Origin of the sequence: Pseudomonas sp. NFIX10 (assembly GCF_900111955.1) — a bacterium.
GTDB lineage: Bacteria > Pseudomonadota > Gammaproteobacteria > Pseudomonadales > Pseudomonadaceae > Aquipseudomonas > Aquipseudomonas fluorescens_AA.
On sequence record NZ_FOKH01000037.1, the window covers coordinates 1 to 56537 of the forward strand.

The 56537-nt window shown below is 62.5% G+C and carries 51 protein-coding genes and 3 pseudogenes (1 of these 54 running past the window's edge); 37 read left to right on the top strand and 17 right to left on the bottom strand.

Annotated features, from left to right (window positions below; translation table 11 throughout):
* Window positions 1-186: 186 nt before the first annotated feature.
* The 4 genes and pseudogenes from BM321_RS25535 to BM321_RS31420 form a co-directional block, all read right to left on the bottom strand.
* Window positions 187-3282 carry an efflux RND transporter permease subunit gene (locus BM321_RS25535; RefSeq protein WP_092445548.1) on the bottom strand — a complete coding sequence of 1032 codons (3096 nt, stop codon included), beginning with the start codon at window positions 3280-3282 and terminating at the stop codon, window positions 187-189.
* Window positions 3283-3285: 3 nt separating this feature from the next.
* Complete coding sequence (locus BM321_RS25540; protein ID WP_060742727.1) at window positions 3286-4455, bottom strand: efflux RND transporter periplasmic adaptor subunit; 1170 nt, start codon at window positions 4453-4455, stop codon at window positions 3286-3288.
* A gap of 101 nt (window positions 4456-4556) precedes the next feature.
* The gene (locus BM321_RS31415; RefSeq protein ID WP_371856651.1) at window positions 4557-5312 is read right to left on the bottom strand and encodes a methyl-accepting chemotaxis protein; all 756 of its coding nucleotides are present in this window, start codon (window positions 5310-5312) and stop codon (window positions 4557-4559) included.
* 102 nt (window positions 5313-5414) lie between these two features.
* Window positions 5415-6608: pseudogene (locus BM321_RS31420) on the bottom strand (HAMP domain-containing protein); the annotation flags it as partial.
* 309 nt (window positions 6609-6917) lie between these two features.
* Between BM321_RS31420 and BM321_RS25550 the strand changes: the two are divergent.
* From BM321_RS25550 to BM321_RS25565, 4 genes are all read left to right on the top strand, one after another.
* Window positions 6918-8366 carry an APC family permease gene (locus tag BM321_RS25550; RefSeq protein ID WP_092445553.1) on the top strand — a complete coding sequence of 483 codons (1449 nt, stop codon included), beginning with the start codon at window positions 6918-6920 and terminating at the stop codon, window positions 8364-8366.
* Window positions 8367-8448: 82 nt separating this feature from the next.
* Window positions 8449-9870, top strand: coding sequence for an aldehyde dehydrogenase family protein (locus tag BM321_RS25555; protein ID WP_092445555.1), 1422 nt, complete (start codon window positions 8449-8451; stop codon window positions 9868-9870).
* Window positions 9871-9881: 11 nt separating this feature from the next.
* Window positions 9882-11231 carry an aminotransferase class III-fold pyridoxal phosphate-dependent enzyme gene (locus BM321_RS25560; protein ID WP_092326216.1) on the top strand — a complete coding sequence of 450 codons (1350 nt, stop codon included), beginning with the start codon at window positions 9882-9884 and terminating at the stop codon, window positions 11229-11231.
* An 82-nt stretch (window positions 11232-11313) separates the two neighbouring features.
* Window positions 11314-12639, top strand: coding sequence for an alginate export family protein (locus tag BM321_RS25565; protein ID WP_092445557.1), 1326 nt, complete (start codon window positions 11314-11316; stop codon window positions 12637-12639).
* A 154-nt stretch (window positions 12640-12793) separates the two neighbouring features.
* Here BM321_RS25565 and BM321_RS25570 read toward each other — a convergent pair whose 3' ends face one another.
* Window positions 12794-13546 carry an IclR family transcriptional regulator gene (locus BM321_RS25570; RefSeq protein WP_092326218.1) on the bottom strand — a complete coding sequence of 251 codons (753 nt, stop codon included), beginning with the start codon at window positions 13544-13546 and terminating at the stop codon, window positions 12794-12796.
* Window positions 13547-13820: 274 nt separating this feature from the next.
* Between BM321_RS25570 and BM321_RS25575 the strand changes: the two genes are divergently transcribed.
* From BM321_RS25575 to BM321_RS25645, 15 genes are all read left to right on the top strand, one after another.
* Window positions 13821-15362 (top strand): acetolactate synthase large subunit, encoded by a 1542-nt coding sequence (locus tag BM321_RS25575; protein ID WP_092445559.1) that lies wholly within the window; start codon window positions 13821-13823, stop codon window positions 15360-15362.
* A 10-nt stretch (window positions 15363-15372) separates the two neighbouring features.
* On the top strand, window positions 15373-16863 hold the full coding sequence (locus tag BM321_RS25580) for an aldehyde dehydrogenase family protein (RefSeq protein WP_092445561.1): 1491 nt from the start codon (window positions 15373-15375) through the stop codon (window positions 16861-16863).
* A gap of 26 nt (window positions 16864-16889) precedes the next feature.
* A complete protein-coding gene (locus tag BM321_RS25585) occupies window positions 16890-17684 on the top strand; it encodes an SDR family NAD(P)-dependent oxidoreductase (RefSeq protein ID WP_092445563.1) in 795 nt (264 codons plus the stop codon).
* A 12-nt stretch (window positions 17685-17696) separates the two neighbouring features.
* Complete coding sequence (locus BM321_RS25590; protein ID WP_092445565.1) at window positions 17697-18737, top strand: YCF48-related protein; 1041 nt, start codon at window positions 17697-17699, stop codon at window positions 18735-18737.
* A gap of 11 nt (window positions 18738-18748) precedes the next feature.
* On the top strand, window positions 18749-19198 hold the full coding sequence (locus tag BM321_RS25595; protein ID WP_092445567.1) for a VOC family protein: 450 nt from the start codon (window positions 18749-18751) through the stop codon (window positions 19196-19198).
* Between the two features lie 13 nt (window positions 19199-19211).
* Window positions 19212-19814 carry an amino acid synthesis family protein gene (locus BM321_RS25600; RefSeq protein WP_092445569.1) on the top strand — a complete coding sequence of 201 codons (603 nt, stop codon included), beginning with the start codon at window positions 19212-19214 and terminating at the stop codon, window positions 19812-19814.
* Between the two features lie 26 nt (window positions 19815-19840).
* On the top strand, window positions 19841-20704 hold the full coding sequence (locus BM321_RS25605; RefSeq protein ID WP_092445571.1) for an alpha/beta fold hydrolase: 864 nt from the start codon (window positions 19841-19843) through the stop codon (window positions 20702-20704).
* Window positions 20705-20706: 2 nt separating this feature from the next.
* Window positions 20707-22314, top strand: coding sequence for a bifunctional 3-(3-hydroxy-phenyl)propionate/3-hydroxycinnamic acid hydroxylase (locus BM321_RS25610; protein ID WP_092445573.1), 1608 nt, complete (start codon window positions 20707-20709; stop codon window positions 22312-22314).
* Complete coding sequence (locus tag BM321_RS25615) at window positions 22311-23075, top strand: 2-keto-4-pentenoate hydratase (RefSeq protein ID WP_092445575.1); 765 nt, start codon at window positions 22311-22313, stop codon at window positions 23073-23075. Before BM321_RS25610 ends, BM321_RS25615 begins: the two co-directional genes overlap by 4 nt.
* 178 nt (window positions 23076-23253) lie before the next feature.
* Window positions 23254-24195, top strand: coding sequence for a helix-turn-helix domain-containing protein (locus BM321_RS25620; protein WP_092445640.1), 942 nt, complete (start codon window positions 23254-23256; stop codon window positions 24193-24195).
* A 238-nt stretch (window positions 24196-24433) separates the two neighbouring features.
* On the top strand, window positions 24434-25102 hold the full coding sequence (locus BM321_RS25625; protein WP_072410018.1) for a GntR family transcriptional regulator: 669 nt from the start codon (window positions 24434-24436) through the stop codon (window positions 25100-25102).
* A gap of 76 nt (window positions 25103-25178) precedes the next feature.
* Entirely contained in the window at window positions 25179-25985 is an 807-nt protein-coding gene (locus BM321_RS25630) for an ABC transporter substrate-binding protein (protein ID WP_092326229.1), read from the top strand.
* Window positions 25986-25997: 12 nt separating this feature from the next.
* Window positions 25998-26774 carry an amino acid ABC transporter permease gene (locus BM321_RS25635; protein ID WP_092445577.1) on the top strand — a complete coding sequence of 259 codons (777 nt, stop codon included), beginning with the start codon at window positions 25998-26000 and terminating at the stop codon, window positions 26772-26774.
* Between the two features lie 2 nt (window positions 26775-26776).
* A complete protein-coding gene (locus tag BM321_RS25640; RefSeq protein WP_092445579.1) occupies window positions 26777-27556 on the top strand; it encodes an amino acid ABC transporter ATP-binding protein in 780 nt (259 codons plus the stop codon).
* A 64-nt stretch (window positions 27557-27620) separates the two neighbouring features.
* The gene (locus BM321_RS25645; RefSeq protein ID WP_092445581.1) at window positions 27621-29231 is read left to right on the top strand and encodes a gamma-glutamyltransferase family protein; all 1611 of its coding nucleotides are present in this window, start codon (window positions 27621-27623) and stop codon (window positions 29229-29231) included.
* A gap of 20 nt (window positions 29232-29251) precedes the next feature.
* On the opposite strand, the gene BM321_RS25650 is transcribed toward BM321_RS25645, so the two are convergent.
* Entirely contained in the window at window positions 29252-30268 is a 1017-nt protein-coding gene (locus tag BM321_RS25650; RefSeq protein WP_092445583.1) for an NADP-dependent oxidoreductase, read from the bottom strand.
* Window positions 30269-30367: 99 nt separating this feature from the next.
* Window positions 30368-31156, bottom strand: coding sequence for an SDR family NAD(P)-dependent oxidoreductase (locus BM321_RS25655; protein WP_092445585.1), 789 nt, complete (start codon window positions 31154-31156; stop codon window positions 30368-30370).
* A 155-nt stretch (window positions 31157-31311) separates the two neighbouring features.
* Here BM321_RS25655 and BM321_RS25660 point away from each other — a divergent pair, with 155 nt between their 5' ends.
* Window positions 31312-31899 carry a TetR/AcrR family transcriptional regulator gene (locus BM321_RS25660; RefSeq protein WP_092445587.1) on the top strand — a complete coding sequence of 196 codons (588 nt, stop codon included), beginning with the start codon at window positions 31312-31314 and terminating at the stop codon, window positions 31897-31899.
* A gap of 141 nt (window positions 31900-32040) precedes the next feature.
* Window positions 32041-32220 (top strand): annotated as a pseudogene (locus BM321_RS30715) (mannonate dehydratase); the annotation flags it as partial.
* Between the two features lie 179 nt (window positions 32221-32399).
* On the opposite strand, the gene BM321_RS25670 reads toward BM321_RS30715, so the two are convergent.
* Window positions 32400-32675: a fructose-bisphosphate aldolase gene (locus BM321_RS25670; protein ID WP_092445589.1), complete on the bottom strand. Its 276-nt coding sequence runs from the start codon at window positions 32673-32675 to the stop codon at window positions 32400-32402.
* A gap of 799 nt (window positions 32676-33474) precedes the next feature.
* Entirely contained in the window at window positions 33475-34614 is a 1140-nt protein-coding gene (locus BM321_RS25675; RefSeq protein WP_092445591.1) for an epoxide hydrolase family protein, read from the bottom strand.
* A 149-nt stretch (window positions 34615-34763) separates the two neighbouring features.
* Here BM321_RS25675 and BM321_RS30625 point away from each other — a divergent pair, with 149 nt between their 5' ends.
* Window positions 34764-34934 (top strand): hypothetical protein, encoded by a 171-nt coding sequence (locus BM321_RS30625; protein ID WP_175534967.1) that lies wholly within the window; start codon window positions 34764-34766, stop codon window positions 34932-34934.
* Between the two features lie 29 nt (window positions 34935-34963).
* Here BM321_RS30625 and BM321_RS25680 read toward each other — a convergent pair whose 3' ends face one another.
* The 4 genes from BM321_RS25680 to xylA all read right to left on the bottom strand — a co-directional run bounded on the left by BM321_RS25680 (window position 34964) and on the right by xylA (window position 40301).
* Complete coding sequence (locus BM321_RS25680) at window positions 34964-36100, bottom strand: sugar ABC transporter permease (RefSeq protein ID WP_092326244.1); 1137 nt, start codon at window positions 36098-36100, stop codon at window positions 34964-34966.
* Window positions 36101-37657, bottom strand: coding sequence for a D-xylose ABC transporter ATP-binding protein (gene xylG / locus BM321_RS25685; RefSeq protein ID WP_092326245.1), 1557 nt, complete (start codon window positions 37655-37657; stop codon window positions 36101-36103).
* Window positions 37658-37778: 121 nt separating this feature from the next.
* Entirely contained in the window at window positions 37779-38780 is a 1002-nt protein-coding gene (gene xylF, locus BM321_RS25690) for a D-xylose ABC transporter substrate-binding protein (protein ID WP_092165548.1), read from the bottom strand.
* 204 nt (window positions 38781-38984) lie between these two features.
* On the bottom strand, window positions 38985-40301 hold the full coding sequence (xylA, locus tag BM321_RS25695) for a xylose isomerase (RefSeq protein WP_092445593.1): 1317 nt from the start codon (window positions 40299-40301) through the stop codon (window positions 38985-38987).
* 155 nt (window positions 40302-40456) lie between these two features.
* Here xylA and BM321_RS25700 point away from each other — a divergent pair, with 155 nt between their 5' ends.
* From BM321_RS25700 to BM321_RS25715, 4 genes are all read left to right on the top strand, one after another.
* Window positions 40457-41644: a XylR family transcriptional regulator gene (locus tag BM321_RS25700; protein ID WP_092445595.1), complete on the top strand. Its 1188-nt coding sequence runs from the start codon at window positions 40457-40459 to the stop codon at window positions 41642-41644.
* 78 nt (window positions 41645-41722) lie between these two features.
* Window positions 41723-42850, top strand: coding sequence for a saccharopine dehydrogenase family protein (locus tag BM321_RS25705; RefSeq protein WP_092445598.1), 1128 nt, complete (start codon window positions 41723-41725; stop codon window positions 42848-42850).
* 2 nt (window positions 42851-42852) lie between these two features.
* Entirely contained in the window at window positions 42853-43347 is a 495-nt protein-coding gene (locus BM321_RS25710) for a DUF2269 family protein (protein WP_092445600.1), read from the top strand.
* A gap of 174 nt (window positions 43348-43521) precedes the next feature.
* Window positions 43522-44457 carry a hypothetical protein gene (locus tag BM321_RS25715; protein WP_092445603.1) on the top strand — a complete coding sequence of 312 codons (936 nt, stop codon included), beginning with the start codon at window positions 43522-43524 and terminating at the stop codon, window positions 44455-44457.
* 30 nt (window positions 44458-44487) lie between these two features.
* On the opposite strand, the gene BM321_RS25720 is transcribed toward BM321_RS25715, so the two are convergent.
* The gene (locus BM321_RS25720) at window positions 44488-44727 is read right to left on the bottom strand and encodes a hypothetical protein (RefSeq protein WP_092326251.1); all 240 of its coding nucleotides are present in this window, start codon (window positions 44725-44727) and stop codon (window positions 44488-44490) included.
* Window positions 44728-44877: 150 nt separating this feature from the next.
* Between BM321_RS25720 and BM321_RS25725 the strand changes: the two genes are divergently transcribed.
* From BM321_RS25725 to BM321_RS25745, 5 genes and pseudogenes are all read left to right on the top strand, one after another.
* On the top strand, window positions 44878-45219 hold the full coding sequence (locus BM321_RS25725) for a YajG family lipoprotein (protein WP_092204573.1): 342 nt from the start codon (window positions 44878-44880) through the stop codon (window positions 45217-45219).
* A 179-nt stretch (window positions 45220-45398) separates the two neighbouring features.
* Window positions 45399-45515 (top strand): annotated as a pseudogene (locus BM321_RS31425) (aldo/keto reductase); the annotation flags it as partial.
* A 146-nt stretch (window positions 45516-45661) separates the two neighbouring features.
* Window positions 45662-46456: a DeoR/GlpR family DNA-binding transcription regulator gene (locus tag BM321_RS25735; protein WP_092445607.1), complete on the top strand. Its 795-nt coding sequence runs from the start codon at window positions 45662-45664 to the stop codon at window positions 46454-46456.
* 118 nt (window positions 46457-46574) lie between these two features.
* On the top strand, window positions 46575-47501 hold the full coding sequence (locus BM321_RS25740) for a Gfo/Idh/MocA family protein (RefSeq protein ID WP_092445609.1): 927 nt from the start codon (window positions 46575-46577) through the stop codon (window positions 47499-47501).
* Window positions 47502-47516: 15 nt separating this feature from the next.
* On the top strand, window positions 47517-48212 hold the full coding sequence (locus tag BM321_RS25745; protein WP_092445610.1) for a tRNA (adenine(22)-N(1))-methyltransferase: 696 nt from the start codon (window positions 47517-47519) through the stop codon (window positions 48210-48212).
* Between the two features lie 153 nt (window positions 48213-48365).
* Here the strand turns inward: BM321_RS25745 and BM321_RS25750 are convergent, their stop codons facing one another.
* The 3 genes from BM321_RS25750 to BM321_RS25760 form a co-directional block, all read right to left on the bottom strand.
* Complete coding sequence (locus BM321_RS25750) at window positions 48366-48743, bottom strand: hypothetical protein (protein ID WP_092445612.1); 378 nt, start codon at window positions 48741-48743, stop codon at window positions 48366-48368.
* Window positions 48744-48766: 23 nt separating this feature from the next.
* On the bottom strand, window positions 48767-49492 hold the full coding sequence (locus tag BM321_RS25755) for a CPBP family intramembrane glutamic endopeptidase (RefSeq protein ID WP_256573482.1): 726 nt from the start codon (window positions 49490-49492) through the stop codon (window positions 48767-48769).
* 330 nt (window positions 49493-49822) lie between these two features.
* On the bottom strand, window positions 49823-51067 hold the full coding sequence (locus tag BM321_RS25760) for an acyl-CoA dehydrogenase family protein (RefSeq protein WP_092445616.1): 1245 nt from the start codon (window positions 51065-51067) through the stop codon (window positions 49823-49825).
* Between the two features lie 377 nt (window positions 51068-51444).
* On the opposite strand from BM321_RS25760, the gene msuE reads away from it, so the two are divergent.
* From msuE to BM321_RS25790, 6 genes are all read left to right on the top strand, one after another.
* The gene (gene msuE, locus BM321_RS25765) at window positions 51445-52008 is read left to right on the top strand and encodes an FMN reductase (protein ID WP_092445618.1); all 564 of its coding nucleotides are present in this window, start codon (window positions 51445-51447) and stop codon (window positions 52006-52008) included.
* A gap of 39 nt (window positions 52009-52047) precedes the next feature.
* On the top strand, window positions 52048-53145 hold the full coding sequence (gene sfnG / locus BM321_RS25770) for a dimethylsulfone monooxygenase SfnG (RefSeq protein ID WP_092326265.1): 1098 nt from the start codon (window positions 52048-52050) through the stop codon (window positions 53143-53145).
* A gap of 14 nt (window positions 53146-53159) precedes the next feature.
* The gene (locus BM321_RS25775; RefSeq protein ID WP_092445620.1) at window positions 53160-54320 is read left to right on the top strand and encodes an AMP-binding protein; all 1161 of its coding nucleotides are present in this window, start codon (window positions 53160-53162) and stop codon (window positions 54318-54320) included.
* Between the two features lie 13 nt (window positions 54321-54333).
* Window positions 54334-55116, top strand: coding sequence for an ABC transporter ATP-binding protein (locus tag BM321_RS25780; RefSeq protein WP_092445622.1), 783 nt, complete (start codon window positions 54334-54336; stop codon window positions 55114-55116).
* A 67-nt stretch (window positions 55117-55183) separates the two neighbouring features.
* Window positions 55184-56065 (top strand): branched-chain amino acid ABC transporter permease, encoded by an 882-nt coding sequence (locus tag BM321_RS25785; RefSeq protein ID WP_072410122.1) that lies wholly within the window; start codon window positions 55184-55186, stop codon window positions 56063-56065.
* Between the two features lie 12 nt (window positions 56066-56077).
* Window positions 56078-56537: the beginning of a branched-chain amino acid ABC transporter permease gene (locus tag BM321_RS25790; RefSeq protein WP_092445624.1), read on the top strand. The gene runs 608 nt beyond the window's last position; the window shows 460 of its 1068 coding nt (coding positions 1-460); it begins with the start codon at window positions 56078-56080; the stop codon falls past the right edge of the window.

Below are 56537 nucleotides of genomic sequence, written 5' to 3' on the forward strand. Positions count from 1 at the left end.
CTGTGGGAGCGGGCTTGCCCGCGAAGGCGGCGTCACAGTCAATGAAGATGTTGAATGTGCTGGCCTCTTCGCGAGCAAGCTCGCTCCCACAGAACAGAAGGATTTCGGATGCACGCGGATAGTGTGTCCGCTGAAGATCCACTGTGGGAGCGAGCTTGCTCGCGATAGCGGTGGCCCGGCCTGGCCTCACTTCCGATCAACACGCCTGACACGCTTCATCACCACCACGAAAAACACCGGCACGAACACCACCGCCAGCGTGGCGGTGATCATCCCGCCGATCACCCCGGTGCCGATGGCCTGCTGGCTCGCCGAGCTGGCACCGGTGGCAATCGCCAGCGGTATCACCCCGAGGATGAACGCCAGCGAGGTCATGATGATCGGGCGCAGGCGCAGGCGTGCGGCCTGGAGCGTGGCGTCGATCAGGTCGTGGCCTTCGTCGTACAGGCTCTTGGCGAACTCGATGATCAGGATCGCGTTCTTCGCCGACAGGCCGATGATGGTGATCAACCCGATCTTGAAGAACACATCGTTGGGCATGCCGCGCAACGACACGGCCAGTACCGCGCCAAGCACACCCAGTGGCACCACCAGCAGCACCGAGGTCGGGATCGACCAGCTTTCGTACAGGGCCGCCAGGCACAGGAACACCACGAGCAACGACAGGCCCAACAGGATCGGCGCCTGGCTGCCGGATAAGCGTTCCTGCAAAGACAACCCAGTCCATTCCTGGCCCAGGCCCGTCGGCCCCAGGGCCACCAGCCGCTCGATTTCGGCCATCGCTTGGCCGGTGCTGTAGCCCGGTGCCGGTTCGCCGGAAATGCTCACCGCCGGATAACCGTTATAGCGGGTCAATTGCGCCGGCCCCTGGGTCCAGCGGGCCTGGACGAATGCCGACAACGGGACCATTTTCCCGCTGTTGTTGCGCACATGGATCTTCAGCAGATCCTCGACCTGGCTGCGCTGGTCGCCCTCGGCCTGGACCACCACCCGCTGCATCCGCCCCTGGTTGGGGAAGTCGTTGATGTAGGCCGAACCCACCGCCGTGGACAACACGCTGCCGACATCGGCAAAGGAAATGCCCAGGGCATTGGCCTGCTTGCGGTCGACCTCCAGTTGCACCTGCGGCGCTTCCGCCAGGGCGCTTTCGCGCACATTTATCAGCATCGGGCTTTTTTCGGCGGCGGCGAGCAATTCGCTGCGGGCCTGCATCAAGGTGGCATGGCCGAGTCCGCCACGGTCCTGCAAACGGAACTCGAAACCGCTGGAGGTGCCCAGGCCATCCACCGGCGGCGGCAGCACCGAGAACGCCATGGCATCCTTGATTCGACCCAGGGCCAGGTTGGCGCGGTCGGCAATTGACGCCGCCGAATCCTCGGCGCCGCGTTGCGACCAGTCCTTGAGGGTAGTGAAGGCCAGGGCGGCGTTCTGCCCGCTGCCGGAAAAGCTGAAACCGAGAATGATCGTGCTGTCGCCGACCCCTGGCTCGCCGGCGTTGTGGGCTTCGATCTGCTCCACCACCTGCACCGTCCGGTTTTTGCTCGCACCCGGTGGTAGCTGGATGTCGGTGATGGTGTAGCCCTGGTCTTCCACCGGCAGGAACGAGGAGGGCAGGCGACTGAACAACAGGCCCATGCCCACCAGCAGCACGCCGTAGATCAGCAGATAACGGGCGCTGCGTTTCACCGCATAGGCCACCCACTCCTGGTAGCGGTCGCCGAAGCGGTCGAAGCCACGGTTGAACCCGCCGAAGAAACCGCTTTTGGCGTGGTGATCGCCTTGGGCGATCGGCTTGAGCAAGGTCGCGCAAAGCGCCGGGGTCAAGGTCAGGGCGAGAAAGGCCGAGAACAGGATCGATGTCGCCATCGACAGCGAAAATTGCTGGTAGATCACCCCCACCGAGCCCTGCATGAACGCCATCGGAATGAACACCGCCACCAGCACCAGCGTGATGCCGATGATCGCACCGGTGATCTGCCCCATGGCCTTGCGCGTGGCCTCCTTGGGCGACAAGCCTTCCTGGGCCATGATCCGCTCGACGTTCTCGACCACGACAATGGCATCGTCCACCAGGATACCGATGGCCAGCACCATGCCGAACATGGTCAGCACGTTGATCGAGAACCCCAGCGCGAGCATCGTCGCGAAGGTGCCCATCAATGCCACCGGCACCACCAGGGTGGGGATCAGGGTGTAGCGGATGTTCTGCAGGAACAGGAACATTACTGCGAACACCAGCAACATCGCCTCGCCGAGGGTGTAGATCACCTTGGTGATCGAGACCTTGACGAACGGCGAGGTGTCGTAGGGAATCTTGTATTCCACGCCGACCGGGAAATAGCGCGACAGCTCGTCCATCTTGTTGCGCACCAGGGTCGCGGTGTTCAAGGCGTTGGCGCCCGGCGACAGTTGCACCGCCACCGCGGTGGACGGCTTGCCGTTCAGGCGCGTGGAAAATTGGTATTCCTGGCTGCCGATCTCCACCCGCGCCACGTCGGCGATGCGCACCGTCGAGCCATCGGGATTGGCCTTGAGCACAATGTCGGCGAACTCTTGCGGCGTGTTGAGCTGGCCTTTGACGACGATGGTCGCGGTGATTTCCTGGGTGCTGCGGCTCGGCAATTCCCCCAGGCTGCCTGCCGACACCTGGGCGTTCTGCGCCACGATGGCGGCATTGACGTCGGCCGGGGTCAGGTTGAAGCCGACGAGTTTCTGCGGGTCGATCCAGATCCGCATGGCGCGCTCGGCCCCGTACAGCTGGGCCTTGCCGACACCGTCCAGGCGCTTGATCTCGTTCATCACGTTGCGCGCCAGGTAATCGCTGAGGGCCACGTCGTCGAGCTTGCCGTCGCTGGAGGTGAGGGTGATCAGCAGCAGGAAGCCGGCGGAGACTTTGTCCACTTGCAAGCCCTGCTGCGTGACCGCTTGCGGCAGGCGCGACTCCACCGCCTTGAGGCGGTTCTGCACGTCGACCTGGGCCAGTTCCGGGTTGGTACCGGGTTGGAAGGTTGCGGTGATGGTGGCGCTGCCCAGGCTGCTCTGGGATTCGAAATACAACAGGTTGTCGGCGCCGTTGAGTTCTTCCTCAATCAGGCTGACCACGCTTTCGTCCACGGTTTGCGCCGAGGCGCCCGGGTAGACGGTGTAGATCTCGATTTGTGGCGGGGCCACCACCGGGTATTGCGCCACCGGCAGTTGTGGGATGGCCAGGACACCGGACAATAGGATGAACAACGCGACGACCCAGGCGAATACCGGACGGTCGATGAAAAATTGCGGCATGGCTTAGTGTCCTGCCTGTGGCCCGGGAACCTGGGCGAGGGGGAGTGGAGAGTCGTCGATCCGGACGTGCTCGCCGGGACGGGCGTGTTGCAGGCCTTCGATGACGATGCGGTCGCCGGGTTTCAAACCGTGGGTGACGACCCAGCGATCGTTTTGCGCGGCGCCCAGTTGCACCGGTTGCTGGCTGACCTTCTGCTCGGCGTCCAGCAGCAATACCTGGGCGATGCCGGCGCTGTCGCGCAAGATGGCCCGTTGCGGCACGGTGATGCCCTGGCTGTTGACCGCCTGTTCCAGGCGCACGCGGATGAAACTGCCTGGCAGCAGGTCCAGGTCGGGGTTGGGGAACTCGCTGCGCAGGGTGATCTGGCCGGTGCTCGGGTCGACGCTGAGGTCGGTGAACAGCAACTTGCCGGGCAGCGGATAAGGGCTGCCGTCGTCCTGGATCAAGGTGGCCTTGGCCTGGCCCTGGCCGACCGCTTGCAGTTGCCCTGCGCGAAAGGCGCGGCGCAGGTCATTGAGTTCGCGGGTCGATTGCGTGAGGTCGGCGTGGATCGGGTCCAGTTGCTGGATCAACGCCAACGGCGTGCTTTCGTTCTGCCCGACCAAGGCACCTTCCGTCACCAGGGCGCGGCCGATGCGCCCGGATATCGGCGCGGTCACCGTGGCATACCCGAGGTTCAGTTTCGCCCGTTCCACCGCGGCCTTGTTGGCGGCGACGTCCGCAGCCGTCTGGCGCACGTTGGCCCTGGCGTTGTCGTAGTCCTGGCCACTGATCGCCTTGTCGTCGATCAACTGAGCGTAACGTTGTGCCTGCAAGCGGGCCTGGAACGCATTGGCCTCGGCCTTGCGTAATGCCGCCTCGGCACTGTCCAGGTCGGCCTTGAACGGCGCCGGATCGATGCGAAACAGCACCTCGCCCTGTTTGACGTCGCGGCCTTCGTGAAACACCCGCTGCAAGACCACGCCGGCGACCCGCGCCCGGACTTCGGCGACCCGTGGCGCGGCGATCCGGCCGCTCAGCTCGTTGCTGATCGACAGTGGCCGGGCCTGGACCGTTTCGACACGCACGCTTGCCAGCGGGGCGGAGGCTTGCGGGTTCGAGGCGCTATCACAGCCACTGAGCAACAGCGCGCCGACCAACAGGCCCAGTGTGACGAAAGGAATCTTGGACATGGTGCTTCCCCAATATTGAGCCGCCCATGGTAGGGATCGAGGCCAATGCCAGGGGTGAAGCTTTGTAGGCGCTCTGTGAAATTGTGTAAGCGCACAGGCCACTAGATCCGAAAATGCCCCACTAACTGCTGTTGATGGTTGGCCATGGCATGCAACGAGTGGCTCGCCTGCGACGCTTCTTGCATCCGGCTGGTCAAGGTTTCGCTGATTGCGCGAATGTCGCTGACGCGATGGCTGATGTCTTCCACGACAGTGCTTTGCTCCAGGGCGGCACTGGCGATCTGTTGGTTCATGTGTTCGATCACTTCCACGGCGTCGGTGATGTGTTGCAGCGCCACATGGGTCTTTTCGACTTGGGCGACGCTGTCCCTGGCCTGTTCGCGGCTCAGTTGGGTGCTGTGCACGACCTCCTGGCTCAGCTGTTGCAACGCTTCGATCACCGTGCGTATCTGCTCGACCGAGTTCTGGGTGTTGCTGGCCAGATGGCGAACTTCGTCGGCCACCACGGCGAAGCCGCGCCCCTGTTCTCCGGCCCTGGCCGCTTCGATGGCGGCATTCAAGGCCAGCAGATTGGTCTGCTGGGCAATGGCACAAATCACGTCCAGCACCTGGCCAATGTGTTGGCTGTTGCCGGCCAGCGCCTGCACTTGCTCGAGCGTGGTTTCCAGGCGCCGGTCGAGGCTGTCGATGCTGGTGACCGCGTTGGCGAACAATTCCCGCCCCGATCGGCTGGCGTTTTCGGCAACGGTGGCGGCATCGGCCGCCTGGTGGGAATGGCGAGCCACTTCCTGTGCGCTGGTGCTCATTTCATGCAAGGCGGTCGCTGCCAGCTCGACTTCCCGGTACTGCGTGTGCATGCCCGCGCTGACTTCCCGGGCCACCCGTGCCGACGTATCGGCGGTGTTGCGGGTGTCCAGGGAGGCTTGCTGGATATCGCGGATAATGGGCTGCAGCTTGTCGAGAAAGCGGTTGAAACCCCTGGCCAGATGGCCCAATTCATCGTGGCGGTCGTTGGGCAGGCGCCGGGTGAGATCGCCGTCGCCTTCGACAATCGCATCGAGCATCTGCGCCACCCTCAGCAACGGCCGGGTCACGCCGTAAGCGGTGAGCCAGATGAGTAACAGTCCCAAGCCGGCAGCCAGCAAGCCCAGGCTGAGGTTGAGCCAGTTGGCCTGGCGATGCTTGGCGTCCAACTGCGCCTGCATGTGCAGGGCTGGCGCTTGCACAAGCGCTTCAGGTACGCGTATCTGCAATTGCCAGGGTCTATTGGCGGGAGCGGTTTGCACGGCTTGCCGAACGTCGACCGAGGTGCCGTCAACCGTGCCGCTATGGCCGGCAACTTGCCCTGACGGGGAAAGAATGTTGATCTCGCTGTGGCCGGGATACAGGTCGTTGGCCAGGCTGGCGGCCAGTTGCTGGAGGGTATCGAGGCTGATGTCCATGCCCACCACGCCGATGACGTTGCCCTGGTCCAGCAGGGGTATGGAGATGCTGCTCATCAACGTCTTCTGGCCTTCGACCTCGATCGCGTAGGGCTCTGTCACGCAGGTGCGTCCCAGGGTCTGCGGGCAGACGTACCAGGCGTTGGCCGGCTCGCTGCCCGGTGGTGCGGTGTTGGCGCTGATCTGGGCTTCGCTGAGCACCTCCTGCACCAAGTGGCCGGGTTGGCTTTGCGACCAGTACAAGGCGAAGCGACCCTTTTCGTTGCCGGCCAGATCGCGTTGGCCAATAAAACCGGCATCTTCACCGACCAGCGCGTCGGGAAACAGCACGACGTAGAAACCGAGGACTTTCTCGCGGTTCTGGAGGGCTTGGCGGGTCGCGGCGATCAGGTCGCGGCGCAGTTGCCCTGGCGTCAGTCGCCCGTTCCACGCCTGGGCGCGCAGTTGCAGGACCTGTTGGGCAAAACCTTCCCCATAGATCGCGGTTTCGCTGAAAAACCGCTCCACCCGCTGACCGTGTGCCAGGCCCTGTGCCTGCAGGCCTTCCAGGGCCGAGCGTCCGAGCAGTTGGCTGCTTTGCTGCTTGAGCAGCGTTGCGCCTTGCTGGTTCTGGTACAGGGACGCACCGGTCAATGCCCCGACGACGGCCAGCAGGCACAGCCCACTCAGGAGCGTGATCCGCCATTGGATAGAGAGACGAGCGAAGAACATGCTGAGATTTTCCTGCGCTTAGGGATTTTTATTGTTCTGTGCCTAGCGCTGTTTGAACGACGGGCGAGGCTATCTTGCGCCAGGAAGCGCCTGCCGGCTATCCCGAATCGGCAGCCGTTGTGCCCAGGCATTGGGCTGACCTGTTTTGGGGCGCCGCCTCGGATGCTGCCGTTTTGGGATAGCGAAGGGTTTTGGCAAGGGCCTAGCATCGAATCCAGCGTGCAAGCAGAACAATAAGCTTTTGGACGTCGGCGAAACTGGCCGTCTCCGATCCAGCAACAACTGCCTCATACAATAAGGTCAAGAACAATGAGTGTATCTTTCCCGATCAGCAGCTCGACGGAGTTGAAGCGCGGCGCCCTGGGCGTCGGCTTTATCATCTTCTTTGTGATTTCGGCGGCGAGCCCCTTGAGCGTCATCGCCGGCGGTTTCCCCATCGGCATCATGCTGGGCAACGGCGCGGGTACGCCAGCGTTGTTGCTCCTGGCGCTGTTGGTGTTGCTGGCCTTCTCGGCGGGCTACACGGCCATGTCCCGGCACGTGACCAACGCCGGTGGTTTCTATGCCTTCACCTCTCGCGGTTTGGGTGGCCTGGCCGGCGGCGCGGCGGGGGTGCTGGCGATGTTCGCCTACAACATTCTCCAGGTCGGGCTGTACGGCATGTTCGGCGGCGTGGTCAGCGGTACGATGGCCACTGTCTTTGGCCTGGATTTGCCGTGGTGGACGTATTCGCTCCTGGCGATGGCGAGCATCGCGATTCTCGGTTATCGCAAGATCGACCTGTCGGCCCGGGTGCTGTCGGTGGTGGTCATTGCCGAGTACCTGGCGATCCTGACGCTGGATTTCGCCATCCTCAAGAGCGGCGGCGACAGTGGCATCAATCTCGATTCGTTCGATCGCAGCCATGTGTTCAGCGGCACGCCGTCCATCGGCTTGCTGTTCTGCTTCGCGGCGTTCATCGGCTTCGAGGCCACCACCATCTATGGCGAGGAGGCCAGGAACCCGCACCGTACGATTCCCATCGCCACCTACAGCTCGGTGCTGCTGATCGGTGGTTTCTATGCCCTGTCGGTCTGGGCGATGGTGGTTGGCGTAGGCGCGGACAAGATCGTACCGACCTTGCAGGCGCTCCAGGATCCCACCACGTTCATCTACGGCATGTCCGATCACTTTGTCGGCCCGCACCTGACCCAGATCATCCGTGTGCTGTTCATGGTCAGCATCTACGCCGGCCTGCTGGCGTTCCACAACGCCGCGGCGCGTTATTTCTATGCCATCGGGCGTGACGGTTTGCTGCACAGCCGGTTGGGCACCACCCACCGCGTGCACCAGAGTCCGCACATGGGCTCGGTCCTGCAGAGCCTGATCGCAGCGGTGGTGGTGCTGATCTTCGCCGCGCTGGACGCCGACCCGATCCTGCAATTGTTCGCCTGGTTCTCGAACCTGGCCACGTTGTGCGTGATTCTGCTCATGGCCCTGACCTCGGCGGCGGTATGGGTCTATTTCCGCTCGCACCCGGAGTTGAAGCTGGGGCTCTGGCGCGGTCGGATTCTTCCGGGCTTTTCGTGCCTGGCATTGCTGGCGGTCCTGGCCCTTGCAGTGATGCATTTCGACGTGCTGACCGGCGCCAGCCCGCTGTTGTCCTACGGCCTTTGTGCCGTCATTCCCGTCGCGCTGATTGTCGGCGTGTTCCTCGCCGCCCGATTGCGCAAGTGCTCGCCCGAGCGGTTCATGGCGTTGGGCAGCCACAAACTCTAGGGCACCACGCGACCACGTCAAACCACACAAAAAACTGCGCTGTCGTTCGGGACGGTCCGGCAGCGCGTGAAAGGAAGATGCTATGCACGATTATCAAATGCTCATCAATGGGACCCAGGTCGACGGCGAAAACGGCCACTTCGATGTGGTCAATCCGGCGACCGGCACCGTGTTCGCCCGTTGCGCGGCCGGTTCCCTGGCTCAGTTGGACCTTGCCGTCGAAGCGGCGCAGTCGGCCTTTATCGAGTGGCGATACAGCAGTCATGAAGATCGCCGCCAGCGTCTGCTGAGCATCGCGGTGGACATCGAGCAGGATGCCGAGTCGTTGGCCCGGCTGATTGTCCTGGAGCAGGGCAAGCCGCTGGAGCTGGCGTTCTCCGAAGTCATGGGCGCGGTGGCCTGGACGCGTTACGCCGCCGAACAACAGATCCCTGTGGAGTTGGTAGAGGAGACCCCGAGCCAGCGTATTGAATTGCACCGCAAGCCGTTGGGCGTCGTCGCATCGATCACGCCCTGGAACTGGCCATTCATGATCGCCGTCTGGCACATCATGCCGGCGTTACGGGCCGGCAACTGCGTGATCAGCAAACCGTCGAGCCTGACCCCGCTGAGCACGTTGCGCCTGGTGGAGATCATCGCGCGCCATGTTCCTCGGGGCGTGATCAATAGCGTGACCGGCGAACAAGGTTTCGGCAGTGCGATCACTGCCCACGCCGGCATCCAGAAGATCGTCTTCACCGGCTCGACCGCCACCGGCCAAAGCGTGATGCGCGGCGCCGCTGGCAACCTCAAGCGCCTGACCCTGGAGCTGGGCGGTAACGATGCCGCCATCGTGCTGCCCGGCACGCCGGTGGAGGCGGTGGCCGAAGACATTTTCCAGGCGGCCTTCCTGAACATGGGGCAAACCTGCGCTGCCCTCAAGCGTTTGTACATCCACCAATCCCAGTACGAGGCCTTTGCCGAGGCCCTGGCCGTTATCGCCAGGCGTCAGGTGGTGGGTGACGGCCTGGCGCCTGGGGTCACGTTTGGCCCGGTGCAGAACCTCGAACAACTGACACTGGTTGAGGAACTGGTGGCGGACGCCCGTGCCCAGGGCGCGCGGGTGTTGTGCGGCGGTGCCCGGCTGGACCGCCCGGGCTTTTTCTATCCGCCGACGCTGGTGGCCGATGTGACCGACGGACAGCGCCTGGTGGACGAGGAACAGTTCGGTCCGGTGTTGCCCCTGATCGCCTATCAGGATGTCGAGGATGTCCTGCGCCGCGCCAATGCCGGCGACATGGGCCTGGGCGGGTCGGTCTGGGGCAGCGACAGCGAGCAGGCACAGGCATTGGCCAGTCGCCTGGAATGTGGCATGGCCTGGGTCAATTGCCATGCGCAGATCCAGCCGAATACGCCGTTTGGTGGCAGCAAGATGTCCGGGTTCGGCGTCGAGTTCGGCTTTGAAGGGCTGCTGGAGTTTACCGGCCAGCAGCTGTTGTACGTATGCAAGCGTGAAACAGAGTGAGGACTGCAACCATGTACGAGCACTACAAGACAGCACAGAAGAAGTTCTGGCACCCGATGAGTTCTTCGGCGCCAGCCAACCGCTCCAAGACGTTGATCATCGCCCGTGGCGACGGCAACTACATCACCGATATCGAAGGCCATCGCATGCTCGATGGTGTGGGCGGCCTCTGGAACGTGAACGTGGGCCATAACCGGCCCTCGGTGAAGGCGGCCATCGCCGCGCAGCTGGACGAACTGGCTTATTACCAGACCTTCGACGGCATCGCCCATCCGCGGGTGTTCGACCTGGCCGAGCGGCTGACGTCGATGTTCGCCCAGGAAAACATGGCGCGGGTGCTGTTCAGTTCCGGCGGTTCCGATGCGGTCGAGACGGCCCTGAAAATGGCCCGCCAATACTGGATCGCCAGCGGCGAGCCAGGGCGCACGCGCTTCCTGTCGTTGCGCAATGGCTACCATGGCGTGCACATGGGCGGCACCTCCGTGGGCGGCAACGGGGTCTATCACTACAACCACGGGCCGCTGTTGGCCGGCTGTCATCTGCTCGATACGCCGTGGCTGTACCGCAACCCCTGGGACTGCCGCGATCCGGAGGAGTTGACCGATCACTGCATTCGCCAGTTGGAAGACCAGATCGCGCTGCTGGGTTCGCAGACCATTGCTGCGTTGGTCGCCGAGCCGGTGCAAGGTGCCGGTGGCGTGATCGTGCCGCCGGCGCATTACTGGAAGAGGCTGCGTGAAGTCTGTGATCGCCACGGCATTTTGTTGATCGCCGATGAAGTGGTCACGGGGTTCGGCCGCACCGGCTGCATGCTCGGCAGCCGGGGCTGGGGCGTCGCGCCCGACGTGCTGTGCCTGGCCAAGGGCATCACCGCCGGCTACATCCCCATGGGTGCGACGGTGTTCAACCAGCGTATCGCCGATGCCATCGAGAATGGCCCGGGTTTCAGCAGCGTGATCATGCATGGCTACACCTATAGCGGTCACCCGACGGCGTGTGCGGCGGCCCTGGCGGTGCTGGACATCGTCGAAGCCGAGGACTTGCCGGGCAATGCCGGGAAAGTCGGTGCCCAATTGCTGGAGCAACTGCAGCCGCTGACCGAGCGTTATGCGGTGGTGGGCGAAGTGCGTGGCAAGGGCTTGATGATCGCCGTGGACCTGGTGGCGGACAAGGCCACCCGCGAGCCGCTGGACCCGGCCAATGGCCTGGCCTCGCGCATCGCCGAGCAGGCGCGCCGCGCCGGCGTACTGGTGCGCCCGATAGGCAACAAAATCGTGATGTCGCCACCGCTGACCCTCACCTCCGACGAGGCCGCCATGATGGTCGCTGCGCTGGACGGCGCGCTCGCCGATTGCCGCTAGCCCGACCCGCCGGCGCAGCGTGCTGCGCCGGCTCCTGAATATAAAGACAGCCTTCGAAGGCGCACCACAAGGAGCTCCAGCCATGCGGAACCTATCGCGTATGGAATTTTTCGGCAGTGGCCTTGCCTGTACGCTGGCGCTCTGCGCCGCGAGTCAGGTCCAGGCCTATGCGTTGTATGCCGATGACGACACTCACCTCAACGCCGACATGCTGGCGGTGTTCGGCCATTTCAACAGTCGCAAGAACTACGACGGCAGGCCTGGCGGTTCAACCTGGCGCGAAGGCTTCATCAAGTATGGCGTCAGCGGCGACCAGGGGCTGGCCGGCCGTGGCAGCGCCTACGGTGCGTTCAGCCTGGTCAGTTCCGCCACCTGGGGCGATGGCGACGCGGCCGGCAATACACTGGGCAGCGAGCGCACGACGAAGATCGAAGACGCTTACCTGGGCTGGCGTTCCGCCGATCTGTTCCCTGTGCTGGGGCAGGACGGTGTCGATATCTCCGGCGGCCGCCAGGTGGTCAAGCTGGGCAGGGGGTTCTTGATCAACGATGACGGGCCGAACCTGGGCAAAGGGCCTGCCGATGGGCGCTTGAATCGCGGGGGTGCCTATTACCTGGCCGCCCGGCACGCATTCGACCAGACCGCCGTATTGCGTCTGGGCGGGCAGGAGGGGCTGCATGGCAGTGCGGTCTGGCTCAAGTCCGACAACCGTGCCCAGGCCGAAACCGAACTGGCCGCTGGCACGCTGGACTACACCGCCAAGGCCGGGACCTTGGGCTTGACCTGGATCCATGGCCTTGATGTGAGCGACCAGTGGGCCAGCGCTTTCCAGAAGCAACGCGAGGGCATGAACGTCTACAGCATTCGTGGTGAAGGCGACGCGGGCATCGAGAACGCCAGCCTGGCATTCGAATACGCTTGGCAGGACAAGGACGCGGGCCCGCAGAACGCCTGGTACGCCGAGGCCGGCTACACCTTTGCCGATCTCGCCTGGGCACCCAAGCTGACGTACCGCTACACCCGCTATTCGCAGAAGTGGGATTCGCTGTTCACCGGACAGAGCACGGGTTATGGCACGTGGTTCCAGGGTGAGGTCGCGAGCAATTATGCCGGGCCCTTCAACAGCAACACGGGCATTCATCATGTCGGCCTGACGGCCACGCCGTTGGAAAACCTGACCCTCGGTGCGTTGTACTTCGATTACAACACCGTACGTAAAGACAACGCCCTGAACCTGGATGCCCGTGAGCTGGATGTGTATGCCGAGTGGGCCGTCAACGAGCATTTGATCGTCACCCCGCTGATCGGCCTCTACAAGCCGGATCGGGATGCAACGACGGGGGGCAATCAAGTGACGGGCAATGGCACCAACGTGTACAGCCAGGTGACGGTGGCCGTGCCGTTCTGAAGCAGGGGTTGTTCGATAAACCCTGTGGCGAGGGAGCTTGCTCCCGCTGGGTCGCGCAGCGGCCCCTCTCTTTGGGCCTGCTGCGCAGTCCAGCGGGAGCAAGCTCCCTCGCCACGGGGGATCGTTTTTCTTGAGTGAGCAGTGTCTCTGTTGTCTAGCTGACAGCAGGCTGGGTATGCATCCGCTCGGCAATCCGCCGGGTGGTGTCCATCACCATTTCAACCACGGTTTCCTGGCGCAGCAGTTTGAAGCTGTGGGTGCTGCCCACGGCCGAAAGGCTGCCCACCACCTCGTCGAGCTCCGGGTTGACGATCGGCGCGGCGATACCGGTGAGGCCCAGGTTGAGTTCGTCGTGGGTCATGCAATAGCCATCCTTGCGGATTTTTTTTGTGGCCTTGGAAAAGCTTGCCCAGTCATGGTCGCTGTCGGGGTCGTTGGCCAGGTGTTCTTCGAACAGGCGTTGCAGGCGCCGACCCTTCTGGAAGGCGATCAATACCTTGGATTGCGCACCGCGAAAAAACGGCAGTGGTTGGCCGCGGCCGAATGAGAACTGGTAGGTGTCACTGGGTTCGGCGATGTAGGTATTGATGATACGGCCGTCGTAGAAAACGCTGGCGAACACCGCCAGGCCAGTGGCGTCGGACAGCTCGTGCATCAACTCGCGGCCTGCCACGAGGATCGGGTCGTACTGCCGCATCATCCAGTCCAGCTCAATGATGCGTGGCCCCAGGCCATAGCTGCCGGCGTCCACCCGCACCAGCAGGCCGGCATCGCACAAGTCCTTGACGTAGCGGTACACGGTCGCCCGCGAGAGGCCCATGCGCTCGGCGATGGTCTCGGGGTCGATCTTCAATGTGGCCGGGCCGAAAAGGTCCAGCACACTCAGCATTTTGCTCAGACTGCTCATTTCGCTCCTAAAGGGGGGAATGGCGCGTAGGGGGGCGTTGGGTGAGCACTATAGGTAGCCGCGGCGCTGATGAAAAGCCCGCGCACTCGCTCAGGAGCGCGTCGCCACGGTAACTCAATGTTTGAGAAATACAAGCGGATTTTCAGTCGTTTTCCTTCATAAAATATGCATTAATCTCAAAATATGATTTTAATGCAGAAAAATAGCTTGTTTTGTCGATTGTGCTGTGTGATAAATCTCAGCCACTGCAAACGCTCGATGAAGAGGGCTGGAAATGAATGGTGCGCAACTGATAGTGAAGGCGGCGGTGGCAAGCGGTATCGAATACTGCTTCGCCAATCCCGGAACGACTGAAATTCCCCTGGTAGCAGCCATGGCCAGCGCGCCAGCCCTCAAGCCGGTGTTGTCCTTGTTCGAAGGGGTATGCACCGGTGCGGCGGACGGCTACGGCCGGATTGCCGGCAAGCCGGCGATGACTCTGACTCACCTTGGCCCAGGCTTTGCCAATGGCATTGCCAACCTGCACAACGCACGTCGCGCCAACACCCCGATCGTCAACGTCATCGGCGATCATGCGTCCTGGCACGTCAATTACGATCCACCGCTGGCCAGCGACATCCAGGCGTTGGCCGGCAGCGTTTCCAAGTGGGTACGGACCTCGCGCACGGCGTCGGGCGTCGGTGAGGATTTCCAGGAGGCGGTGCGTGCCGCCTGGCAAGCCAACGGCCAGATCGCCAGCCTGATCCTGCCGATGGACCTGCAAGCCAACACCGTGCAGCACGAGAAGGCCTTCACGGCATTGCAGGCTCCGATCCGGCGTTTTGCCGGTGACCGGGTCGAGGCGGTCGCCCAGGCCTTGCGCGATGGTCGGCGCCTGGTGTTTATCGTCGGCGACCAAGGCTTGTCCGTCGCCGGCCTGGAAGCGGCGGGGCGCTTGGCGCAACTGCCGGGCGTGCGGTTGTTCGCCGAAACCTTTCCGCGCCTGAGTTATCGCGGTGGTGGCCTGCCAGACCTGGATCGCCTGCCTTACTTCCCCGAAGTGGCCATCGAGATCCTTGACCAATACGACGCGGTGGTCTGCGCTGGCGTCCCCGAGCCCATCAGCTACTTCGGCTACGAAGGCATTGCCTCCCGGTTGGCAGAGCGTGAACGCCTGCTGTGTCTGGCCGAGGTGGGGGACGACGTTGCCGGGGCGCTCACTGCGCTGGCCGATGCGCTCGAGGCGCCGGCTTACGTGCCCACGCCAACCGGTATCGAACTGCCGCCCGGCGAAGCCGCGTTGACACCGCAGTCGGTGGGCCAGGTGCTGGCCGCATCGTTGCCGGACGACTGCATCGTTTCGGTGGAAGGCGGCACGTGCGGCTATCCGTTCTTCACCGCCTCGGCCCATGCCGCCCGGCATCGGGTCCTGACCAACACCGGTGGGGCCATCGGCCAGGGCATCCCGGTGGGCTTTGGCGCCGCCATGGCCGAGCGTGGCAACAAGGTGTTCTGCCTGCAATCGGACGGCAGTGCCCAGTACACCATCCAGACCTTATGGAGCATCGCCCGCGAGCAACTGCCGGTGGTGATCCTGATCGCGGCCAACCACCGCTACGCCATCCTGCAGAACGAGCTGCGCCGCTTCGGCATGACCGAGCTGGGCCCCGAGGCCCTGAGCCTGACGGTACTGGACCGCCCACGCATCGATTGGAAAGCCCTGGCCAAGGGCTACGGCTTGCCGGCCAGCACTGTGCACACCAACGGTGAGTTGCAACGCGCCTTGGCCAACGCCAAGGCCGACGGTGGTCCTTGCCTGATTGAAATGGCGCTGTGAAGGAGCGGATATGAACCCGATTCAATTGTTACCTGCGGTCGAGAAATTCCTGTCGCAACCCGGGCGTCTGTTTATCGGCGGCACTTGGCAGGACGCCGCCGATGGTCGCCGGTTTGCCGTGGAAAACCCGGCCACTGAACACACCCTGGCTGAAGTCGCCGAAGGTGGCGAACGCGACGTGGATGCCGTCGTCGCTGCCGCCCGCGCGGCCTTCACGGGTACCTGGGCGCAGCAGTCCCCGGCCCAGCGCGGGTTGCTGCTGTTTCGCCTGGCGGAACTGCTCGACCAGCACCGCGAAGAGTTGGCGCAACTGATCACCCTGGAAAACGGCAAGCCAATCGGCGCGGCCCGGGGCGAAGCGGCCAGCGCGGCCAACATCATTCGTTACTTCGCCGGTTGGCCGACCAAGATCGAAGGCAGCACGCTGCCGGTGTCTCCCTCCAGTGGCGCGCCGATGCTCAATTACACCTTGCGCGAGCCGGTGGGCGTCTGCGCGTTGATCGTGCCGTGGAACTTCCCGCTGACCATGTGCGTGTGGAAACTCGGCCCGGTGCTGGCGACCGGTTGTGTCGCGGTGCTCAAGCCCGCCGAGCAGACACCCCTGGTTGCCATTCGCCTGGTGCAGTTGATCGAGGCCGCCGGTTTCCCGGCCGGGGTGGTCAATCTGCTGACTGGCCTTGGCGCGCAGACCGGTGCACCGCTGGCCCAGCACCCGGACGTGGACAAGATCGCCTTCACCGGCTCGACCCAGGTGGGACGACTGATCGCCCAGGCGGCCACGGGCAACATGAAGAAGGTCTCCCTGGAGCTGGGGGGCAAGTCCCCCAACATCATCCTGCCGGACGCCGACATCGTCCGGGCCGCCAAAGGCGCCGCCGATGGCATTTTCTACAACCAGGGCCAGGTTTGCACCGCCGGATCGCGTCTGTATGTGCACGCCAGCGTCCTCGACCAGGTGCTTGAAGAACTCCAGCGCCACGCGGCCGCCCATGTGCTGGGGCCAGGCCTGGATCCGGCCAGCAGCATGGGCCCGCTGGTTTCGGCCCGGCAATTGGGCACGGTGCGCGGCTACCTGCAACGGGGCCAGGAAGAGGGCGCCGAACTGATCTGCGGCGGTGACCGGCCGGCCCACCTGGAACGCGGCCACTTCATCCGCCCCAGCGTGTTTCTCGACCGCGCCGAGCGCGCCTGTGTCGCCCGGGAAGAAATCTTCGGCCCGGTACTGACCGTCATGAGCTGGACCGACATCGATGAGCTGGTGCTGCGCGCCAACGACTCGCCTTACGGCCTGGCGGCGGGTCTCTGGACCCGTGACTTGCGCTCCGCCCATCGCGTGGCGGCGCAGTTGAAGGCCGGTTCGGTGTGGATCAACTGCTGGAACGTCGTCGACCCGGCCTCGCCATTTGGCGGCTACAAGCAATCCGGCTGGGGTCGGGAAATGGGTAAGAACGTGATCGATGCCTACACCGAAACCAAAAGTGTCTTCGTCGATCTGGCCTGAACCGAATCATCACAAGAGGAACTGCTATGGATCTGGAATTGCAAGGCCGCGTGGCGATCGTCACCGGCGGCGGTATGGGCATCGGCAAGGAAGTCGCGCGCTTTTTGTCCCAGGAGGGTTGCAAGGTGGTGATCTGTGCGCGGCGCATGGAGTTTCTCCAGCAAGCCGCCGAGGAAATCACCGCCGAGACCGGCAACGAAGTGCTGCCGCTGTTCTGTGACACCAACCAGATGTCGGCGGTGTCCGACATGGTCGAGGCGGCCCACAAGCACTTTGGCCGCATCGACATCCTGGTCAACGGCGCCGCGGCACCGTCCGGCGTGGTGCGCAACGACATCGAACATGCCGGCGACGACGAATTGCTCTCGGACCTCAACACCAAGGTGATCGGCTATTTCCGTTGCGCCAAGGCGGTAACCCCGCACATGAAGGCCGGTGGCTTCGGTCGCATCATCAACATCGGTGGCTTGACCGGGCGTGGCAGCAAGGTCCTCTCGGGCATGCGCAACCTGGCCATCGCCCACATGACCAAGACGCTCTCCGACCAACTGGGCCCCTCCGGCATCACCGTCAACCTGATCCACCCCGGTGTGGTCGACACCCCGCACATCCAGGAGCTGTACGAGCGCGAAGGGGTCAAGCAGGGCAAGACGCCTGAGCAGGTGGAGCAGGGCTACATCGACGCGACACCGATCCGGCGCACCCTGGCGCCCATCGAAATGGGCTGGCTGATCGGTTTCCTCGCATCCCCCAAGGCGGGCGCCGTGACTGGGGAATCCATTGGCATCGACGGCGGCTTGACCCGTGGCATCTTCATTTGAGGAGCAGCAGTGATGAGTAACGGAACCCTTTTGGTCGCCACCGTGGGGCAAGCGGTGATCCGCAGCGCCGACGATGGCCGTACCTGGCATCGCCTGGGCCTGGGCCAGGACCTGGAATTCGATGCGATTACCCGATCCCTGAGTTTCCATCCGGGTACGCCCGAGGTGATCTACGCCGGCACCGACGTCGGCCTGTGCGTCAGCCGCGATACCGGCGGCCATTGGCAGCGGGTGGATTCGCCGTTCAACGGGCAGACCGTCTGGAAAGTAGCGGTGGATCCCCAGGATGCGCAGCGTATTTTCGTGGGCACCGGTGCGCCGTCGCGCGCCGTGCTGTGGCGCACCCTCGACGGTGGCCAGCACTGGGACCGTGCCCCTGTGGAGATCCCGGAGTTCTGCGACGGCGTCAGTCGTCCACGCCTGCTGGCTTTCGCCTACGACCCGACGGACCGCAACCAGCTCTGGTTCGGCCTGGAAGAGGGGGGGCTGTTCCACAGCCGTGACGGGGGCGAGAGCTGGACCCGCGTCGATGATCGCTTGCTGTGGGACTTCAACTCGGACGTGCACAACATCGTGGTCCTGCCCAACCATGGGCAAAAGGTCATCGTCGTGGTGTGCGTCAACGCCGTTTACCGCAGCCTCGACGAGGGGCAGACCTGGACCGGCATCGTCGCCCGGGAAGCCTTCGGTCTGTATTACGTGCGCGCCATGAATGCACCGTTGGGCGGCGAGGATACGCTCTACCTGAGCATCTCCGACGGCACCCCGGGCACCACCAGCAAGGTCCTGGTTTCCCGGGATGCCGCCCTCAGTTGGGAGGTGCTGCCGCTGCCACAACAGCCCAACTCCTGCGTCTGGGCGATTGCCTTGAACCCTGCCGACCCTCGCCAGATCGTCGCCGGCACCAAGTATGGGCATCTGTTCACTTCCGAAAATGGCGGTGACGGCTGGCAGAAGCAGTGGCGTGAATTCAGTGAAATCGCTGATGTGCTCTGGACCCCCGCCGTGGCGCAAATCAAGTCCGGGCATCAATCCATCATCAAGAAAAACTGAGGTATCGCGCGATGAAAGTCGAAGTCGTTCGTACTCACCTGTCGTTGTTCGTGAGCGACCCGGAAGTGTCGGCCCGTTGGTACGCCGATGTGCTGGGCATGCATGAAAGCGCCCGGGGTGAAAGCTGGATCATGATGGCGTTTGGCGCCAAGCATCACGACATCGCATTGCTCCGCGCAGAGCCCGGCGCCCACCAGGGCGGCCTGGGGTTGCAGCACTACGGGCTGGAGATCGCGGGCGACATGATCACCCTGCGCAAGCTCTACGGCATGTTGCTGAACAAGGGCGTCGAGGTGGTGAAGATCACTGACCACGAGATCGGCAACGGCGTGTACTTCAACGACCCCGATGGCAATCGCATGGAGTTTTTCCTCGAGTCCGAACACGACGACGAGCGCGGCAAGGCCCGCTTCAAGGCCGCTGGGGCCCCCAGCCGGCATTTCGATCTCGACCCACTTTAAAGAGGCAAGTCTGATGAAAACCGCGAATTTCGCCAGTTACCACATCCGCAAATGGTACAGCTTCGTCGAGGAAACCCTGGCCAACGAAACCGGCCAGTTGGCCGATGGCGAGCCGCTGTTCAAGTACGCCATTGGGGCGGTGATCGCCAACCCTTATGCCGGACGTTTCAGCGAAAGCCTGGCCGAGTTGATAGAACCGTCACCCTTGCTGGGCCAGGAGTTTGGTCGGCGTATCCAAGCCTTGGCCGGCGAGCATGAGATTGTCAGTTACGGCAAGGCGTGCCTGGTGGGCAGCCAGGGCGAGTACGAGCACGGCAATGCGTTGCTGACCAATCCGGCGGCGGATCCGATCCGTGTCGCATTGGGCGGTGGCAAGTCCTGGGTGCCCTCCACCGGCAAGCGGGGCGGGCCTGGCGTGACCATCGACGTACCGCTAGCCCACAAGGACGCGCTGTATGTCCGCTCCCATTACGACAGCATTTCCCTGGCGTTCGGCGATGGTCCCTCGGCCGACGAGTTGATCATCATCTGGGCCTTCGCCACGCGCGGTCGTTTGCATGCACGCCTGGGTGGTCTGCGGGCCGCTGACGTCAAGGGCAATGACGGCCTGTATTGAGGTGCGCTGACGTGGGAAGCCAACGAATGTCTGCAAACAGCCAGTTCTTCACCAATCGTTCGGGGATGCGCCTGCACTACTTGTCGTGGGGCAACGCGTCAGGCATTCCCGTGTTGCTGCTCCATGGGCTGCGGGCCTATGCCCAGACCTGGGCGTCCCTGGCCAATGCATTGGGCGAGCAATTCTGTTGCCACGCCCTGGACCAGCGCGGCCGTGGCGACAGCGACTGGGCAGAGGCTTCCAGCTACCGGACCGAAGCCTATGTCAGCGATCTGGAAGATTGGGTCACGCACCTGGGGCTGGAGCGTTTCGTCCTGGTGGGGCATTCCCTCGGCGGCACCAATGCGCTGGAGTATGCCCGGCTCAATCCTGGACGCCTGCAAGCCCTGGTGATCGAAGACATTGGCCCCGGCTCGTCGATCAACGGCGACGGTGCCGAGCGCATCCGTCGCGAGATGAGCCAGACGCCCCTGTCGTTTCCCGACTGGGAAAGTGCCGCGCAGTTCTGGCGCCGCTCACGTCCCGGTCTGTCCGCCCAGGGGTTGGCGTCCAGGTTGACCCATTCGATGAAGGAAACCCCGGCAGGCATCGGCTGGCGCCATGATCAGGCCGGCATTGCCCAGGCGCGCCTGAGCATCACCCCGACCGATCTGTGGCCGGCGGTCCGGGCGCTGGATTGCCCAACGCTGTTCATCCGGGGCGCGCGTTCCGATTTCTTGCCCGAGGCGACCCTGGCGGCGATGAAAGAGGCCAATCCGCGCGTGCTTACAGCGCAAATCGCCGATGCCAGCCATTATGTCCATGACGACCAGGAGGACACGTTCAACCATGTCGTCATGGACTACTTGCACGACCAATGCCTACAACCACAACAACAAAGCGGTGAATAGCGATGAAGCAGGAGAAAACCCAGGTTGTCATCGTGGGCGGCGGCCCGAACGGGATCACGGCCGCTCATTACATGGGGCTGTACGGTATCGACTGCATCGTCCTTGAGTTGGCTGACGGCGTCCTGCCGTATCCCCGCGCGGTGGGCATGGATGACGAGGCGCTGCGGGTGTTGCAGGGCATCGGTATCGCCGAACTGGCCGCGCGGGACATGATCTGCAACGTGCCCCTGCGTTACTACAATGCGCGGGGCGTCTGTTTTGCCGAGGTCAAGCCGAGCACGGCGAACTATGGCTGGCCGATGCGCAACATCTTCATGCAACAGTTGCTGGAAACGACATTGCGCGAGCAGTTGGGCAAACACACCACCGTCGAGCTGCGCCAGGGCCATGAAATGCTCGACCTGGAGCAAGATGCCGAGGGTGTGACCTTGCAGGTGCGCGACGCCGGGGGCGAGCTCTATCAGTTGCAGGCGCAGTACGTGATTGGTGCCGATGGCGGACGCTCCAGCGTGCGCAAGAAACTCGGCATCAAACTGCTGGGGCTGACCCATCCGCGCAAATGGGTGGTGATCGATACGGCCAACGACACCCTCGATGCACCGTATACCGCCTTGCATGCCGACCCTCAGCGACCTTTCGTCTGCATCTACCTGCCGTATCAGCAACGGCGCTGGGAGTTCATGCTCCTGGAGGGCGAAGACGAAACCCGGATGTGCGAAGAGGCGACGATCCGGGACTTGATCCGTGGGCATATCGGCGATGCGGTCGATCAACTGGAAATCATCCGGATCCGCGCCTACACCCATAATTCCCGGGTCGCGGCGCGCTTTGTCCAGGGCCGTGTGGCATTGGTGGGGGATGCGGCGCATATTTCCCCGCCCTGGGCCGGGCAGGGGCTCAATTCGGGCTTGCGTGATGTCGCCAACGTCAGCTGGAAGCTCGCCGCGATTCTCCAAGGGCGGGCGTCGCCGGCGATCCTGGCCAGTTACGACCAGGAGCGCCGTGGGCATGCGACCGATCTCATCGCGTTGGCCGACAACATGGGCGCCGTCCTGGGGCTGACCAACCCGTTGATGGCGGGGGTGCGGGACTGGTTGTTCCAGGCCGTCAACAGCGTCGACAACCTGCGTTCGCACTTGCTGGAGTTCAAGTTCAAACCCAAGGCGACCATCACCAAGGGCCTGGTGTATCACGAGCGCGCCGAGCTGCATGAGGATGATCTGGTCGGGCAGTTGTTCATCCAGCCGTCCATCGAAGATGTCCAGGGCCAGCGCCGACGCCTGGACGAGGTGCTGGGGCATTCCTATGCGGTGCTGGGGTATCGGGTCGACCCGAGCGAACCGCTCAGCGAAGAAACCGCCGCTTGGTGGGCGCGCTGGGAGACGCGCTTCATCCAGATCAATCGCTCGCGCAGTGGCGTGGGGCGCAACCAACCCTTGTCTGCCAGCGGGGCCATTTGTGTCGAGGACGTCGATAACCGCCTCGGCGAATGGTTTGCCAAGGTGCGTGATTGTGTCGTGGTGGTGCGGCCGGATCGGTTCGTGGCCGCGATCACCACGCCCGAGCGGCTCGAGGGCGTGTTGCGCAAACTGGCGGAGCAACTCTCATGAGCCGCGAAGATCATCTGTTGGTTCGGCTTCACGATGCCGCGCAGGCCGTGCACGCCTTGCCGTCGTTGGAACCAGAGGCCGTCGACCTGACGACGGGCTACACCTTGCAGCGCGAGGCGCTGCGCCGGCGCCTGGCCGGTGGTGAGCGCTTGACCGGGTGGAAAGTGGCCTTCGCCGGCCGCGCCGCCCAGGACCGTTTCGGTATTGATGAGCCGGTATTGGGCGCGCTGACCGATGCCATGGTGGTGGAACCTGGCCGTGGGGTGTCGCTTGCGCGGCTGATCCAGCCGAAGTTGGAAATCGAGCTGGCGTTTGTCCTGGGGCGTACGCTGGTGCCGGGTTTCTACAGCGACGAGGACATCCTCGCGGCCATCTCCGACGTCGCGCCGGCGTTCGAAATTGCCGATTGCCGCTGGCAGGGCTGGCGTTTCGGCGTCGGCGCGTTTCTTGCCGACAATGCCGCCGCGGGGCTGTATTGCCTGGGGGCGCGGGTCAAGTTCCATCCCGAACAACTGGCCCACGTGAACTATCGCCTGGCGTGCGATGGGGTGCCCTGTGGCGAGGGCAATGCCCAGGCACGCGAGGACACGCCCCAGGCCAACCTGTGCTGGCTGGTGCGGCGCTTGCTGGCCGACGGGCAGTGCGTTGAAGCAGGCCAAGTGGTGCTGTCCGGCGCTTTGTTGGCACCGTTGGAGATCAAGGCCGCCGAGTATCGGTTGGACATGCTTGGCATGGAACTGGCTTTGGTTTTCCGGCAGTAAGTACTGTTCACCCAAAGGAGCCCGTGGCGAGGGAGCTTGCTCCCGCTTGAGTGCGAAGCGCTCATAAAATGGGTCTGCTGCGCAGCCCAGCGGGAGCAAGCTCCCTCGCCACGGGGTTTAGATGTCCTTGAGCGACCGTACCAGGCAATAAACGCAGGGCCACCGAGGACCAATGATCATGTTCGCCGAAGTCCGTACCTTCAATGATCCTCAGCAACACGCCGGTTCGATCCTGGGCTGGCAACAAGTCTATGACCAGCTCGGGCGTGGATGTCTTTCCAGCGAGCTGCGCCAGGTGTGCGCCGAACGTTTCCAGATTTTCCAGGAGGTGCTGGATAAACGCGTGGTGCAGCACGGTTGCGCGCCAAAAGGGCGCTTGTGCATTGCCATGTCGCTGGGCGGTGCGCCGGTGGTCCAGGGACACCAGGTGGGCGCCCACAGCGTCGTATTGTTGCGCGATGGCGAGGACTTCGTCTTGCACGCCCCGGAGGGCATGCATTTCTTCGCGGCCAATGTCGACACGGTGCGGTTCGCCAAGCTGGCGGCCTACGAACTGTCGAGCGAACAGCTCAAGCGTTTGAAAAACGTGTCCCAGGTCAGCGTGGATGAGGTGGTGCTGCGCCGCGTGCAACAACGCATCCAGCTACTGTTTCGTCGCCTTTTGGAACAGGCGGACGCCGTCAATCCTGCTTCGGAAAAAATCCTCGAAGACGTTCTGCTCAATGCCTTTCTCGACCTGTTCAGCCACGCCTCGGACGAGGTGCGCGGCCGACGCGGCAACTTTGCCGTCAATGCCTACCTGGTCAAGCGTTGCCAGGAGCTGGTCGTCGCCAGTGCCGATGTGCCCTTGAGCATTCTCGACTTGTGCGAGCAATTGCGGGTCAGCCGCAGGACCCTGCAGAACAGTTTCCAGGCGGTGACCGGGATGCGCCCGGTGGAGTACCTGCGCAACCTGCGGCTCAATGCGGTGCGCCGCCGTTTGATTTCCACCCATGCGGCGGCGCAGAACGTCAGTGAGATCGCCGTCGAGATGGGGTTTTTCCACCTGAGCCATTTTGCGTTCCATTATCGGGCGCTGTTTGGCGAGTCACCCTCGGATACGCCCAGGGCGCCGGCATGATGAGCCGCCGTTTGCGGTGTTACCGAAGCACCATCGCGCACTTATAAAGGGCAGCCGCTGAGCTGTTTGGTAGCACAGGGCTGCAGCCCCGCCTGTGGCAGGGCTCACGGCAGCCAGTCGCTTCTCCTCGGTAAATTCCTTCAAATCAAACGCTTGCACGATTGCGTGAGAAGTTGGCACGTATTCTGCCTTTTTGAATCCATGGATAATTGGATACAAAAATGCAGAGGGTGCTGCCATGCAATTTGCTCCGACATACGCTGAACGCCCGCCCATGACCGCCGAGGAGGAGGCCTACAACTTCCTGCTCGATGCCATTTGTGGTGGTCGGTTACGCAAGGGCGACCGGTTGATTGCCGAGGACATTGCCAACGAGATCGGCATGAGCCGGATGCCGGTGCGCGAGGCCTTTCGCCGTCTGGATGCCCAGGGCCTGGTGACCCTGCGACCCAATCGCGGCGCGGTTGTCAGCGGCCTGGACATTGATGAGCTGCACGAAGTCTTCGAAATGCGCAGCGCCCTGGAAGGCCTGGCGGTTCGTGTCGCGACAGCACGCATTGGCGAGCGCCAGTTGGCCGCCTTGGAGCGCTTGCTGGACGAGATGGACGACTACCGCGAGGAAAGCGCCGAGTGGGTCAGTCGCCATCGCGCCTTCCATGAATACCTGTGCAGCCTCAGCGGTCGCCCGCGATTGCTCAAGCAGATCAGCGCGCTTTATTCCCTGATCGAAGCGCCCATGCGCCTATGGCTGCAGCATGTGGAAAAACCCCTGAGTGCGCGTCAGGAGCACATGTTGATCCTCGACGCCCTGCGTGCGGGCGATGCCGAGAAGGCCGAGGCGGTGGTGCGTGCGCACATCGAAGGCACCGTTCCTGAATTGATCGAGTTCCTGCAATCGAAAAAATAACGAGAGCAGGCCCCGAGCCTGCCCGTGTTCTGACTTTGAGTACTGCCCGTTACCTACTGAACTGGAGTGTCTGGTCATGCATAAGCCTCGCCTGTTGGTTGCCGCTTTATCTTTGGGTTTCTGTGCGCAATGGGCGGTTGCCGCGCCCGTTGTCCCGGAGCGTTTGCTCAAGGTCGACAAACTCGTCTACTGCTCAGGTATGGATTCGCCGCCGCTGGTGTCTTTTGATGAGGCGCAGAAACCCAAGGGATTGACCGTGGACCTGGGGCTGGAAATCGCCAAGCGCCTGGGTGACAAGAAGGTGGAGTGGCGGGTCATTCCCTTTTCCGGATTGCTCCCCGCGTTGCTGGCTCGCCAGTGCGACATGATCGTTGATCAGTTGTTCGACAAGCCCGAGCGCCGCGAGGTGATCGACATCGTCAACTACATGTATTCCAGCCAGGCGGTGGTGGTGCCCAAGGGCAATCCGAAGGGCCTCAAGACACTGCCGGATCTCTCCGGGCACAAGGTCGCGGTGCTCAACGGTTCCACCATCAAGACCCTGCTCGACACCGAGAACGAAACCCTGGCCAAGGCCGGCAAGCCGGCGATGAAGCTGGTGGTCTACAACACCGACACCGATGCCTTCCAGGCCCTGCGCATCAGCCAGGTCGACGCCTACGGCACCACCGTGGAAACCGCCGGTTACTACGCGGCCATGGCGCCCGACCTGTTCGAGGAAGGCGTGCCGGCCTTCAGCCGGATTCTCACCGGCCTGGGCATTCGCAAGGACGATCCGCAACTGACCGCCGCCGTGCAGCAGGTGATCGGCGATATGCGCAGCGATGGCAGCTACAACCAACTGCTGGGCAAATGGCATGTCGCCAGCGATACGCTTGATTGAGGTGAACCATCGATGAGTTTCAATTGGGATGTGTTCTGGCAGTACCTGCTGCAGCCCAGTGGGGTGTACCTCACCGGGCTCTGGCTGACCTGCCTGATCAGCGTGCTGGCGATGCTGCTGGGCTGTGCCCTGGGGCTGGCCGCCGCGTTGCTGCGGTTGTCGAGCAACCCCTTGCTGCATTTGCCGGTGCGCTTTTACGTGTGGCTGATGCGCGGCACGCCGTTGCTGGTGCAGATCGTCTTTCTCTACACCGCGCTGGCCGCCGGCGGGATTTTCCGCTTCGAAGACATCGACCTGTTCGGCCTGGTGATCCCCGGCAATATCCAGGCGGCGATCATTGCCCTGGGCCTCAACGAAGGGGCCTACATGGCCGAAATCATCCGCGCCGGCATCGGCTCGGTGGACAAGGGCCAATACGAGGCCGGACGTTCCCTGGGCATGACCTTCGCCAAATTGATGCGCCGCATTGTCCTGCCCCAGGCGTTCCGGGTCATCGTTCCGCCGCTGGGCAACGAGTTCAACGTGATGCTCAAGAACACCACGCTGGTCAGTGTGATCGGCGTCCAGGAACTGTTGCTCAGCACCCAGATGGTCACGTCGGCGACGTTCCGGGTGTTCGAGCTGTACCTGGTGGTGGCGATCTACTTCCTGTTGCTGACCACGTTGTGGGGCTTTTTCCAGCGCTGGCTGGAGACCCGTTTCGGCCAATCGGATCGGCCTTCGTCGCCACCGCCGGCGTCGACGCGGATGTTCGGTCGCAGCACCCTGAATCTGCTGAGGGCACGTTAACCATGGCGCATAAAAGCGAAGAGCTGATCATCGAGGCGCTGGACGTGCACAAGTCCTTCGGCAAGCTGCAGATTCTCAAGGGCATTTCCCTGCAAGTGCGGCGTGGCGAAGTGGTGGTGCTGATCGGTGCGTCGGGCTCCGGCAAGACCACCTTCATTCGTTGCATCAATCTGTTGGAAGACATCCAGGGCGGACGCATCCGCGTCAATGGCCGGGCCATGGGGTATCGCGAGCGCGCCGACGGCAGCCTGGTGCGTGAGTCGGAGCGCAACATCGCCCGGCAGCGGCGGGACATCGGCATGGTGTTCCAACGCTTCAACCTGTTCCCCCACATGACCGCCCTGGAAAACATCATCGAGGCGCCCATCCAGGTGCTCGGTGTGCCGCGTGCTGTTGCGTTGGAACAGGCCCGCGGGTTGCTGGAGCGGGTCGGCCTGGCGGAAAAAGCCGATCACTACCCGTCGATGCTTTCCGGCGGCCAGCAACAACGGGTGGCCATTGCCCGGGCCCTGGCCATGAAGCCCCAGGCCATGCTGTTCGATGAGCCCACCAGTGCCCTCGACCCGGAGACCGTCGGCGAGGTGCTGCAAGTGATGAAGGAGTTGGCCGAGGAGGGGATGACCATGGTCGTGGTGACCCATGAGATGGGCTTCGCCCGGGAAGTGGCCGACCGTGTGGTGGTCCTGGACCAGGGCGAGCTTATCGAGCAAGGGCCGCCAGAGCAGATCTTCTGTCACCCCGTTCACCCGCGGACCCGGGCTTTCCTCAGCCGGGTGCTATGACCCCTGCAAGGTTGTCTACGCCTTGAGTCCGGTCAATCAATTCCTGTATTGAAGAGCTTTCTCCATGCTGACATTTTCTGCCCACGAATACCCTTATCCATCCCAACGCCAGAGCGTTTTCGCCCGCCGGGGCATGGTCGCCGCGTCCCAGCCCCTGGCGGCCCAGGCGGGCATCGAGATCATGCAAAAAGGCGGCAATGCCATCGACGCCGCCATCGCCACGGCAGCGGCGCTGACGGTGGTGGAGCCCACTGGCTGCGGCATCGGCGGTGACGCCTTCGCCCTGGTCTGGTGCAAGGGCCAGCTACACGGCCTCAACGGCAACGGTCATGCGCCAGCGGCCTTGAGCATCGAGGCGGTCAAGGCCGCCGGTCATGAGCAGATGCCCACCTATGGCTGGACACCGGTGACCGTGCCGGGCTGCCCATCGGCTTGGGCGCAGTTGTCGCAGCGCTTTGGCAAACTGCCCTTTGCCGAGCTGCTGCAACCGGCCATCAGCCTGGCCCGGGACGGCTTTGCGCTGTCGCCGGTGGTTGCCCATCAATGGCAGATCGCGCTGAACGAGTTCACGCCCCATCGCGATGCCGTCCTGGAGGCCTGGTTCGAGACTTTCCTGATCGAAGGCCGGGCGCCACGGGCCGGGGAGATTTTTCGCAACCCGGCCCAGGCGCGCACGCTCCAGGAGTTGGCCGACACCGGCTGCGAAAGCCTCTATCGCGGTGCGTTGGCCGAGCGCCTGGACGCCCACTCCCGGGCCAGCGGCGGCTACCTGCGCGCCTCGGACCTCAGGGATTATCGCGCCCAGTGGGTCGACCCCATCCACGTCAATTACCGAGGCGTGGATGTCTGGGAAATCCCGCCGAGCGGGCAGGGCCTGGTGGCCTTGATGGCGCTGAAGATATTGGAAGGTTTCGACTTCGATCAGCGTGACAGCCAACAGACCTGGCATCGTCAACTGGAAGCGATGAAGTTGGCCTACAGCGACGGCCTGCACTACATCACCGACCCCCTGCACATGCGCGTGGCGGTGGCTGACCTGCTCAGCGATGACTACAGCGCCCGTCGGCGCGGGCAAATCGGCGAACAGGCCCGACCGCCCAAGCCCGGCGATCCCCACGCCAGCGGCACGGTGTACCTGGCCACCGCGGATGGGGAAGGCAACATGGTTTCGTTCATCCAGAGCAACTACCATGGGTTCGGCTCCGGCGTGGTGTTGCCCGACAGCGGAATCGCCCTGCAGAATCGCGGGCAGGAGTTCAGTCTCGATCCGAGCCACGCCAACTGCCTGGCCCCGGGCAAGAAAACCTTCCACACCATCATTCCCGGGTTCCTTACCCGTAATGGCGAGGCCCTCGGCCCCTTCGGCGTGATGGGCGGCTACATGCAGCCCCAGGGGCATGTGCAGATGGTCATGAACCTGGTGGATTTCGGCCTCAACCCGCAAGCGGCCTTGGACGCACCGCGTTGGCAATGGCTGGGAGACATGAAGGTCGGGATCGAACACGGGGCTTCACGGGACCTGGCCAATGCCCTGGCGCGACGGGGGCACGAGGTGCAGATCGCCAGCGACCTGACCGACTATGGGCGCGGCCAGATCATCCTGCGCAACCCGGTCAGCGGTGTGCTGTGCGGCGGGACTGAACCCCGGGCGGATTCGCATATTGCGGTGTGGTGATGAGCGCCGGCAAACGGGTTTCACTCATCGGCCATGCCTGAGTGGATCTTGATGACGACCTTGCCCTTGGACCGTCCTTGCTCGACGTAACCCAGGGCATCGGCCGTCGCGTCGAAGGCGAAGGATCGGTCAACCACCGGCTTGAGGCTGCCGGACTCGACGAGCGTGGTGATCTCACGCAGTTGAGGACCACTGGCCCGCATGAACACGAAGGCGTAGCTCACCCCCTTTCGGCGGGCCTTGCGGCGTATGCCGCTGCTCAGCAGGGCCATGATCAGCCGCAGCGGCCAGGACAAGCCCTGGGCCTTGGCGAACTGTGGGGTGGGTGGTCCCGAGATGGAAATGAGCTGGCCGCCGGGCTTGAGGATCTTCAGCGACTTCTCCAGTTCATCGGCGCCCAAGCTGTTCAACACGACGTCATAGTCCTGCAGAACGCTTGAGAAATCCTGCTGTTTGTAATCGATGACAACGTCCGCTCCCAGTGCTTTGACCCAGGGCACATTGGCGGTGCTGGTGGTGGTCGCAACGAAGGCGCCGAGGTGTTTGGCCAGCTGGATGGCGAGGGTGCCGACGCCACCTGAACCGGCGTGGATGAACACCTTTTGGCCTTTCTTCACCTGGGCGGTTTCAACCAGCACCTGCCAGGCCGTCAGGGCGACCAAGGGCAGGGCGGCGGCTTCCTCCAGGCTGACGTTCGTGGGTTTCAGGGCCAGGGCATTTTCGTTCACTGCAATCTGCTCGGCGAAGGTGCCGATGTGCCCATCCGGGGCGCGGGCATAGACTTCATCCCCCGGTTTGAACTGCTGGACACGGGATCCCACCCGCATCACGACCCCGGCCACGTCGTGCCCCAATACCAAGGGAAACGAGTAGGGCAGGATCAGCTTGAATTCGCCTTTGCGGATCTTTGAGTCCAGGACGTTGACGCCGGCGGCATGCACGCGGACCAGAACATCGTGGTCAGCCATTTCAGGCGCTGGCACGTCGCCGATACGTCCACTGTGCTTGCCGTAGCGGTCGATTAAAAATGCCTTCATGGTGCTTTGCTCTCATAAGGGATGCCGCGGACTGGTCATCCGGCCAGGCATCCAGGGATGCCAGCGCTGTCCTTCGCGCTGGCGCCCGCTGAACGATGGTTACGCCAGGTCTTGATAGCGCTCGGCAACCTGGGACTGCTTGATTTGCCCAAGCAGGCCTTGGCGCGCCGCCTGCAAGGCATCCCAGCGTGCCTCTTCCTGCAGCGGCGGGATGGTCACCGGCTCGCGACGGTCAAAACCGACCAGCGCGGCGTCGACCAGGTCACCGACTTCCATGACTTCATTCAAGGTGTTGATATCGATGCCCGCGCGCTCCCAGATTTCGGTACGGGTCGCGGCCGGCAGGACGGCTTGCACGTAGACCCCTTTAGGCGACAGTTCCAGGCTGAGTCCCTGGGAGAGGAACAACACGAACGCCTTGGTCGCGCCGTAGACCGACATGCCGAATTCCGGTGCCAGGCCGACCACGGAGCCGATGTTGATGATCGCACCGTCACCCGCTTTGACCAGGCGAGGGGCAATGGCGCTGGCCAATCGGACCAGTGCGGTGGTGTTGAGCGACACGAGGTTCGCGACGCTGTCGGTCGACTGCTCGATGAAAGTGCCGGACTGGGCGGCGCCGGCGTTGTTGACCAGGATACCGATGCTGGCGTCGTCCCGCAGCCGGGCTTCGACTGTCGTCAGGTCGCTGATCTGGGTCAGGTCGGCCTGGAGAATGTCGACGGCAACATTGTGTTCGTTGCGCAGCTTGGCGGCCAGGGCTTGCAGGCGCGCATTGTCGCGGGCCACCAGGACGAGATTGTGGCCGCGTTGCGCAAAGCGCTGGGCGTAGGCTGCGCCGATGCCGGTGGAAGCGCCAGTGATGAGAACGGTTGTGTGAGTGTCCATGGGGATTTCTCTTCTTCAAGGGGATGAGCCGCCGCCTGACGAGCACGGCTTTCCATTAGGATGATGATCGAAATCTAAACTGTCAACGAATTTGATTATGCTCGACATCTATGTATGATGTTAGGGTGATTTTCGAGCAGCACGAGGAGTGGAAAATGCGGGTGACCAAGGCTCAGGCCCAGGCAAATCGGGAGCACATCGTCGAGACGGCGTCTGTCTTGTTTCGCGAGCGAGGCTTTGACGGCGTGGGTGTGGCGGATCTGATGGCGGCCGCCGGGTTCACCCATGGCGGTTTCTACAAACATTTCGGCTCCAAGGCCGACCTGATGGCCGAAGCGGCCGCGCGCAGCCTGGCGCAATCGCTGACCAACAACGCGGGTCTCGATGTGCCGGGGTTCGTCAACCTTTACGTGTCCCGCAATCACCGTGACGCCCCGGGTGGCGGTTGCACCATGGCGGCACTGTGCGGGGACGCTGCTCGTCAATCGCCCGAGCTGAAGGCGACTTTTTCCAGCGGCATCGAAAATATGCTGGCGGCGCTCGAGAGCCGGTACGAGACCGGGCAAGACGCGCCGCAGGCAGAGGTCAGGGCGAAAATGCTCGACATGTTGGCCCATGCCGTTGGCGCGATCATGTTGTCGCGGGCCTGCCCGGACGATTCCGCCCTGGCTGATGAAATCCTCGAGGTCTGCCGCGCCCGGATCATCGCATCACTGCCGCCATTGCCGGCGCAGCAGCCTTGACGGATACCGATTGGCCTTAGAGCGACGCCCTGACCCCCAGTGGGCAATCTTGCTGTGCAGCTACGCCGACATCGACGAGGCCAAGTTGCGCGAGCACCTGGGGTACTGCTCGGCTTGCCACGCATCCCGTCCACCGCCGAAGACGCCCACGTCGACATGGTCGGAGTCATCGGTGCCTTGGTGGCTGAAGAGCGCCGACGTGAACGCGAAGGCGGCCCGCGCTTGCCGCTGCGTCCAGACCATGGGCATCAACTGCTTGATGATCAGCACCGCAAAAGCAATCCCGGCTACTCACTGATCGGCCGCCTCAAGGGCCTGGCGGGTGGAACTGGCCGTGGTGTGGCCCAGGAACCCCGTGGTGAGGAAGGTGAATTCCTGTGGGGTTATCGGGCTAAATGCATTTCCCTGTGGGAGCGAGCTTGCTCGCGAAGCGGTATGTCAGCCTGCAAAGATATTGACTGTGCCGCCGCCATCGCGAGCAAGCTCGCTCCCACAATGGCTCAGCCTTCGAGCCCGCGCCGCTCGATCACGCCGAACACATCCGCCACATCCTGCACCAGGATCCGGGCGACATTGGTGATGGTGTTGATGTCGCGAGTTGCCGAGTCGCTCAGGCTGGTGCAGGCCACCAAGGTCAGGTAGTCGAGCGTGGCGTGCAGGCGTTCGCTGGCACAGGCATGGAGTTCGGGCAGTGGAGCGTGGGTGTCGATCAGCAGGACGGGGTGGGTGTTGGCGGTTGGGGTGAGAGGTGTGAAGCGTTGATCGCGTTGATTCATGGCAATAGTTACTCATTCTTCGTATCAAGAAAAAGCTACTTTGATCCGCTGCGAAACGAATGGGTGGTAGCTGCGCGTGGGTTCGCAGACCGAGGATACGAAGGAACCCGGCAGACCCGAAGATCTCCCACACACAGCCACCATAAAATGACGTCGAACGCCAAAGGCGCTCATTGTCACTTTTATGATGCTTGGTTGCTACCGTATCTGTCGGGCTGCGAAACCCAGCCACTGACCAAAGCCAGCGACGAGCCCAACTATAGAAGTCGATCCCGGTACCCACAACCGGCCTGTAGGACGCTCCCGCCCCCCGTGGCGAGGGAGCTTGCTCCCGCTCGGTGGCGCAGCCGCCGTAAAATCGGTGCCGGCGGTCTGTCTGGCGAAACGCGGCGGCCGGTTTGGGGCCGCTTCGCAGCCCAGCGGGAGCAAGCTCTTATAGAACAAAATTTATCTAATTGATTTTAAAGATAAATTATTTGCCGATTTATCGGCATGTTCTCTGCGCGACAGCGCAGCCTCATCGCAGGCTGCGGGATCTCCCTCGCCACAGGGTGTAAATTCCTACGAGATTTTAGGACGGCCAATCACCGTCACTGCGCATATCGAGAGGCTAATTCACATTCCTATTTGGACAGGTGACATGGTTCCCTGTGGCGAGGGGATTTATCCCCGCTCGGCTGCGCAGCAGTCGTAAACCGGCCAACGCGGTTCACCTGTTGCAGCGCGGTGCCTGGTTTTGGGGCTGCTTCGCAGCCCAGCGGGGATAAATCCCCTCGCTACATGGAGGCACAGGAGCCCTCTAACGACAGCCGCGGAAAAACGCCCTGATATCCTCCGCCAACAACTCCGGCTGTTCCAACGCAGCAAAGTGACCACCCCGAGGCATCACGGTCCAGCGTTTCACCTCGCAGCAACGTTCCACCCAGCTCCGTGGTGGCATGGGCAGTTCCTTGGGAAACAGCGCGACTCCAACCGGTGGCTTCAAACGTTCGCCGCTGTTGAACAGCAATGGCCGCTTGCTGCCTTCCACATACTGACGAAACGACGAACCGATACAGTGCGTCAGCCAGTACAGCGTCACATTGGTCAGTAACCATTCACGATCGATGGCGGGGCTGTCATCACACCAGGACAGGATTTTTTCCCCCATCCACGCCAACAGCCCTGCCGGGGAGTCATTCAGGCCCACCGCCAGGCTCTGGGGTTTGGTTCGCTGAATGTGCCCATAGGCGCCTTCGGCATCGGCAAATGCCGCCGCGCGTTGCAGGAAGGCCGTTTCTGCCTCGGTTGGCGCTGGCTCGTTTTCGCCCATGGGAGGGCGATAGGAGCCCGGAATATAGTTGAGGTGAATGCTCGTCACCCGCTCGGGAAAACGCACGCCCAACCACATCGAAACGCCCGCGCCAATGTCCCCGCCCTGGACGCCGAACCGTTCATAACCCAGCCCGCTCATCAACTCACTCCACAAGCCCGCCACTTCACAGGGCCCCATACCGGATTGCTGGAACGGCGCGGAAAAGGTGTAGCCGGGCAGCGACGGCGCCACCACATCGAAGGCGTCCGCAGGATCACCCCCATGGCGGGCCGGGTCCGTCAGCAGCGGGATGATGCGCTGCATCTCGATGAAGGAACCAGGCCAGCCATGGGTCAGGACCAACGGCATCGGTGCCGGGCCGATACCCCGTTGATGAATGAAGTGCACCCTTTGCCCACCGAGGTCGGCGACAAATTGCGGCAAGCGATTGAGCACCGTTTCCTGGGCGCGCCAATCGAACGTGTCCGACCAATAGGCGAGCAGTTCCCGCAGCACCTCCATGTCCATGCCTTCGCGCCAACCTTGCCCGGCCAGAGGTTCTGGTAACCGGGTGTGCTTCAGACGGTGCCGCAGGTCTTCAAGGGCGTGTTCCGGGATGTCGATAGCGAAAGGTTCGACGAACATGTTCCGTCCTATTGTCAAAATGACTTCCATTGCATGGCAAATCAGTTGCCGGCATGGCCCGCGCGCAGCTAGTGTAGCCCGCTGGCCGTGCTTGACGCTGGGTGGGTACAGCAACTTGAAAACGGAAGTTTCTAACGAAGGAGTGGTACATGGCACGCTATTTCAAGAGCCCGGACAGTGATCAAGGGATGGCTGGGGCTACGGCGCTGCTGCATGTCGTTTACTGTTTCATGATCCGCAAGATTGTCGCGCAGGATTACTTGCGCAAGGGCTGGATCGAGGTCGCTGATCCGAAAGCGGTTGAGACTTCGGTGCATTGATGGCGTTTGCCAGAAAATGAAGGCCCCCCTCAACGCCGCCCCGTCCGCGTACTCACATCCACCCACACCGCCAGCACCAGAATGCTGCCTTTGACGATCATCTGCCAATAACTGTCGACATCAAGCATGGACATGCCATTGTCCAGGCTGGTGATGACCAACGCGCCGAGAAGGGCGCCGTAGACCGTGCCGGAGCCGCCGCGCATGGAGGTACCGCCGATGAAGCAGGCGGCGATGGCGTCGAGCTCGCCCATGTTGCCGGCCGAGGGGGAGCCGGCGGCCAGGCGTGCGGTGTTGACCACGCCGGCGAGGGCACACATCACGCCCATGATGCCGAAGATCCACAGCTTCACCGCTTGCACGTTGATACCGGACAGGCGCGTGGCTTCCATGTTGCTGCCCACCGAGTAGACGCGTCGGCCGAACACGGTCTGGCTGGTGACGTAGCTGAACACCCCCAGCAGGATCAGCAGGAGCAGCACCGGTACCGGGATGCCGTCGTAGCTGTTGAGGGTATAGACGAACCCGGCCAGCACCGCGCCGATCACCACCACGCGCAACACGTCACGCACCAGGGAATGAGCCGCGAGGCCATGGAGGGCGCGGTTGCGCCGCTGTTTCCAAGTCAGGAACAGGGTCAGGGCGAACAGCAGGATGCCAAGCCCGGTCCCGACCGTGTGCGGCAAATAACCTTGGCCGACGTAGACCAGTTCCGGTGACACCGGGGCAATGGTGGTGCCGCCGGTCACTCCCAGCAGGACGCCGCGAAACGCGAGCATGCCACCCAGCCCGACAATGAACGACGGAATGCGCAGGTAGGCGGTCATGTAGCCGTTGGCCAAGCCGATCACCAAACCGCACAAGGCCACCAGGCTCAAGTTCGCCAGCAGCGGGATGTGATAAACCACATCGAGGATCGCCGCCAGGCCCCCCAGCAGACCAAGCAGCGAGCCCACCGACAGGTCGATCTCGCCGCTGATGATCACCAGCACCATGCCACAGGCGAGAATCCCGGTGATGGACATCTGCCGCAGCAGGTTGGAGAGGTTGCGCGGGGTCACGAACCCGCCGTCGGTCTGCCAACTGAAGAACAGCCAGATGATCGCCACGGCGATCACCAGGGCGAGCATTTTGTAGCGGGAAAACAGCTGTTTGACCTGATTCATCTAAGCGGACTTCCGATCATTATTGTTATGGCCGTCGGGATGGCTGAGTGCGGCGGCGAGCACTTGTTCCTGGGTGAGTTCGTGGTTGATGAAGTCGCCGCGCAACTGGCCATCGCCGATCACCAGGACGCGGTCGGAGACCCCAAGCACCTCGGCCAGCTCCGAGGAGACCATGATGATCGATACGCCTTCGGCCGCCAGGGCGCCCATCAGCTTGTAGATCTCATACTTGGCGCCGACGTCCACACCGCGGGTCGGTTCGTCGAGGATCAGCACGCGGGGCTTGGTCAGGAGCATTTTCGCCAACACGGCTTTTTGCTGGTTGCCGCCGGAGAGGCTGGTGATCGGCAGGAACGGGCTCGCGGTCTTGAGGTGCATGCGCGCGATTTCCTTGTCGATGCTGCCCAGTTCGGCTTCGGCGTCGATGCGGGTCAGTTTCGAGTAATTGTCCAGCACCGCCAGGGTGATGTTCTGGCCCACGCCCAGGTCCGGAATGATGCCTTGGCGCTTGCGGTCTTCGGGGACCATGCACAGACCGGCGCGGATCGACTTGAGGGGCGTGCGCGTGTCGATTTGCTGGCCGTTGAGCCAGACTTCGCCCTCGTAGCGACCGGGGTAGGCGCCGAACAGCGCCGAGACCAGTTCCGTACGACCGGCGCCGACCAGTCCGGCGATGCCAAGGATTTCCCCGCGCTTGAGGACGAAGGAAATATCGTCGACCCGTTTGCGCTTGGGGTTGTCGACGTCGTAGCAGGTGACGTGGCGCGCCTCGAAAATCACCTCGCCGATGTCATGGGGTTCGGTGGGGTAGAGGTTGCTCATTTCCCGTCCGACCATCTGGGTGATGATCTTCGGGATGTCCATGTCGGTCATGGCGGTGGTGGCGATGTGTTTGCCGTCGCGGATCACCGAAATGGTGTCGCACACGGCGGCCACTTCATCGAGTTTGTGGGAGATGTACACGCAGGCAACGCCCTTGGCCTTGAGGTCGCGGATGATGTCCAGCAGCACCTCGATTTCCGAGCGGGTCAGGGCCGAGGAGGGCTCGTCGAGGATCAGCAGCCGGGCTTGCTTGTTCAGTGCCTTGGCGATCTCCACCAACTGCTGGTAGCCACCGCCGTACTGGGAAACCGGCAGCGACACGTTCATGTCCGGGACCTTGAGTTCACGCATCAGGGCTTCGGCGCGGTGGATCATCGCCGGATAGTTCATGCGCCCGCCGGGCAGGGTCAGCTCGTGGCCCATGAAGATGTTTTCCGCCACCGACAGGTCGGGGACGAGGGTCAGTTCCTGGTGAATGATGACGATCCCGGCGGCTTCGGTTTCGCTGATGGATTGCGCCTTGAGCGGCTGGCCGTCCCAAATGATCTCGCCTTCCCAGGTGCCGTGGGGATAGACCGCCGACAACACTTTCATCAGCGTGGATTTGCCCGCGCCGTTTTCACCGCACAGGCCGACGCATTCCCCGGGCCTGACCTTGATGTCGATGCCGTTCAGGGCTTTGACACCGCCAAAGGTTTTGACGATGCCGTTCATTTGCAGCAGGTAATCGGACATGGCGAAGGCTCGTGAAAAAGGGCTCACACAGAGGCAGGAACCCTGAAGTCAATCAGCTCCTGTGGGAGCGAGCAAGCTCGCTCCCACAGGGACTTTGCTTAACCCAGGACGTGCACCCAGGTCACTGCCCGGCGATCTGCGCTTTGGTATAGAACCCGTCTTTTTCCAGCAGGTCGATGTTGTCCTTGGTCAACGGCGTGGGGGTGAGCAGGATGGTGTCGACTTTCTTGCTGCCATTGTCGTATTGCGAGCTGAAGGCCGGTTTCTCGTTACGCGCCAGTTGCACCGAAAGCTTGGCGGCTTCGGAAGCGATCAGTTTCAGTGGCTTGTAGACGGTCATGGTCTGGGTGCCATCGATCACGCGCTTGACCGCCGCTAGGTCGGCATCCTGGCCCGAGATCGGCACCTTGCCGGCCATTTTCTGCGCGGCCAGGGCCTGGATGGCGCCGCCGGCGGTGGCGTCGTTGGAGGCGACGATGCCATCGATCTTGTTGTTGTTCCGGGTCAGGGCGTTTTCCACGATGCTCAAGGCTTCGGTGGGGTTCCATTCCTTCACCCACTGCTGGCCGACAATCTTGATGTCACCCTTGTCGATGGCCGGTTGCAGCACCTTCATCTGGCCTTCGCGCAGGACCTTGGCGTTGTTGTCCGTGGGCGCGCCACCGAGCAGGAAGTAATTGCCCTTGGGCGCGGCTTTGAGCACGCCACTGGCCTGCATCTCGCCGACTTTTTCGTTATCGAATGAAATGTAGGCGTCGATATCGGCATTGAGGATCAATCGATCGTAGGACACGACCTTGATCCCGGCCTTCTTGGCTTCGGCGACGGCGTTGGTCAGCACGGTGGCGTTGAACGGCACGATGACGATCACATCGACGCCACGGGAGATCAGGTTTTCGATCTGCGAGATCTGCTTCTGCTCGTTGGCATCGGCAGACTGGACGAAGACCTTGGCGTCGAGTTTTTCCGCCGCCGCGACGAAGTAGTCACGGTCCCGCGACCAGCGTTCCAGGCGCAGGTCATCGATGGAGAAACCGATTTTCGGATGGGCCGCATCGGCCATGACCGGAAGCGAGAGCAGGGCGAGGGCGCCGGCGAGCAGGGTACGTTTGAATGTTTTCATGTAGTGCGTCCTTTTATTGTTGTTTGAAAGACACTGCCTGACGATGAGCGTGATACCGGGTAGAACTGTAGAGCGTTGCGAGGCGCCGTGGGCACAGATTTGTCGCGAGAATGTAACGGCCTCTTTGGTGGGGCAGACAAATCAGTTTGTTCTTCCGGGGGCTGCTTCGCAGCCCAGCGGGGATAAATCCCCTCGCCACATTTGTCAGGGGTAGATAAACCGATTGACCACGTTCTCGAGCATTTCCTGGCGACCGCTGACAGCCTGGGGATTGAGCTCGTTGTTAAAGGCGTGCTCGGCCAACGATTCCAGGCTGAAGTCGCCGGCCAGCACCGCCTTGCCAAACGGTTGCTGCCAGCCTGCGTAGCGCTGGTCCTTGAACTGTTGCAACTGATCGTTCTGTACCATGGCTGCCGCGCGCTCCAGGGCGAGGGCGAGGACGTCCATGGCGGCGACATGGCCGTGGAACAGGTCGATATCGTCCAGGCTCTGGCGCCGAACCTTCGAATCGAAGTTGAACCCGCCATTGCCGAAGCCGCCAGCCTTGAGGATTTCGTAGGTGGCCAGGGTCATTTCTTCGACGCTGTTGGGGAACTGGTCGGTGTCCCAGCCGTTTTGCGGGTCGCCGCGGTTGGCGTCGATGCTGCCGAAGATCCCCAGGGAGACGGCTGTGGCGATCTCGTGATGGAAGCTGTGCCCGGCGAGGGTGGCGTGGTTGGCTTCGATGTTGACCTTGATCTCGTTTTCCAGGCCGAACTGCTGCAGGAAGCCGAACACCGTGGCGCTGTCGTAATCGTACTGGTGCTTGGTCGGCTCCTGGGGCTTGGGTTCGATCAGCAGGTCGCCTTTGAAGCCGATCTTGTGCTTGTGCTCGACCACCATGCGCATGAACCGGCCCAGTTGCTCGCGCTCGTGTTTCAAATCGGTATTGAGCAGGGTTTCGTAGCCTTCGCGACCGCCCCACAATACGTAGTTGGAGCCTTTGAGGCGTTGGGTGGCGTTCATGGCGCTGAACACCTGGGCGGCGGCGCAGGCGAACACTTCCGGATCGGGGTTGCTGGCGGCGCCTGCGGCAAAGCGCGGGTTGCTGAAGCAGTTGGCGGTGCCCCACAGCAGCTTGATCCCGGTCTGCTCCTGATGGCGTTCCAGGTGGTCGATCATCTGGGCGAAGTGGTTGCGGTACTCCTTGAGCGAGCGACCTTCCGGGGCGACATCGGTGTCGTGGAAGCAGTAGTAGTCGATGCCCAGCTTGGAGAAGAACTCGAAGGCCGCTTCGGCCTTGCCGATGGCCACTTCCATCGGATCCCCGGCGTGCTGCCATGGGCGCTTGAACGTGCCGGCACCGAACACATCCGACCCCGGCCAGACGAAGGTATGCCAATAGCAGACCGCCATGCGCAGGTGTTCGCGCATGGGTTTGCCGAGCACCAGTCTGTTGGCGTCGTAGTGACGGAAGGCAAGCGGCGAATCGCTGGCGGGGCCCTCGTAGCGAATCTTGTCGACACCGGGGAAGTACGGCATGTGCGGGTTTCCTTTTTATTCTTGGCGGTGTCTCGATACTAACGCCGGCCCCGTGGCTGCTGATTATGAAAATCACCAACGGGCAGTTCGATTTTGAGTATTGAGATTCGTCGGCCGCGCGCCTAGTCTGTGTCCACCGGCACAGGGTTAAACCAATGAAAACCGTCCCGCCCGTTCACCGCATCGCACTGTTGTTCAACGGCAGCAAGATCTACGACCGCGGCATCATCAGCGGTATCGGCAACTACTTGAGCAGCACGCGTGCGTCCTGGGACTTGTTTCTCGAGGAGGATTTTCTCTGCCGCTTGAAAGGCATCGAGCGCTGGCAGGGCGACGGGATCATTGCCGACTTCGACGACCCGCTGATCGGCGAGGCGCTGGCCGGGATCAAGCTGCCGGTGGTGGCGGTGGGCGGTTCCTATCAGGATGAACGCGCCTACCCGAAGGGCATTCCCTATGTCGCCACCGACAATGACGCGTTGATGAGGTTGGCCTACGAGCACCTGATCGAGGCCGGGCTGACCCGCTTCGCCTGTTTCAGCCTGCCTGAAGCACAAGCCAATCGCTGGGCCCAGGAACGGGAGAAAGCCTTTCGCCGGCTGGTGCAGCGCGACGGCCTGCCGGCCGAGGTCTATCGCGGCATGGGCACCAGCGCACCGCTCTGGGACAGCGCCGTCGAACAGCAGATCGCCTGGCTGCAAAGCCTGCCCAAGCCCATCGGCATCATCGCCGTCAGCGATGCCCGCGCCCGGCAACTGCTGCAAGCCTGCCTGACCGCCGGGATCGCCGTGCCGGAGCAAGTGGCGTTGATCGGCATCGACAACGACCCGCTGACCCGCAGCCTGACGCGGGTGCCGTTGAGCTCGGTGATCCAGGGCACCGAGACCATGGGCCGCACCGCCGCACGCCTGCTTCACCAAATGCTGCACGGCATGCCGTCCACGGGCACACAGATTCTAATTCCACCTGATGCGGTCAATGTGCAGGTGTCGAGCCTGCATCAACCATTGGGCAACCCTTATGTCATGCAGGCACTGCTCTTCATCCGCCAATACGCCTGCCAGGGCATCAAGACGGCCCAGGTGGCGGCTTATGTAGGGATATCGCGCTCATCGCTGGAAGCGCATTTTCGCAAGGAACGGGGCTGCAGCGTCCACGATGAAATCCTGCGCTTCAAACTGACCGCCGCCGCCAACGGGCTGGAAAACACCGACGTGCCGATTGCCGACATCGCCCAGAATTGCGGCTTCAAATCGGCGCAATACCTGCACACGGTGTTTCGCCGCGAATTCGGCTGCACGCCCCGGGAGTATCAGCAGGGGGCAAGTGCGGGAACTCAATGACTCGCCACAAGGGGTACACCACCGCGTCGTCCTTGTGGCAAGGTTGCGGGCTTCATCGAATATTGAGGGACGGATGGAATGACGCTCAGGGTCATGGTGGTCGGTGGGTATGGAAATTTCGGCAGTATCGTTTCCAGGCACCTGGTGGTGATGCCAGGCGTACAGCTGGTGATTTCGGGGCGCGACGGCCAAAAACTGCAGCGCAAAGTCGATGAGTTGAACGCCCGATCGGGCACGGTATGTGAAAGTTGGTGCGGCGACGCCATGGGCCCAGCCTTCAAATCTGTCCTTGGCTTGATGAACATCCAATGGGTCATCCATACCGGCGGCCCCTTTCAAGGGCAATCCTATGCCGTCGCCGAGAGCTGCATCGACGCTGGCGTGAATTACTGCGACTTGTCGGACAGCAGAGCCTTCGTCACCGGCATTGGCGCACTCGACACCCGGGCAAAACAGGCAGGCGTGGCGATCCTCAGTGGTTGCAGCTCAGTGCCGACGCTCTCGGCCGCCCTCATCGATCAGCAGCGGCATCGCTTTAAACGCATCGACACGATCGAGCATGGTATTTCCTCTTCGGCCAAAATGCCGGGGTTGTCCACCGTCGAAGGCGTTCTCGCCTATGCGGGTAAGCCGATCAGGCAACTCAGGAATGGCCGGGTGCATGAGGTTCTGGGATGGCAGGACCTGACGCTTCGCAGAATGCGCTACATGGGCACCCGGGTACTGGCCAATGTCGACGTGCCGGACATGGATATCTTCGCCAGCCGCTATGGTGCCCAGAACCTGAGCTTCAAGGCCGGCGCAGGCCTGAAGCTCGGCGGTATTGCCAACTACCTGCTGGCCCAGGCAATGAGGATGGGGCTGGTGCGCGACCATCTCCCTTGGGCGGCCAGGCTTCATCGGTGGGGGCTCTGGTTCGAACGATTTGGCGATGGCAAAAGCGCAATGTACATCGATGTCCATGGCATCGGTGCCGATGGCGAGCCGCTGTCGTTGAACGTGCAGCTCACCGCCATGAACGACAAAGGGCCGGAAATTCCCAGCTGTGCAGCCGTTGCCTTGGCGGCAAAAGTTGCCCAAGGGTATCTGCCCGAACCCGGCGCTCGGGCCTGTGTGGGTGAAATCACCGTCGACGAATACCTGGCCGCCATCAACGATCCGCAAAACCTCAGCCTGTCCGTGCATTTCTCTGACGGGCAGGGTTGACCATGCTCTATCTGTGCTTGAAGTACATCCATGTGATCGCTGCCATTTTCCTGTTCGGCTTCGGCATGGGATCCTACCTCTACCTGATCGCCGCCAGCCGCACCGCCAATCCGCAGGTCATTGCCCATGTGGCCAGGACGGTCGTCCGGTTCGATACCTGGATTACCACGCCGGCGGGTTTCATTCAGATAGTGACGGGTTACCTGCTAACGAGACTGGCCGGACTTCCCCTGACCACGGAATGGATCATGACGTCGTTGATCATTTTCCTGTGCGTGGGGGCGTTGTGGCTGCCTGTGCTGGTGTTCCAGAAGCGCTTGTACGTGATGGCGTCGAGCGCGGCGAGGGATGGACGCACGCTCGAAGATCGATACTCAACCGTGTATCGGAAGTGGTTCTGGATGGGGGTTCTGGGCTTTTTGGGGATGTTTGTCATTGTGCTGATCATGGTGACGAAGGTGACGCCACAGCAGTGGGTCGAGCGACTCCTGGTCTAAATATCGATCCGTTGCACCGGGTTGTTCTCTGGCGTGGATACCTTCAAGAAATGTCGTTCATGATCCGGATGTCGAGCAGGACCATTGTCTCGCCTGGCTTGAGCAAGGGGCGAATTTGGGCGATGGGGATGAATGTGTGTCTAACACGATGACTTCAAGGGCATGATCCGATCCATGAGCGATGACACCTACACCCTGTACATGCGTTTCCAGACGCCCGATCCTGACATCGGCCCTCGGGAGCGGGCGCCGATGCTTGCTCAGGAGCAGGCCTGGGCGCGTGAGCGTGCGACCATGCATCGCTTCAGCTGGATCATGGTGCTGGTGCCGCCGTTGTGCCTGGGCCCGGTGTTGCCGGGCATCGCGTTTTTACTGGGACTGTTGGTCTATCAGGGGTTATCCGCCCCAGGCGTCGATCTTGACCGGATCGTGGGGGATTCCCTTGGCTGGCTTGTGCTCGTCACCTTGCTGTTCATGGCCGCCTGGGTCCTGCATAACTACTTGCGCGATAAGCGCGACCCGACCAAGCGTTATTGGCAATCGATGCCCGATCAAGGGCTGGTCGAACTCGAACACCACACCCTCATCCGCGGCATCAGCCTGTGGTCCAACGACTATGATCCGGACTGCAACACCCTCATGCAATGGACCGACGGCAAGCTGAAATGCGTGCAAGACAGCGGCGTGTCGCAATGGATCCTGGCCCGGACCGCAGCGGGGCATTGGCTGGTGCTCAAGGAGCAATATCCGGGCAACTTCAGCTACGCACGGGTAGGGCAAATGCCTGCATCGGACAAGCTGCTGCAACCCCGGAAGCAACTGGCGATTGCTTTCGCCCCCGGTACGAACCTGCAGCTGGGCCGGCGTTTCGACGGTGCGCCGATGCCATTGGTGGATACGCCGTACTGGATGTCTGCCGATGAGCTCAAGCGTCTGGAGGAGGCCGCCCATCACTGGAGTTTTTTACCGCCGAACCGCTACGGGGTGGTCAATGACCAGGACGCCGCCTGGGTGCAACGGCTGGTGGACAGGGCCCAAGCCAGTGTCGGGCCGCAGCCGGCGATAGATCGCAGCCCAGCCCGGCGGGAGCAATCGCCCTCGCCACCCTGAATCGAACACACGTCCCGTACGTCCGGCCTGTCACTGAAGCCACGTGTCCACCACCCGCCGATCCAGCTCCTCCCAATCCGCCATGCCCAATACCCGGGTGGTATTCAATCCGCGCAGATAACCGCGCAGTTGATTGGCCGTGGCCCGCTTGAGCTCCTGGTCGGGTTCTGTGTTGCCCAACAGCACGCTTTCGTACTGGATCAAGTAGTCAGCCACCCGCTCACGGAAATCGGGCAATACCGCGTCGCGAATCAGATCAAACGTTCTCATGGATAGGCCTCATCACTCTTTCTCGGCTTGCAACTATTGCTAGGAGTAATAGTGACCATTACCAAATGCAAGTTCTGCTTTGCCGGCAATCATTGGAAAATCAGCGCCATCGAACACGCAGCCCCGTATTTATTTTCAGGACCCTGACCCATGCGCCGTTTATTTTTGCTGCCCCTGGCGTTTTCCCCATTGTTGCTGGCCGGTTGTGCCTCGGCACCGAACGATCCGACCCTGACCTTGCAAACCAGCAAGACGCCGGCCCAATACGCCGAATGCGTCGTACCGAAATTGCAGGGCAACGCCTTGAACCCGGTGGTCTCGCAGACCCAGCGCAGCTACCGCATCGTGGTGCCGAGCAAAGTGTCGGCGGATAACGTGCTGGAAGCCTACAAGGCCGGCGATGGCGGCAAGGTATTCATCTACGAGCGGCACTTGCTGGCCTCCAACCTCCTGCCTTCGAGTTTCGAACGCGCCGCACAGGAATGCATCTGACCGGCCCGTAAACGCTTTTCCACCGTGCTCCTTTGGTTGGCCGCAACCAACCAATTTCCCTTGCCCCGCACCGTCCTCGGTCGCGGGGCTTTTTTTTTGCCTGCCGGTTCACGTTAGCCAATCGTCCGCCCGGATGAACTCGATGAGCGCTTTCAGGGCCGGTGGCACATGGCGTCGGTGCCGTTGAATGCGGGGTGAACTGGATCGATACGGCGGCGGTTTATGGTTTGGGCCATGCCGAGCAACTGGTCGGGCAGTTGTTGCGTCGGCTGCCGAATTCGACCCTTCCTGCCATTGGGCATGGGCACGAATGTCCCAGGGAGCGCTTGACCGTTTATCGTGCAGGCGCTCGCTGGAATGAGCGGGTTTGACGCTTCGCTGCATAACCGGCAATATCTGCTCGTTTGTGATCATTAGTGCTCGTTTATGCAGGTTGTACGTCATGACTTCTCCCCACGAAGCGTTCCCCGGTGAACGCCAGCAATTGATCAGCCAGCGTCTCGCCCGGTATGGCCGGGTGATCGCGGCTGACCTGGCCAGCGAATTCAATGTGTCCGAACACTCGATCCGGCGTGACCTGGGGGTATTGGCAGCGGCGGGGTTATGCAAGCGTGTTTATGGCGGCGCGATACTTGTGCCGGCTGCCGAAGGGTCGCTGGATGTACGCGTGCGTAAAGACCCGGTACGCAAGGGCAGCCTCGGCCAAGCGGCCGCTGCATTGCTGCGCGCGGGCCAGCACGTGTTCATCGATGCCGGGTCGACCAACTTGGCGATTGCTGGCGCCATTGATCCGAGCCTTCAGTTGACCCTCTCCACCAATTCGCCATTGATTGCGGTTCAGCTGATGAAACTGCCCCGTGCTGAAGTCATTCTCCTGGGGGGGCGCTTGAATCCAATCGCGGGTGGTGTGATCGGGCTGACGGCAGTGGAGCAATTGCGCCAGTTCAGTTTTGACGTGTGTTTTCTGGGTGCCTGCGCCATCGATCCAGACAATGGGGTCACGGCATTCGGCCTGGAGGACGCAGAGTTCAAGCGCGCAGTGGTGGTGGCGAGTGGGCAAGTGATTACTGCGGTGACCAATGAAAAGCTGTCCAGCGTTGCTCATTATCAGGTGGTTTCTTGTGAGGAGGTCGCCGCCCTGGTGGTGGAGCACGATGCGCCACGTGAGCGGCTGGAGCCCTTCTACGGCCGGGTGACCAACGTCGTGACAGGTGTCCGTGAGCAACGGCGTAGCTGATGCCTTTGCGGCGCAGGGCAGGGCAATCGGGTAGATACTGCGCAGTCCCCATTGTCCGCCAGGCGATTTGCGTCTAGTTTGCTGCCCCATCACAAGTACAAAAAATCAGGAGTTATCGATGCAACCGATTCGTCTCGGCCTGGTGGGCTACGGCAAGATTGCCCAGGATCAACACGTTCCAGCCATCCACGCCAACCCCGCGTTCCAACTGGTGGCGATCGCCACGCAAGGGCAGCCCTGCGCCGGGGTGGAGAACTTCCGATCCCTGGGCGAGCTGCTCGAAAACGGCCCGCACGTCGATGCGATTGCGTTTTGCACACCGCCGCAAGGTCGATTTGCCCTGGTGCAACAGGCGCTGGCGGCCGGTAAACACGTTCTGGTGGAAAAGCCGCCGTGCGCCACGTTGGGTGAAGCCATGGCCTTGGTGGAGCAGGTTCGCGAGCAAGGCGTCAGCGGCCTGTTTGCCTGGCATTCCCGTTACGCCCCTGGCATCGCAGCCGCCCGTGACTGGCTGGCCGGTCGCACCTTGCACAGCGTGCAGATCGATTGGAAAGAAGACGTGCGCAAGTGGCACCCCGGCCAGGCGTGGATCTGGCAACCCGGCGGCCTGGGTGTCTTCGATCCCGGCATCAACGCGTTGTCGATTGCGACTCATCTGTTGGCGCTGCCGTTGTTCGTGGAGGCTGCCGAGTTGCGTGTGCCGGACAACTGCCAGTCGCCGATTGCCGCCAGCATCAAGATGGCCGATGCGCGCCACCTCGATATCCGGGCGGAGTTCAATTTCGACCATGGCCATGACGAGCTCTGGAGCATCGAGATTCGCTGCGCCGAAGGCGTCCTGCGCCTGGACAACGGCGGTGCGCTGTTGAGCATCGACGGCGTGCGCCAGGCCGTCTCCGAGGAGGGCGAGTACGCGGCGGTGTATCGACATTTTCAGCAACTGATCAACGACAAGGCCAGCGACATGGACCTGCAGCCACTGCGGTTGGTCGCCGACAGCTTCTTTGTCGGCAGTCGGACGGCGGTCGAGCCGTTCTACGATTAACCCAGGGAACTGCAGTTGAACGAACAGACATTGTCCATGCGCCTGGAGCGCGTGGCGGCGCATATGCCAGCGGGTGCGCACCTGGCCGATATCGGCTCGGATCACGCTTACCTGCCGGTGGCCTTGTTGCGCCGTGGCGTCATTGCGACAGCGGTGGCCGGCGAGGTGGCGTTGACACCGTTGCGTGCCGCCGAACGCACCGTGGGCGAGAATGGCCTGGAGCAACGGATCAGTGTGCGCCTGGCCAATGGCCTGGCGGCAATCGAGCCGGAAGATGGGATTACGGCGATCAGCCTCTGCGGCATGGGCGGCGAGACGATCCGCGACATCCTGGACAGCGGCAAAGCACGGCTGAGCGGGCACGAGCGGCTGATTCTGCAACCCAACGGCGGCGAACAACCGCTGCGCCAATGGCTGATGGAAAACGACTACCGCATCCTTTGCGAGGAAGTGCTGCGGGAAAACCGCTTCTACTACGAGATCATCGTCGCCGAGCGTGCCGGGCCAGTGACGTACACCGCCGAGGAGCTGTACTTCGGCCCGCTGCAGATGCAAGCGCGAACCCCGGCCTTCCTGGCCAAGTGGCAACGCCTGCTGCGCCAGAAACAAAAGACCCTTGCCAGCTTCGCCAAGGCACGGCAAGCCGTGCCCGAAGAGAAGCTGCAGGACATTGCCCGGCAGGTCCGGTGGATCAGTGCGCTGCTGGCTTGAGTTGCATCGAGGTTGGATGTGTCGACGTCATCGCGAGCAAGCTCGCTCCCACAGGGCGTTGCGCAAGTTTCTTTTGTGGGAGCGAGCTTGCTCGCGATGAGGCCATCAGTGACTTCACTGATGCGAGAAATGCCATCTTCTCCGGCTGCCCGACTAGCGACCCATCAGGGGGTAGTGCTTGATACGACATGCATATGAGTTACCGTCGCCTTTACAGACACCATCCAGGTAGCGGTAGTCCACCCGTACCGACTGCCCTTTGCCGGGCCATTGTCGGCGGGGGAGCGTGGCTTGGTAGTCCGGGGTTTCTGGCGTAAAGGTGAGCGACGAACCTTGCAGCGGACACTCCACCGAGGAGGACCTCGGCCGGACTTTCACGACCTGCGCCTGAAGCTGCGGATAAGGGCGTTTCAGGACCTCGACGATACGCAGCTCCATCTGGCAGATCTGCCATGTCGAGGCCTGGACGGGCTCGCACAGGAGGGGGAGCGTCAAGGCAAGCAGTGCGAGGCATGCTGCGTGAATGTTCATGGCCGCTGGCCTGGACTGCTGGTTCAACCGTAAAGCCCCATCAGTGAGAAAGACTCGTCGGCGCTCAATGCGACAATCTCGGTCAGCGAATGCAGGAGCACCGGCACCAGCAGGCCACCGCTGACCACCCTGGCGACGGCGAACACGCCTCCACAGGCGAAGATCAGCACGATCGTCATCCAGTTCCCGTACTGGATGTGCATACCGGCGAAGACGGCCGACGTCACGATGATCGCGATCCATGTCCAGGCACGGCTATTTTCGTAGGGAAACAGCCGGAGCATGTAATGGCGGAAGAACAGTTCTTCGGCGATGGGCGGCAGCACGATCAGCGAGGCAATCTTGATCGTGGCCTGCCAACGGTTGAGCCCGTCCAGAAGCTCGGCCATGAACACCTCACGTGGCAACCCGAACACGAAGACGGCGGCCCCGAAAAGCAGGTAGGCCCCGACAATGCCGATCGCCCCCCTCCGCAAGGGTTTGCCAATGGTATGGCCGCGCCACTGCATGCGTGAATCGGCGCGGTATTGCAAGGCGAAGAGAGCGAAGAGAACGAGCGCGGTGATCCCCGAGGTGGTCGTGAACATCAGATAGGCCTGCATGTCCGCGGGTACGAAAAGAACCTCGGGCATCGCGGCCAGGAAGACGACCACAGTGGCCAGCACCAACATCCCGAGCCGGGGAAAGAAACGGTAGGGCGATAAAGTGGAGGCGGTTGCAAACTCAGGGGCGGCACTTAGATTCGTCACAGTCACTCCATGAGTGCAAGGAAAAAGGCATGATGCCAGTGTTTTGCTCGTCTGGGATGGGTTCCTGTTGGCTTTGTGGAGAGGTAGGCAATTGGCATCCCACTACGTCGAACGTGTGGCGTAAGGAACAGGCATCCATGCAACTGCACCACCGCCATCGCGAGCAGGCTCGCTCCCACACTCGATCTCCAGTGGACACGAAATTCATGTTCAACCCAGAACCCCTGTGGGAGCGAGCTTGCTCGCGATGAGGCTCGCCAGCTCAACATCCCTGTAGCTGAATCACCGCTATCGCGAACAAGCCACGCGGTCTGGCCAAGAGCTACCTGCTCACAGCTGCTTCGAGCCCCCGCCAATCTGCCAGACATACGGCGGTTCCGTACCGTTGATTTCCCAATCACCGATGATGCGCTCCTTGTAGATCAACGGATTATGCGAGGCAGCGGTGCGGGCATTGCGCCAGTGACGGTCGAGGGCCTTGCTGGTGCTGGTGGCCGAAGCACCGAGGGCATTGAACAGGTCGCTGGTGGCGCGCAACACCAGGTCGGAAATCACCACCTGGGCCTGGGCCGACTCCAGTTCGGCGGCGATGTTGGCGGTGTGCTCGATTTCGGCGTCCTGGCTGAAGCGACTTTCGTAAGCGCGTTGGGAGGCGCTCGCGGCGCGCAGGGTGGTGGCTTCGGCGGCATAGACTTGGGCCGATGCCCTGCCGACCACTTGTTGTACTTGCACGTCCTGGCTCACTTCGCTGGCATTGCCGGTGCTGAAGACCCGTGTGCGTTTGCGCACTTGCTCGGTGATGTCATGAACCGCAGCGCGGCCGGCACCGGTCAGCACAGCCAGCAACACCAGTTGATAAAATGCGGTCTGGTATTTGAAGCGGGTAGAGAAGTCGATGAGGTTTTGCGCCTCGACCAACGCATTCTCGAACAGCGATGTCCCGCTGCCGGTGGTGCGTTGGCCGAAGCCGTCCCAATCATCGCTTTGCTTGACGCCCGGCTGGTGCACGCGGACGGCGGCAATCACGTCGGCGCCGTTGTCGTCGCGCTGGGCATACACGTCAATCCAGTCGGCGAAGATACTGCCGGTGCTGTAGTACTTGGTGCCGTTGACGACCCACTGATCATCCTGGCGGGAAACCCGGGTGCCGACTTCACCGATTTTCACCGCGCCGACTTCCGTCCAGGCATTGCCCACCAACTCACCCTCGACAAAGCGCTTGAACCAGATGTCCTGTGGGCTACTGGCGTGGGCGTTGAGACGGTCCTCGACGAATGCGAAGTGCCCGCGCAAGGCCTGGGGCAGGTTGGAATCGGCTTCAGCCAGTTCGATCAGTAATTGCAAGAGCTGCGGCAACGAAGCCCCGGCGCCGCCATATTCGACCGGTACGCGGACGGCGCCAAAGCCTGCTTCCTTCAGCCACTTCACCTGTTCAAAAGGCAGGCTGCGCGTCTGCTCACGCTCCAGGGCGCCGGCCTGGATGCGTGCAAAGATCGGCCGGAAGCGTTCGGCCAGGGACTCATAGTCGGTGCCCGTGGAAAGGATCGGCGGCAGGTGGTGTTGCTGTGCGGTCATGTTGATATTCCTTCTGGGTGGCGAGTCGGCGGGCAGGGGAAAAATCTGCCGGTGCCAAAGGCCATTGCACAGTCCATGCCCGAGGCCCAACGCCCGTAAATGCGGGGCTTATACGGCATTCCTTGGCGCAAGGGCTGTCCTGGCCACGGACAATCTGTTGCGCAACTGTCTGCCGGGAAACAGTTGCCACGACGGATATCGACAGGCCAGGTGTTGGCCAGGCAACAGCGGACCAACAGCTTGCCCGTCGGGCGACAGTGCAGTGATTGGGTTTTTGATGTAATTATTTGATTAATAAGGGAATATTGAACTGGCACGGTTGCTGCTCTACACCTTGTGCAGACGCTGAGGTGGCGTCTCCAGGCATGGGGTAAGCGATGAGCAAGCAATTCAAAGTGGTGGCGGTGTCAGGCAGCGTGCAGCACCCGTCACGCACCCTGGCACTGCTCCAGGCGTTGGTGGACCGGCTCGGGCAGCAGCTGCCGATCGAGGTGCGCTTGATCGAATTGGCCAAGGTCGGTCCACAGTTCGCCGGGGTGTTGCGTCGCGAGGCGTTGCCGGCTGCCGTGCAAGAGGATCTGCATGCCATTGAATCGGCCGATCTGTTGATCGCCGCCAGCCCGGTGTACCGAGCCTCGTACACCGGCCTGTTCAAGCACCTGTTCGATTTTGTTCATCACGAAGCCCTCAAGAACGTACCGGTACTGTTGGCCGCGACAGGTGGCTCGGATCGCCATGCCTTGATGATCGATCACCAGTTGCGGCCCCTGTTCGGCTTCTTCCAGGCCCTCAGCCTGCCAGTGGGGGTCTATGCCAGCGAAACCGATTTCAGCCAATACCAGATCTCCAGTGCACAGGTGCTGGAGCGTATCGAGCGCGCCGTCGAGTCGGCGTTGCTGAGCCTGGTCCCGGGCGTCCGGCGTGACGCCAGTGCTGCCTGATCCTTTTTTCCTTTCACAACGAGCCGTGGAGTACATGCAATGAGCCAGGACACGATCAAATTTGCCTACTGGGTGCCCAACGTCAGTGGCGGTCTGGTGGTCAGCAAAATCGAACAACGCACCGACTGGGGCATCGACTACAACCGCAAGCTGGCCCAGATCGCTGAAGCGGCCGGCTTCGACTACGCCCTGTCCCAAGTGCGCTTTACCGCCGGCTATGGGGCTGAATACCAGCACGAGTCCGTCGCGTTCAGTCATGCTTTGCTGGCCGCTACCACGCGCCTGAAAGTCATCGCCGCAGTGTTGCCGGGGCCGTGGACGCCATCGGTGTTGGCCAAGCAGATCGCAACCATCGACCACCTGACCGGCGGCCGCGTGGCGGTCAACATCGTGTCGGGCTGGTTCAAGGGCGAGTTCACGGCCATTGGCGAGCCGTGGCTGGAGCACGATGAGCGCTATCGCCGTTCCGAAGAGTTCATCACCGCGCTCAAGGGCATTTGGACCACCGACAACTTCACCTTGCGCGGTGATTTCTATCGTTTCCACGACTACACCCTCAAGCCAAAACCACTGCAGCAGCACCCGGAGATCTTCCAGGGCGGCAGCTCACGCGCGGCTCGGGACATGGCCGCCCGGGTATCGGACTGGTACTTCACCAACGGCAATACCGTGGAAGGCGTCAAGGCGCAGATCGATGACCTCCAGGCGAAAGCCGCGGCCAACAACCACAAGGTCAAGGTCGGCGTTAACGCCTTTGTCATTGCCCGCGACACCGAAGAAGAGGCGCGTGCGGTCCTCGCCCAGATCATCGACCAGGCCGATCCCGAGGCCGTCAATGCCTTTGGCGATGCGGCGAAGCAGGCCGGCAAGTCCAGCCCGGAAGGCGAGGGCAACTGGGCCAAGTCCAGCTTCGAGGACCTGGTGCAATACAACGATGGCTTCAAGACCAACCTGATCGGCACGCCGCAGCAGATCGCCGAACGCATCGTCGAGCTCAAGGCCGTGGGTGTGGATCTGGTGCTCGCCGGTTTCCTGCACTTCCAGGAAGAAGTCGAGTATTTCGGTCGTAAGGTCCTGCCGCTGGTGCGTGAGCTGGAGCAACGCAAAGTGGCAGCCAAAACGGCGGCGGTCGCTTAGGCGCGGGAGGCAGCATGGGCACGTTCATCGACACCCCCGACGCGGTCCCGGCCAGCTTGCCCCAGTGGTTGCAGCGCCAGGCGCTGGAGCATGGCACGGACGTCGCGCTGCGCCACAAGCACCTGGGTGTCTGGCAGGAGCGGACCTGGGCGCACGTGGCCGACGAGGTGCGCCGTTTCGCCAGTGCCCTGCAAACCCGTGGTTTTGCGGCGGGCGCGACCCTGACGATCATCAGTCGACCCAGGCCGCAGGCACTGCTTGCCGCCTTGGCCGCGCAATGGCTGGGCGGCGTGGCGAGTCTGTTCGACCCGCTGGAGACGGCGGCCGAACAGGTGCAACGGCTCGCCACGCTGCAGCCGGGTTTCGTCTTGGTCGAAGGCGTGGAAGAAATGCTACGTCTGCGTGCGGCGCAGGTGGCCGTGGGGGTGTGGGTCTACCTCGACAAGCGTGGCCTGTCGGATTCGCTGCCATTTGCGCAAGCGCTGGATTACGCCGCGTTGGCTGCCGAGCGGCCAATCGTTGACCTGGCCCCGCGAGGGCAAGCACTGCAAACGGCCTTTGTCTTTTCTCGCGGAAGTGGACGGGCGATGGAGGAGCAACGCGTCAGCCACGCCGAACTGTTGCAGGAGGGGCAGCGGTTGTTGGCGCGCGAAGGGCTGGGCCGGCAGGAAGAGGCGCTGGCCGCACGGGCGTTCGCCTCGGGCGGGCAAGCTCGCTATTTGCTGGCGCCCTGGTTGATGGCCGGTTTTCGCCTGAACTTCCCTGAGAACCTGGCGACCCGTGATCGCGACCGTCGCGAGCTGGGCCCGACGCTGGTGGCCGGGACGCGGGAAACCTACGAGCGTGTGCACCGCTATGCGCTGGAACGTTTGCCGGAGCCGGGCAGTGGGTCGCGCCGGCTGGTGGACTGGGCGTTGGCAGCGCAGCCGGGGCTGTTGCAACGGCATCTGGGGGACTGGCTGGTGCGCCGGCCGTTGCGCGACGTGCTGGGGTTTTCCCGGACCCGCGCACCGCTGCTGGTGGGCGATGCCTTGCCGCCCGAAACCCAGGCTTTTTTCCTGGCATTGGGTATCAAGGTCCGCCAGTGGGACGACGGGGCCCACTGGCAAGCGCCGCCGAACCTGGTGCAGCGCACCACCGATGACTGGACGGGCCTCCAGTCGCAACTGGCCTGAGAGGAAACGCCCCATGACCCAGACGGCCATCACGCATTTGCTGGAGCTGGACCATATTTCGCTGTCATTCAAAGGCGTCAAAGCAGTCACGGACATCAGCTTTCGCGTCGTCGCCGGTGAAATCTGTGCCTTGATCGGCCCCAACGGCGCCGGCAAGAGTTCGCTGCTGAACGTCATCAGCGGCGTGTACCAGGCCCAGGACGGGCACATCCGTTTTGATCGACAGGAGCGGCGCCGGATGCGTCCCCACGACGTGGCGGTCCGCGGCATTGCCCGGACATTCCAGAACATCGCGCTGTTCAAAGGTATGAGCGTGCTCGACAACGTGCTCACCGGACGCAACCTCAAGCGCCGCAGCACCTGGATCGAACAGGCGCTGCGCATCGGTCGCGCCCGGGCTGAGGATGACCGTCAGCGCGAAGCGGCCGAGCGCGTCATCGCGTTCCTGCATTTGCAGCCTTGGCGCGACGTCCTGGTGGGCACGCTGCCCTATGGCTTGCAGAAACGGGTGGAACTGGCCCGCGCGCTGGCGGCGGAGCCTCGGCTGTTGCTGCTGGACGAGCCCATGGCCGGAATGAACGCCGACGAGAAGCAGCAGATGAGCCGCTTTATCGTCGACATCAACCGTGAGCTGGGCACGACGGTGGTGTTGATCGAGCACGATATCGGCGTGGTCATGGACATCAGCGACCACGTGGTGGTGCTCGATTACGGTCGCAAGATCGGCGACGGCTCACCTGAAGATGTACGGCAGAACCCCGAGGTCATTTCGGCCTACCTGGGCACTCGCCACTGATACCGGATATTCGACGCCTTCCCGCCAGGGAGGGCAGGCCAGTTGCGTCCGCAGAATAGGAGCGGCGATGGAATTTTTCTTTGAAGTATTGATTGGCGGGTTGTTGGCGGGGGTAATGTACGCCTTGGTGGCCATCGGTTTCGTGCTGATCTACAAGGCCTCCGGGGTGTTCAATTTTGCCCAGGGCGCGATGGTGCTGTTCTCGGCGCTGACCTTCGTCAGCCTGGTGGAGCGCGGTGTGCCGTTCTGGCTGGCGTTCGTCATCAGCCTGGCGGCCATGGTGCTGATCGCGGTGGCGGTGGAGCGGGTGGTGTTGCGGCCCTTGGTCAACCGTTCGCCGATCACGCTGTTCATGGCCACCCTCGGGCTGTCCTACGTCATCGAAGGCTTCGCCCAGGCACTGTGGGGCGCCCAGGTGCATGGCCTGGAACTGGGTATCAGCGATGAGCCGCTGGAGTTGGGCGGGATGTTGTTGTCGCAGTTCGACATTTTTGCCGCAGTGACCGCGGCGTTCCTGGTACTGCTGTTGTCCTGGCTGTTCAACAAGACCCGGCTCGGATTGTCGTTGCGGGCGGTGGCCGATGACCCGCTGGCGGCGTTGGCCGTGGGCATTCGTTTGCAGCGGGTCTGGGTGGTGGTGTGGGCAGTGGCGGGGTTTGTCGGGCTGGTCGCCGGCCTGCTCTGGGGCGCGCGCCTGGGCGTGCAGTTCTCGCTTTCGCTGGTGGTGCTCAAGGCCTTGCCGGTGCTGATCATCGGTGGGTTCACCTCCATCAGCGGGGCGATTGTCGGTGGCCTGATCATCGGGGCTTCGGAGAAGCTGGCGGAGGTTTACCTCGGGCCCTTCATCGGCAGTGGCATCGAGAACTGGTTTCCCTACGTGCTGGCGCTGTTGTTTCTGCTGGTGCGTCCGGCGGGGTTGTTTGGCGAACGGGCCATCGAACGGGTTTAGGGGGGAACACTCATGTTTTATCGAGAAGCAGGCCAGTTCAACACCCGCTATGCCCAGGACCGCCGGGTCTTCGCCCTGCGCCAGGACCGTCACGGGCTGGCCGCCTTGCTGCTGTTCGCCTTCGTCGTGGTGCCCTGGCTGGGCAACGACTACTGGTTCAGCGCGATCCTGATTCCGTTCCTGGTGCTGTCCCTGGCCGGGTTGGGGCTCAATTTGCTCACCGGTTATACCGGGCAACTGTCCCTCGGTTCGGCGGCGTTCATGGCGGTGGGAGCCTTCGCCACCTACAACCTTGAAATACGGGTCGCCGGCTTGCCGTTGTTGGTCAGTATCGCCCTGGGCGGGTTGACGGCGGCGCTGGTGGCGGTGCTGTTCGGCTTGCCGAGCCTGCGCATCAAAGGCTTCTACCTGCTGGTCTCGACCCTGGCGGCGCAATTCTTCGTGACCTGGGCGCTGACCCGGTTCAGCTGGT

What these genes read in the sequence shown, in the direction of transcription:
- BM321_RS31415 (WP_371856651.1), bottom strand. Translation starts at nt 5,312, where the DNA reads ATGCACACGCAGTACCGGGAAGTCGAGCTGGCAGCGACCGCCTTGCAT.
- BM321_RS25725 (WP_092204573.1), top strand. Translation starts at nt 44,878, where the DNA reads ATGCGCCGTTTATTTTTGCTGCCCCTGGCGTTTTCCCCATTGTTGCTG.
- BM321_RS25640 (WP_092445579.1), top strand. Translation starts at nt 26,777, where the DNA reads ATGGCGCATAAAAGCGAAGAGCTGATCATCGAGGCGCTGGACGTGCAC.
- BM321_RS25595 (WP_092445567.1), top strand. Translation starts at nt 18,749, where the DNA reads ATGAAAGTCGAAGTCGTTCGTACTCACCTGTCGTTGTTCGTGAGCGAC.
- BM321_RS25630 (WP_092326229.1), top strand. Translation starts at nt 25,179, where the DNA reads ATGCATAAGCCTCGCCTGTTGGTTGCCGCTTTATCTTTGGGTTTCTGT.
- BM321_RS25590 (WP_092445565.1), top strand. Translation starts at nt 17,697, where the DNA reads ATGAGTAACGGAACCCTTTTGGTCGCCACCGTGGGGCAAGCGGTGATC.
- xylF (WP_092165548.1), bottom strand. Translation starts at nt 38,780, where the DNA reads ATGAAAACATTCAAACGTACCCTGCTCGCCGGCGCCCTCGCCCTGCTC.
- BM321_RS25645 (WP_092445581.1), top strand. Translation starts at nt 27,621, where the DNA reads ATGCTGACATTTTCTGCCCACGAATACCCTTATCCATCCCAACGCCAG.
- BM321_RS25780 (WP_092445622.1), top strand. Translation starts at nt 54,334, where the DNA reads ATGACCCAGACGGCCATCACGCATTTGCTGGAGCTGGACCATATTTCG.
- BM321_RS25600 (WP_092445569.1), top strand. Translation starts at nt 19,212, where the DNA reads ATGAAAACCGCGAATTTCGCCAGTTACCACATCCGCAAATGGTACAGC.
- BM321_RS25565 (WP_092445557.1), top strand. Translation starts at nt 11,314, where the DNA reads ATGCGGAACCTATCGCGTATGGAATTTTTCGGCAGTGGCCTTGCCTGT.
- BM321_RS25570 (WP_092326218.1), bottom strand. Translation starts at nt 13,546, where the DNA reads ATGAGCAGTCTGAGCAAAATGCTGAGTGTGCTGGACCTTTTCGGCCCG.
- BM321_RS25585 (WP_092445563.1), top strand. Translation starts at nt 16,890, where the DNA reads ATGGATCTGGAATTGCAAGGCCGCGTGGCGATCGTCACCGGCGGCGGT.
- BM321_RS25785 (WP_072410122.1), top strand. Translation starts at nt 55,184, where the DNA reads ATGGAATTTTTCTTTGAAGTATTGATTGGCGGGTTGTTGGCGGGGGTA.
- BM321_RS25655 (WP_092445585.1), bottom strand. Translation starts at nt 31,156, where the DNA reads ATGGACACTCACACAACCGTTCTCATCACTGGCGCTTCCACCGGCATC.
- BM321_RS25610 (WP_092445573.1), top strand. Translation starts at nt 20,707, where the DNA reads ATGAAGCAGGAGAAAACCCAGGTTGTCATCGTGGGCGGCGGCCCGAAC.
- BM321_RS25555 (WP_092445555.1), top strand. Translation starts at nt 8,449, where the DNA reads ATGCACGATTATCAAATGCTCATCAATGGGACCCAGGTCGACGGCGAA.
- msuE (WP_092445618.1), top strand. Translation starts at nt 51,445, where the DNA reads ATGAGCAAGCAATTCAAAGTGGTGGCGGTGTCAGGCAGCGTGCAGCAC.
- BM321_RS25750 (WP_092445612.1), bottom strand. Translation starts at nt 48,743, where the DNA reads ATGAACATTCACGCAGCATGCCTCGCACTGCTTGCCTTGACGCTCCCC.
- BM321_RS25675 (WP_092445591.1), bottom strand. Translation starts at nt 34,614, where the DNA reads ATGTTCGTCGAACCTTTCGCTATCGACATCCCGGAACACGCCCTTGAA.
- xylG (WP_092326245.1), bottom strand. Translation starts at nt 37,657, where the DNA reads ATGTCCGATTACCTGCTGCAAATGAACGGCATCGTCAAAACCTTTGGC.
- BM321_RS25575 (WP_092445559.1), top strand. Translation starts at nt 13,821, where the DNA reads ATGAATGGTGCGCAACTGATAGTGAAGGCGGCGGTGGCAAGCGGTATC.
- BM321_RS25635 (WP_092445577.1), top strand. Translation starts at nt 25,998, where the DNA reads ATGAGTTTCAATTGGGATGTGTTCTGGCAGTACCTGCTGCAGCCCAGT.
- BM321_RS25540 (WP_060742727.1), bottom strand. Translation starts at nt 4,455, where the DNA reads ATGTCCAAGATTCCTTTCGTCACACTGGGCCTGTTGGTCGGCGCGCTG.
- BM321_RS25670 (WP_092445589.1), bottom strand. Translation starts at nt 32,675, where the DNA reads ATGAATCAACGCGATCAACGCTTCACACCTCTCACCCCAACCGCCAAC.
- BM321_RS25560 (WP_092326216.1), top strand. Translation starts at nt 9,882, where the DNA reads ATGTACGAGCACTACAAGACAGCACAGAAGAAGTTCTGGCACCCGATG.
- BM321_RS25760 (WP_092445616.1), bottom strand. Translation starts at nt 51,067, where the DNA reads ATGACCGCACAGCAACACCACCTGCCGCCGATCCTTTCCACGGGCACC.
- BM321_RS25710 (WP_092445600.1), top strand. Translation starts at nt 42,853, where the DNA reads ATGCTCTATCTGTGCTTGAAGTACATCCATGTGATCGCTGCCATTTTC.
- BM321_RS25705 (WP_092445598.1), top strand. Translation starts at nt 41,723, where the DNA reads ATGACGCTCAGGGTCATGGTGGTCGGTGGGTATGGAAATTTCGGCAGT.
- BM321_RS25680 (WP_092326244.1), bottom strand. Translation starts at nt 36,100, where the DNA reads ATGAATCAGGTCAAACAGCTGTTTTCCCGCTACAAAATGCTCGCCCTG.
- BM321_RS25715 (WP_092445603.1), top strand. Translation starts at nt 43,522, where the DNA reads ATGAGCGATGACACCTACACCCTGTACATGCGTTTCCAGACGCCCGAT.
- BM321_RS25615 (WP_092445575.1), top strand. Translation starts at nt 22,311, where the DNA reads ATGAGCCGCGAAGATCATCTGTTGGTTCGGCTTCACGATGCCGCGCAG.
- BM321_RS25735 (WP_092445607.1), top strand. Translation starts at nt 45,662, where the DNA reads ATGACTTCTCCCCACGAAGCGTTCCCCGGTGAACGCCAGCAATTGATC.
- BM321_RS25535 (WP_092445548.1), bottom strand. Translation starts at nt 3,282, where the DNA reads ATGCCGCAATTTTTCATCGACCGTCCGGTATTCGCCTGGGTCGTCGCG.
- BM321_RS25605 (WP_092445571.1), top strand. Translation starts at nt 19,841, where the DNA reads ATGTCTGCAAACAGCCAGTTCTTCACCAATCGTTCGGGGATGCGCCTG.
- sfnG (WP_092326265.1), top strand. Translation starts at nt 52,048, where the DNA reads ATGAGCCAGGACACGATCAAATTTGCCTACTGGGTGCCCAACGTCAGT.
- BM321_RS25720 (WP_092326251.1), bottom strand. Translation starts at nt 44,727, where the DNA reads ATGAGAACGTTTGATCTGATTCGCGACGCGGTATTGCCCGATTTCCGT.
- BM321_RS25740 (WP_092445609.1), top strand. Translation starts at nt 46,575, where the DNA reads ATGCAACCGATTCGTCTCGGCCTGGTGGGCTACGGCAAGATTGCCCAG.
- BM321_RS25775 (WP_092445620.1), top strand. Translation starts at nt 53,160, where the DNA reads ATGGGCACGTTCATCGACACCCCCGACGCGGTCCCGGCCAGCTTGCCC.
- BM321_RS25625 (WP_072410018.1), top strand. Translation starts at nt 24,434, where the DNA reads ATGCAATTTGCTCCGACATACGCTGAACGCCCGCCCATGACCGCCGAG.
- BM321_RS25650 (WP_092445583.1), bottom strand. Translation starts at nt 30,268, where the DNA reads ATGAAGGCATTTTTAATCGACCGCTACGGCAAGCACAGTGGACGTATC.
- BM321_RS25550 (WP_092445553.1), top strand. Translation starts at nt 6,918, where the DNA reads ATGAGTGTATCTTTCCCGATCAGCAGCTCGACGGAGTTGAAGCGCGGC.
- BM321_RS25660 (WP_092445587.1), top strand. Translation starts at nt 31,312, where the DNA reads ATGCGGGTGACCAAGGCTCAGGCCCAGGCAAATCGGGAGCACATCGTC.
- BM321_RS25620 (WP_092445640.1), top strand. Translation starts at nt 23,254, where the DNA reads ATGTTCGCCGAAGTCCGTACCTTCAATGATCCTCAGCAACACGCCGGT.
- BM321_RS30625 (WP_175534967.1), top strand. Translation starts at nt 34,764, where the DNA reads ATGGCACGCTATTTCAAGAGCCCGGACAGTGATCAAGGGATGGCTGGG.
- BM321_RS25580 (WP_092445561.1), top strand. Translation starts at nt 15,373, where the DNA reads ATGAACCCGATTCAATTGTTACCTGCGGTCGAGAAATTCCTGTCGCAA.
- BM321_RS25700 (WP_092445595.1), top strand. Translation starts at nt 40,457, where the DNA reads ATGAAAACCGTCCCGCCCGTTCACCGCATCGCACTGTTGTTCAACGGC.
- xylA (WP_092445593.1), bottom strand. Translation starts at nt 40,301, where the DNA reads ATGCCGTACTTCCCCGGTGTCGACAAGATTCGCTACGAGGGCCCCGCC.